Annotated in this window: 55 protein-coding genes (2 of these 55 running past the window's edge); 33 read left to right on the forward strand and 22 right to left on the reverse strand. The window is 68.0% G+C overall.

The genetic code is table 11. The features are described 5' to 3' along the window. The 8 genes in view from QGN31_RS12845 to fadD1 are tightly spaced (at most 21 nt apart) and all read left to right on the forward strand, a layout consistent with a single transcriptional unit that may run on beyond the window. A protein-coding gene (locus QGN31_RS12845; protein WP_201358692.1) for an acyl-CoA dehydrogenase family protein crosses the window boundary here: on the forward strand, nucleotides 1-450 show its 3' portion. Its footprint begins 729 nt before the window's first position; only the last 450 of its 1179 coding nucleotides appear in the window; its start codon lies beyond the left edge, outside the window; the stop codon is at nucleotides 448-450. A 21-nt stretch (nucleotides 451-471) separates the two neighbouring features. Then, nucleotides 472-1605: an acyl-CoA dehydrogenase family protein gene (locus QGN31_RS12850; protein ID WP_201358691.1), complete on the forward strand. Its 1134-nt coding sequence runs from the start codon at nucleotides 472-474 to the stop codon at nucleotides 1603-1605. Next, entirely contained in the window at nucleotides 1598-2098 is a 501-nt protein-coding gene (locus QGN31_RS12855) for a MaoC family dehydratase (protein ID WP_201358690.1), read from the forward strand. The genes QGN31_RS12850 and QGN31_RS12855 overlap by 8 nt, the downstream gene beginning before the upstream one ends. 7 nt (nucleotides 2099-2105) lie before the next feature. Next, the gene (locus QGN31_RS12860; protein WP_201358689.1) at nucleotides 2106-2561 is read left to right on the forward strand and encodes a MaoC/PaaZ C-terminal domain-containing protein; all 456 of its coding nucleotides are present in this window, start codon (nucleotides 2106-2108) and stop codon (nucleotides 2559-2561) included. Then, a complete protein-coding gene (locus QGN31_RS12865; protein ID WP_201358688.1) occupies nucleotides 2558-3760 on the forward strand; it encodes a thiolase family protein in 1203 nt (400 codons plus the stop codon). The genes QGN31_RS12860 and QGN31_RS12865 overlap by 4 nt, the downstream gene beginning before the upstream one ends. Nucleotides 3761-3762: 2 nt before the next feature. Beyond that, nucleotides 3763-4173, forward strand: coding sequence for a Zn-ribbon domain-containing OB-fold protein (locus QGN31_RS12870; RefSeq protein WP_014384830.1), 411 nt, complete (start codon nucleotides 3763-3765; stop codon nucleotides 4171-4173). Next, nucleotides 4170-5765, forward strand: a complete 1596-nt coding sequence (locus tag QGN31_RS12875) for a flavin-containing monooxygenase (RefSeq protein WP_014384829.1) — start codon at nucleotides 4170-4172, stop codon at nucleotides 5763-5765. Before QGN31_RS12870 ends, QGN31_RS12875 begins: the two co-directional genes overlap by 4 nt. A gap of 21 nt (nucleotides 5766-5786) precedes the next feature. Beyond that, on the forward strand, nucleotides 5787-7406 hold the full coding sequence (gene fadD1, locus QGN31_RS12880; protein WP_014384828.1) for a fatty-acid--CoA ligase FadD1: 1620 nt from the start codon (nucleotides 5787-5789) through the stop codon (nucleotides 7404-7406). A gap of 1 nt (nucleotide 7407) precedes the next feature. On the opposite strand, the gene QGN31_RS12885 is transcribed toward fadD1, so the two are convergent. After that, on the reverse strand, nucleotides 7408-8295 hold the full coding sequence (locus QGN31_RS12885) for a DMT family transporter (protein ID WP_014384827.1): 888 nt from the start codon (nucleotides 8293-8295) through the stop codon (nucleotides 7408-7410). A 149-nt stretch (nucleotides 8296-8444) separates the two neighbouring features. Between QGN31_RS12885 and QGN31_RS12890 the strand changes: the two genes are divergently transcribed. The 9 genes from QGN31_RS12890 (at nucleotide 8445) to QGN31_RS12930 (ending at nucleotide 18333) form a co-directional block, all read left to right on the forward strand. Beyond that, entirely contained in the window at nucleotides 8445-9542 is a 1098-nt protein-coding gene (locus QGN31_RS12890) for a ferredoxin reductase (protein ID WP_014382685.1), read from the forward strand. Nucleotides 9543-9558: 16 nt separating this feature from the next. Then, nucleotides 9559-10962 (forward strand): fatty acid desaturase family protein, encoded by a 1404-nt coding sequence (locus QGN31_RS12895; RefSeq protein WP_014382684.1) that lies wholly within the window; start codon nucleotides 9559-9561, stop codon nucleotides 10960-10962. A 78-nt stretch (nucleotides 10963-11040) separates the two neighbouring features. Beyond that, nucleotides 11041-12318 carry a molybdopterin-dependent oxidoreductase gene (locus tag QGN31_RS12900; protein WP_201409363.1) on the forward strand — a complete coding sequence of 426 codons (1278 nt, stop codon included), beginning with the start codon at nucleotides 11041-11043 and terminating at the stop codon, nucleotides 12316-12318. Next, a complete protein-coding gene (locus QGN31_RS12905; protein ID WP_009952378.1) occupies nucleotides 12311-12841 on the forward strand; it encodes a hypothetical protein in 531 nt (176 codons plus the stop codon). The genes QGN31_RS12900 and QGN31_RS12905 overlap by 8 nt, the downstream gene beginning before the upstream one ends. Nucleotides 12842-13280: 439 nt before the next feature. After that, nucleotides 13281-14894, forward strand: coding sequence for a class I adenylate-forming enzyme family protein (locus QGN31_RS12910; protein WP_014384824.1), 1614 nt, complete (start codon nucleotides 13281-13283; stop codon nucleotides 14892-14894). Next, nucleotides 14881-15654 carry a class II aldolase/adducin family protein gene (locus QGN31_RS12915; RefSeq protein WP_201407091.1) on the forward strand — a complete coding sequence of 258 codons (774 nt, stop codon included), beginning with the start codon at nucleotides 14881-14883 and terminating at the stop codon, nucleotides 15652-15654. The genes QGN31_RS12910 and QGN31_RS12915 overlap by 14 nt, the downstream gene beginning before the upstream one ends. A 19-nt stretch (nucleotides 15655-15673) precedes the next feature. Continuing rightward, nucleotides 15674-16942, forward strand: a complete 1269-nt coding sequence (locus QGN31_RS12920; RefSeq protein WP_009952383.1) for an amidohydrolase family protein — start codon at nucleotides 15674-15676, stop codon at nucleotides 16940-16942. 102 nt (nucleotides 16943-17044) lie between these two features. After that, on the forward strand, nucleotides 17045-17515 hold the full coding sequence (locus tag QGN31_RS12925) for a GbsR/MarR family transcriptional regulator (RefSeq protein ID WP_009952385.1): 471 nt from the start codon (nucleotides 17045-17047) through the stop codon (nucleotides 17513-17515). Beyond that, nucleotides 17512-18333, forward strand: a complete 822-nt coding sequence (locus tag QGN31_RS12930) for a class I SAM-dependent methyltransferase (RefSeq protein ID WP_009952386.1) — start codon at nucleotides 17512-17514, stop codon at nucleotides 18331-18333. Before QGN31_RS12925 ends, QGN31_RS12930 begins: the two co-directional genes overlap by 4 nt. A gap of 3 nt (nucleotides 18334-18336) precedes the next feature. On the opposite strand, the gene QGN31_RS12935 is transcribed toward QGN31_RS12930, so the two are convergent. Then, nucleotides 18337-19362 carry an NAD(P)H-dependent flavin oxidoreductase gene (locus tag QGN31_RS12935; protein ID WP_201358685.1) on the reverse strand — a complete coding sequence of 342 codons (1026 nt, stop codon included), beginning with the start codon at nucleotides 19360-19362 and terminating at the stop codon, nucleotides 18337-18339. A 76-nt stretch (nucleotides 19363-19438) separates the two neighbouring features. On the opposite strand from QGN31_RS12935, the gene QGN31_RS12940 reads away from it, so the two are divergent. The 3 genes from QGN31_RS12940 to QGN31_RS12950 are packed head-to-tail and all read left to right on the forward strand — an operon-like array spanning nucleotide 19439 to nucleotide 23303. Then, nucleotides 19439-21040 carry an arylsulfatase gene (locus tag QGN31_RS12940; protein ID WP_201407089.1) on the forward strand — a complete coding sequence of 534 codons (1602 nt, stop codon included), beginning with the start codon at nucleotides 19439-19441 and terminating at the stop codon, nucleotides 21038-21040. 29 nt (nucleotides 21041-21069) lie between these two features. Beyond that, a complete protein-coding gene (locus QGN31_RS12945) occupies nucleotides 21070-22302 on the forward strand; it encodes an FAD-dependent oxidoreductase (protein ID WP_014711731.1) in 1233 nt (410 codons plus the stop codon). Next, on the forward strand, nucleotides 22299-23303 hold the full coding sequence (locus QGN31_RS12950; protein WP_014711730.1) for a Gfo/Idh/MocA family protein: 1005 nt from the start codon (nucleotides 22299-22301) through the stop codon (nucleotides 23301-23303). The genes QGN31_RS12945 and QGN31_RS12950 overlap by 4 nt, the downstream gene beginning before the upstream one ends. Here the strand turns inward: QGN31_RS12950 and QGN31_RS12955 are convergent. Further along, nucleotides 23291-24130, reverse strand: coding sequence for a sugar phosphate isomerase/epimerase family protein (locus tag QGN31_RS12955; RefSeq protein WP_014711729.1), 840 nt, complete (start codon nucleotides 24128-24130; stop codon nucleotides 23291-23293). The two genes, QGN31_RS12950 and QGN31_RS12955, sit on opposite strands and share 13 nt — an antisense overlap. Continuing rightward, nucleotides 24127-24732, reverse strand: coding sequence for a SecDF P1 head subdomain-containing protein (locus QGN31_RS12960; RefSeq protein ID WP_225346204.1), 606 nt, complete (start codon nucleotides 24730-24732; stop codon nucleotides 24127-24129). Before QGN31_RS12960 ends, QGN31_RS12955 begins: the two co-directional genes overlap by 4 nt. Before the next feature lie 153 nt (nucleotides 24733-24885). Here QGN31_RS12960 and QGN31_RS12965 point away from each other — a divergent pair, with 153 nt between their 5' ends. The 7 genes from QGN31_RS12965 (at nucleotide 24886) to QGN31_RS12995 (ending at nucleotide 33268) form a co-directional block, all read left to right on the forward strand. Continuing rightward, nucleotides 24886-25569: a TetR/AcrR family transcriptional regulator gene (locus tag QGN31_RS12965; RefSeq protein ID WP_201358684.1), complete on the forward strand. Its 684-nt coding sequence runs from the start codon at nucleotides 24886-24888 to the stop codon at nucleotides 25567-25569. Between the two features lie 250 nt (nucleotides 25570-25819). Further along, the gene (locus QGN31_RS12970) at nucleotides 25820-27025 is read left to right on the forward strand and encodes a cytochrome P450 (RefSeq protein ID WP_014382673.1); all 1206 of its coding nucleotides are present in this window, start codon (nucleotides 25820-25822) and stop codon (nucleotides 27023-27025) included. Further along, nucleotides 27022-27858, forward strand: a complete 837-nt coding sequence (locus QGN31_RS12975; RefSeq protein WP_008257146.1) for a mycofactocin-coupled SDR family oxidoreductase — start codon at nucleotides 27022-27024, stop codon at nucleotides 27856-27858. The genes QGN31_RS12970 and QGN31_RS12975 overlap by 4 nt, the downstream gene beginning before the upstream one ends. A gap of 33 nt (nucleotides 27859-27891) precedes the next feature. Beyond that, a complete protein-coding gene (locus QGN31_RS12980) occupies nucleotides 27892-28860 on the forward strand; it encodes an enoyl-CoA hydratase/isomerase family protein (protein WP_009952401.1) in 969 nt (322 codons plus the stop codon). A gap of 19 nt (nucleotides 28861-28879) precedes the next feature. Then, nucleotides 28880-31231: a CaiB/BaiF CoA transferase family protein gene (locus QGN31_RS12985; protein WP_201358682.1), complete on the forward strand. Its 2352-nt coding sequence runs from the start codon at nucleotides 28880-28882 to the stop codon at nucleotides 31229-31231. After that, nucleotides 31228-31989 (forward strand): SDR family NAD(P)-dependent oxidoreductase, encoded by a 762-nt coding sequence (locus QGN31_RS12990; RefSeq protein ID WP_201358681.1) that lies wholly within the window; start codon nucleotides 31228-31230, stop codon nucleotides 31987-31989. Before QGN31_RS12985 ends, QGN31_RS12990 begins: the two co-directional genes overlap by 4 nt. Before the next feature lie 19 nt (nucleotides 31990-32008). Next, nucleotides 32009-33268: a hypothetical protein gene (locus tag QGN31_RS12995; RefSeq protein WP_014384815.1), complete on the forward strand. Its 1260-nt coding sequence runs from the start codon at nucleotides 32009-32011 to the stop codon at nucleotides 33266-33268. 2 nt (nucleotides 33269-33270) lie between these two features. Here the strand turns inward: QGN31_RS12995 and QGN31_RS13000 are convergent, their stop codons facing one another. The 7 genes from QGN31_RS13000 to QGN31_RS13030 form a co-directional block, all read right to left on the reverse strand. Further along, on the reverse strand, nucleotides 33271-34635 hold the full coding sequence (locus QGN31_RS13000; RefSeq protein ID WP_014384814.1) for an HNH endonuclease signature motif containing protein: 1365 nt from the start codon (nucleotides 34633-34635) through the stop codon (nucleotides 33271-33273). Nucleotides 34636-34788: 153 nt separating this feature from the next. Beyond that, nucleotides 34789-35907 carry a M24 family metallopeptidase gene (locus tag QGN31_RS13005; protein WP_201358680.1) on the reverse strand — a complete coding sequence of 373 codons (1119 nt, stop codon included), beginning with the start codon at nucleotides 35905-35907 and terminating at the stop codon, nucleotides 34789-34791. Beyond that, the gene (locus QGN31_RS13010) at nucleotides 35897-37132 is read right to left on the reverse strand and encodes a M24 family metallopeptidase (RefSeq protein WP_201358679.1); all 1236 of its coding nucleotides are present in this window, start codon (nucleotides 37130-37132) and stop codon (nucleotides 35897-35899) included. The genes QGN31_RS13005 and QGN31_RS13010 overlap by 11 nt, the downstream gene beginning before the upstream one ends. After that, nucleotides 37129-38301, reverse strand: a complete 1173-nt coding sequence (locus tag QGN31_RS13015; protein ID WP_201358731.1) for an amidohydrolase family protein — start codon at nucleotides 38299-38301, stop codon at nucleotides 37129-37131. Before QGN31_RS13015 ends, QGN31_RS13010 begins: the two co-directional genes overlap by 4 nt. 27 nt (nucleotides 38302-38328) lie before the next feature. Then, a complete protein-coding gene (locus QGN31_RS13020; protein ID WP_201358678.1) occupies nucleotides 38329-39288 on the reverse strand; it encodes an SDR family oxidoreductase in 960 nt (319 codons plus the stop codon). Continuing rightward, complete coding sequence (locus QGN31_RS13025; RefSeq protein ID WP_014380226.1) at nucleotides 39282-40505, reverse strand: cytochrome P450; 1224 nt, start codon at nucleotides 40503-40505, stop codon at nucleotides 39282-39284. The genes QGN31_RS13020 and QGN31_RS13025 overlap by 7 nt, the downstream gene beginning before the upstream one ends. Before the next feature lie 20 nt (nucleotides 40506-40525). Then, nucleotides 40526-41224, reverse strand: a complete 699-nt coding sequence (locus QGN31_RS13030) for a TetR/AcrR family transcriptional regulator (protein ID WP_014382662.1) — start codon at nucleotides 41222-41224, stop codon at nucleotides 40526-40528. 138 nt (nucleotides 41225-41362) lie between these two features. On the opposite strand from QGN31_RS13030, the gene QGN31_RS13035 reads away from it, so the two are divergent. Continuing rightward, nucleotides 41363-41839, forward strand: coding sequence for a nitroreductase family deazaflavin-dependent oxidoreductase (locus QGN31_RS13035; RefSeq protein ID WP_201407088.1), 477 nt, complete (start codon nucleotides 41363-41365; stop codon nucleotides 41837-41839). Nucleotides 41840-42152: 313 nt separating this feature from the next. Next, complete coding sequence (locus QGN31_RS13040) at nucleotides 42153-43277, forward strand: class I SAM-dependent methyltransferase (RefSeq protein WP_201407087.1); 1125 nt, start codon at nucleotides 42153-42155, stop codon at nucleotides 43275-43277. On the opposite strand, the gene QGN31_RS13045 is transcribed toward QGN31_RS13040, so the two are convergent. The 3 genes from QGN31_RS13045 to QGN31_RS13055 all read right to left on the reverse strand — a co-directional run bounded on the left by QGN31_RS13045 (nucleotide 43274) and on the right by QGN31_RS13055 (nucleotide 45338). After that, nucleotides 43274-43732: a DUF2231 domain-containing protein gene (locus QGN31_RS13045; protein WP_014384807.1), complete on the reverse strand. Its 459-nt coding sequence runs from the start codon at nucleotides 43730-43732 to the stop codon at nucleotides 43274-43276. The two genes, QGN31_RS13040 and QGN31_RS13045, sit on opposite strands and share 4 nt — an antisense overlap. 41 nt (nucleotides 43733-43773) lie before the next feature. Next, entirely contained in the window at nucleotides 43774-44409 is a 636-nt protein-coding gene (locus QGN31_RS13050; protein WP_014382659.1) for a hypothetical protein, read from the reverse strand. Nucleotides 44410-44528: 119 nt separating this feature from the next. Next, nucleotides 44529-45338, reverse strand: coding sequence for a SigB/SigF/SigG family RNA polymerase sigma factor (locus tag QGN31_RS13055; RefSeq protein ID WP_036396576.1), 810 nt, complete (start codon nucleotides 45336-45338; stop codon nucleotides 44529-44531). Between the two features lie 777 nt (nucleotides 45339-46115). Here QGN31_RS13055 and QGN31_RS13060 point away from each other — a divergent pair. Then, the gene (locus QGN31_RS13060; protein ID WP_014382657.1) at nucleotides 46116-47015 is read left to right on the forward strand and encodes an SDR family NAD(P)-dependent oxidoreductase; all 900 of its coding nucleotides are present in this window, start codon (nucleotides 46116-46118) and stop codon (nucleotides 47013-47015) included. Between the two features lie 38 nt (nucleotides 47016-47053). On the opposite strand, the gene QGN31_RS13065 is transcribed toward QGN31_RS13060, so the two are convergent. Then, on the reverse strand, nucleotides 47054-47515 hold the full coding sequence (locus QGN31_RS13065; RefSeq protein ID WP_201407086.1) for a hypothetical protein: 462 nt from the start codon (nucleotides 47513-47515) through the stop codon (nucleotides 47054-47056). A gap of 165 nt (nucleotides 47516-47680) precedes the next feature. Further along, the gene (locus QGN31_RS13070) at nucleotides 47681-48352 is read right to left on the reverse strand and encodes a TetR/AcrR family transcriptional regulator (RefSeq protein WP_014380218.1); all 672 of its coding nucleotides are present in this window, start codon (nucleotides 48350-48352) and stop codon (nucleotides 47681-47683) included. Nucleotides 48353-48535: 183 nt separating this feature from the next. Between QGN31_RS13070 and QGN31_RS13075 the strand changes: the two genes are divergently transcribed. Further along, nucleotides 48536-50299, forward strand: coding sequence for an N-acyl-D-amino-acid deacylase family protein (locus tag QGN31_RS13075; protein ID WP_095562746.1), 1764 nt, complete (start codon nucleotides 48536-48538; stop codon nucleotides 50297-50299). Nucleotides 50300-50342: 43 nt separating this feature from the next. Here the strand turns inward: QGN31_RS13075 and QGN31_RS13080 are convergent, their stop codons facing one another. Then, the gene (locus tag QGN31_RS13080; protein WP_326544706.1) at nucleotides 50343-50945 is read right to left on the reverse strand and encodes a TetR/AcrR family transcriptional regulator; all 603 of its coding nucleotides are present in this window, start codon (nucleotides 50943-50945) and stop codon (nucleotides 50343-50345) included. Between the two features lie 119 nt (nucleotides 50946-51064). Here QGN31_RS13080 and QGN31_RS13085 point away from each other — a divergent pair, with 119 nt between their 5' ends. Beyond that, complete coding sequence (locus tag QGN31_RS13085) at nucleotides 51065-51610, forward strand: SAM-dependent methyltransferase (RefSeq protein WP_009952431.1); 546 nt, start codon at nucleotides 51065-51067, stop codon at nucleotides 51608-51610. Nucleotides 51611-51627: 17 nt separating this feature from the next. Here QGN31_RS13085 and QGN31_RS13090 read toward each other — a convergent pair whose 3' ends face one another. The 5 genes from QGN31_RS13090 to QGN31_RS13110 all read right to left on the reverse strand — a co-directional run bounded on the left by QGN31_RS13090 (nucleotide 51628) and on the right by QGN31_RS13110 (nucleotide 55270). Next, nucleotides 51628-52992, reverse strand: a complete 1365-nt coding sequence (locus tag QGN31_RS13090; RefSeq protein ID WP_009952433.1) for a DEAD/DEAH box helicase — start codon at nucleotides 52990-52992, stop codon at nucleotides 51628-51630. After that, complete coding sequence (locus tag QGN31_RS13095) at nucleotides 52989-53240, reverse strand: hypothetical protein (protein ID WP_008257110.1); 252 nt, start codon at nucleotides 53238-53240, stop codon at nucleotides 52989-52991. The genes QGN31_RS13090 and QGN31_RS13095 overlap by 4 nt, the downstream gene beginning before the upstream one ends. Nucleotides 53241-53316: 76 nt before the next feature. Continuing rightward, nucleotides 53317-53688 (reverse strand): hypothetical protein, encoded by a 372-nt coding sequence (locus QGN31_RS13100; protein WP_009952435.1) that lies wholly within the window; start codon nucleotides 53686-53688, stop codon nucleotides 53317-53319. Between the two features lie 7 nt (nucleotides 53689-53695). Continuing rightward, nucleotides 53696-54400: a thiocyanate hydrolase subunit gamma gene (gene scnC, locus QGN31_RS13105; protein WP_009952436.1), complete on the reverse strand. Its 705-nt coding sequence runs from the start codon at nucleotides 54398-54400 to the stop codon at nucleotides 53696-53698. A gap of 33 nt (nucleotides 54401-54433) precedes the next feature. Beyond that, on the reverse strand, nucleotides 54434-55270 hold the full coding sequence (locus QGN31_RS13110; RefSeq protein ID WP_009952437.1) for an SH3-like domain-containing protein: 837 nt from the start codon (nucleotides 55268-55270) through the stop codon (nucleotides 54434-54436). A gap of 109 nt (nucleotides 55271-55379) precedes the next feature. On the opposite strand from QGN31_RS13110, the gene QGN31_RS13115 reads away from it, so the two are divergent. Continuing rightward, nucleotides 55380-56183, forward strand: partial view of an enoyl-CoA hydratase-related protein gene (locus QGN31_RS13115; protein WP_201358672.1) — the 5' portion only. Its footprint extends 45 nt past the window's final position; the window shows 804 of its 849 coding nt (coding positions 1-804); its start codon is at nucleotides 55380-55382; its stop codon lies beyond the right edge, outside the window.

The following is a 56183-nucleotide window of genomic DNA, read 5'->3' on the forward strand; positions in this document are numbered from 1 at the left end:
CGCGGCGCGCTGACCAACGCCGGAGACCTGCGCCGCGCCGTCGAGGAATTGCACGAACTTTCGCGCAGTCCGCGCCGCGACGGGACGGTGCCCGCCGACGACCCGTCGCTTCGCCGCCGGCTGGCGCAGGCCGAAGCCGACGTCGCGGTGGCCACGCTGATGGGCTACGAGGCGGCCTCGATCCTCGACAGCGGCGTCATTCCGACCGTCGAGGTGAGCGTCGAGAAGGTGTTCACCAGCGAGCTGCGCCAGCGCATCGCCGCCCTGGCGCTCGATCTCCTCGGCCCGGACGGCCTGTTGGCGCATCGCAGCGAACAGGCCCCGCTGGCCGGCAAATTCGAGCGGCTCTACCGGGCCGCCCCGCTGATGCGCTTCGGCGGGGGCACCAACGAGGTGCTTCGCGACATCATCGCCCAGCGCGGGCACGGGATGCCCTCCTATGGACGCTGACGGAAGCCTCGCACACCACCGATGAAGACGATCCCGTCCGCCGAGCAGCGGGAGTTCGCCGCGGCGCTACGCGCCCTGCTGGCCGCCGAGAACCCGGTCAGCCAGGTGCGCGCCCTCGACGAGCCGGGCGCGGACCGGCGCACGCCGGCGCTGTGGAAGGCGGTGGCCGACGCGGGGGTATTCGGGCTGGCCGTCGCCGCGGAGTACGGCGGCGCCGGTGGCTCACTCGACGACCTGGCCGTGTTCTACACCGAAGCCGGCCGCGCGCTGTGCCCGACGACCGTGCACAGCACCGTGCACGCCGCCCTCGCCGTCGACCAGCTCGGCTCCCCGGAGGCCAAGGCCGCTTGGCTGCCCCCGCTCGCGTGCGGCAGCGTCCGCGCCACCACCGCCCTCTGGAACGCCCGCGACGCCGCGCTCGTCGCCCCTGCGCTGCGCGCCGATCCCGATCCGAATCGGTGGCGGCTCAACGGAACCGCGGATTACGTCGCCGACGCCGATGTCGCCGATCTCATCGTGGTATCGGCCGCCTCGTGGCGGGGCGGAGCCGAACGCCCGCTGGTCTTCCTCGTCGACGCGCACGGCGGCGGTGTGACCGTCGAGCCGCTCGACATGGTCGGCGGGCACCGGGCGTTCACCGTCCGCTTCGACGACGCGGTCGTGGCCGGTGACGCCGTGCTCGACGGCGTCACCGTGCCGGGATTGCGCCGGCTGGCCAACACCGCGGTGGCGCTGGGATCACTCGACCTGGTCGGGGTCGGCCAGGCCGTGCTGGACCGCACCGTCGACTACACCAAGCTGCGTCACCAGTTCGGCCGGCCCATCGCCTCGTTTCAGGCGGCCCAGCATCTGATCGCCGACATGCACATCGCCCTGGCGGCCGCGCGATTGGCGGCGCACGCGGCGGTGTTCTGGCTGGGGCGCGGCCGCACCGCGAGCAGGGAGACCGCCATCGCCCGCATGCACGCGGCAACCGCGGCCCGGCTGATCACGCTCGACGCCCATCAGCTGCACGGCGGGATGGGCTATGTCACCGAGACGGACCTGCATTTGTGGAGCGAGCGGGCCCGCCTCGGTGCGACGCTCGGCGGCGGCGCCGACGTCGCGGCGTCGTGGCTTCGGGAAACCATGGGAGAAGGGAGCGCCGGTGAGTGAGGACAGCTTGATCGACGCCGAGTCGGCGTCGAGGGTGGGCACGGTCGCCGCCTCGGCGACCGGTGAGGTGAACCGGCGCGATTGGCAACGGTGGGCGTCCGCGGTCGGCGAGGACAACCCGTTGTATTTCGATCCGGAGTACGCCCGCGCCAACGGCTTTCGCGACATCATCTGCCCGCCGCTGTACCTGCAGTACGCGGTCCTCGGGGTGTCGCGGCTGGAGTCGTTGCGCCCCGACGGATCCTCCGGCGCGGTCTCCGGCAGCCTCGCGTTTCCCCGCGCCCCCAAGCGGATGGCCGGCGGGGAGAGCTTCACCTTTCACCTGCCGGCCTACCACCGCGACGAAATCGAAATGGTCCGCACCATCGAGTCGATCGTCGAAAAGCGGGGCCGCTCCGGCAGATTCGTCCTCGTCACCTGGCACACGGTGTACCGCAACCAGGATCGCGACCTGCTGGCCGAAGCGTCGACGTCGATGATCGCCCGCCCCTAGGAGCATCGTGACCGACCAGCAAGTGTTCTATGAAGACATCGCCGTCGGCGATCACATCCCCACGCTGACGGTGACCGTCGACGAAACCCAGATGTTCTTCTTTTCGGCCGCCACATACAACGGTCACCGGATCCACTACGACAAGGAGTGGGCCCGCGACACCGAGGGATACGACAACGTGCTGGTGCACGGTCCGCTGCAGGCGGCGCTGCTGGCCCGCGCCCTCGGGGACTGGGTCGGCGGGCGGGGCAGGCTGGTGACGTTCTCGGTGCAGAACCGGGCGATCGCCTATCCCGGTGAGGCGCTCAGTTTCGGTGGCGAGGTCACCGGCAAACGCCCGGGCGGCAATGATTTTGAGGGCTACGGCCTGGTGGATCTGGACATCGCCGGCCGGCGCGGCGACACGGTGCTGATGCCGGGCACCGCCGGCGTCGCGCTGCCGCTGCGGGGGAGCCGGGCATGAGCGGGCTGCGGGGAGAGGCCGCGATCGTCGGCATCGCCGAGCTGCCGGCCGAACGGCGCCCCACCGGCCCCGCGATGTTCACCCTCGACCAGTACGCGCTGCTGGCGAAGATGGTGATCGAGGACGCCGGTGTCGATCCGGGCTGTGTCAACGGCCTGCTGACCCACGGCATCGCCGAGTCGGCCATGTTCGCCCCGGCCACTCTGTGCGAATACCTGGGCCTGGCACTGGATTTCGGTGAGCGGGTCGACTTGGGCGGGGCCACCTCGGCCGGCATGGTGTGGCGGGCCGCGGCGGCCGTCGAACTCGGGGCCTGCGAGGCCGCCCTGGCCGTGGTACCCGGCTCCGCGGCCGTGCCCCGGTCCGAACGGCGGCCCGCGCCGGAGCCGAATTGGTATGGGGCGTCCTCGGGCAACTACGGCTCGCCGCAGGCCGAGTTCGAGATCCCCTACGGCAACGTGGGCCAAAACGCGCCCTACGCGCAGATCGCCCAGCGGTACGCGGCCGAATACGGTTACGACCCCGCCGCGGTCGCCAAGATCGCCGTCGACCAACGCACCAACGCGTGCGCCCACCCCGGTGCCGTCTTCCACGGCACCCCCATCACGGTGAACGACGTGCTGGACAGCCCGATGATCGCCGACCCCATCCACATGCTGGAAACGGTGATGCGCGTGCACGGGGGAGCGGCGGTGTTGATCGCCAACGCCGACATCGCGCGCCGCGCCCGCCACCGCCCGGTCTGGATCAAGGGGTTCGGCGAACACATCGCCTTCAAGACCCCCACCTACGCCGAGGACCTGCTGTCCACACCCATCGCCCGCGCCGCCGAGCGGGCGTTCGCGATGGCCGGGCTGTCCCGGTCCGACGTCGACGTCGCCTCGATCTACGATTGCTACACCATCACGGTGCTGATGAGCCTGGAAGACGCCGGATTCTGCGCGAAAGGCAAAGGCATGTCGTGGATCAACGAACACGATTTGACCCATCGCGGGGAGTTCCCGCTCAACACCGCCGGCGGGCAACTGTCCTTCGGTCAGGCCGGAATGGCCGGCGGCATGCACCACGTGGTCGACGGCGCGCGGCAGGTCATGGGACGCGCCGGCGACGCGCAGGTGCCCGACTGTCACACCGCGTTTGTGACCGGCAACGGCGGCATCATGAGCGAGCAGGTCGCGCTGCTCCTGCGGGGGGATTAGCGATGGCCCGCCGCGACGATGCGCTCGTCCCCGAGCCCACACCGGTGTCCCGGCCGTTCTGGGACGGCCTGGCGCAGCACCGGATCCTGGTGCAGTACTCGCCGTCGCTTCGGCGGCACGTGTTCTACCCGCGCACGCTGGCCCCGGGGACCCTGGCCGACGATTTGGAATGGCGTGAGATCGACGGCGCCGCAACGCTGTACACCTTCACGATCGCCCGCCGGCCCACCGGCCCGCCGTGGGCCGACGCGCTGCCGCAGCTGCTCGCGGTGGTGCAGTGGGACGCCGGGCCGAAATTCAGCACCGAGCTGGTCGACGTCGATCCCGGCGACGTCCGGATCGGCATGCGGGTGGAGCCGGTGTTCTGCGATCTCGAAGACGGGATCACGTTACTGAGGTATCGGCCCGCATGACCGAAATGAGCGACGTCATCGTCATCGGTGCCGGGTTCGCCGGGCTGTACGCCGTGCACCGAGCCGCCTCGGCGGGGCTGTCGGTGACGGCGCTCGAGGCGGCGCCCGACGTGGGCGGCACCTGGTACTGGAACCGCTATCCGGGCGCACGTTGTGACGTCGAAAGTGTGGACTACTCCTACTCTTTCGACGAAAATCTGCAGCGCGACTGGCAGTGGAGCGAACGCTTCGCCGCCCAACCGGAGATCCTGGCCTATCTTCGGCACGTCGCCGACCGCTTCGACCTGCGCCGCCACTACCGGTTCGGCGTCGACGTCGTCGGCGCGGCCTTCGAGGGTGGGCGTTGGCAGGTCGACACCGCGACCGGACAAAGCCATGCGGCGCAGTTCCTCCTGTGCGCCACCGGGTGCCTGTCGGCACTCAACCGGCCCGATATCCCGGGCGTGCAAGACTTTTCGGGAGAGGTGTATTTCACCGCCGCCTGGCCGCGCGAGGATCCCGATCTGCGCGGCAAGCGGGTGGGGCTCATCGGCACGGGATCATCGGGGATCCAGGTTGCGCCGATCATCGCTTCGCAGGCCGAAAACCTGGTCGTATTCCAGCGATCCGCGAACTACACCATCCCGATGCCCAACCGGCCGTGGTCGGCCGACGAACAGCGGCAGATCCAGGAGCAATACCCCGAGCGGCGCCGCGCCTCGGCCTACGCGTCGGCGGGCACGCCGCACGGCAGCTACCACAAGAACGCCGTCGACACCGACCCCGAGGAGCGGGCAGCGGCGTTGTGGGAGCGTTGGCGCGAGGGCGGGGTTCTTTTCGCGAAGACCTTCCCCGACCAGACCCGCAACGCGTCGGCCAACGAGGTCGCCAGGAAGTTCGCCGAGGAGCGGATCCGGGAAATCGTCGCCGATCCCGCGGTCGCAGCCGACCTGATCCCGGTGGACCACCCGATCGGAACCAAACGGATCTGCACCGACGACGGCTACTACGCCACCTTCAACCGCGACAACGTGCGGCTGGTGAACCTGCGCCGCGAGCCCATCGAGGCGATCACCGCCGACGCCGTGCGGACCCCCGCGGCGACGTACCCCTGCGATGTGCTGGTGTTCGCGACCGGGTTCGACGCCATGACAGGCGCGTTGACGCGGATCAACCCGCGCGGGCCGCGGGGGGAGCGGCTGCGCGAAATCTGGTCCGATGGCCCCCTCACCTTCCTCGGCCTGATGGTGCCGGGCCTGCCGAACCTGTTCACGATCAGCGGGCCGGGCAGCCCGTCGGTGTTGGCGAACATGGTGCTGCACGCCGAAGTTCAGGTCGATTGGGTCATCGAGCTGGTGCGGGCCGCGCGGCGGCGCGGCGTCAGCGAGATCGAACCGAGCCGTGACGCCGCCGTCGCCTGGACCGAGCAGGTGGCCGAAGCGGCCGAGCAGACGCTGTTCCCCCGGGCGGCATCGTCGTGGTACCTGGGCGCCAACATCGAGGGCAAGAAGCGAGTCTTCATGCCCTACATCGGCGGGTTTGGTACCTACCGTCGGCACTGCGATGACGTGGCGGCCCGCGACTATGCCGGGTTGGTGATGACGACCCGATGACAGCACGGAGGAAGTGAGACGGTGCCGGAGACGGTTCAGCAGCTGTTGCGGCAGCGCAGGCACGAGGACACCCCCGCGATCGCCCACGGCGAGAAGACGTGGACCTGGCGCGAGCACCTCGCCGAAGCCGAGGCCGAAGCGGCTGCCCTGATCTCGCGCGCCGACCCCACCCGGCCGCTGCATGTCGGTGCCGCACTGGGCAATTCACCGGCCATGCTGCGGGCGATGGCCGCGGCCGCGCTGGGCGGCTACGTGCTGTGCGGCCTCAACACGACCCGCCGCGGACCCGCGCTGCTCGCCGACATCCGGCGCTCGGACTGCCAGATCCTGCTGGTCGACCGCGATCACCTGCCCCTGCTGGAGGGCCTGGATCTCAACGGAATTCAGGTTTTCGACGTGGACGGGACGAGTTACGCCGAGGCGGTGACCGCGGCGCCACCGCTGACCCCGCACCGCGAGGTCGCCGCCGCCGACACGCTCATGATGATCTTCACCTCGGGGACGAGCGGTGACCCCAAGGTGGTCCGGTTCGCGCACGGGATGGCCATCATGTGCGGCGCCAGCCTGATCTTCCAGTACGACGTCACCGCCGCCGACGTGTGTTACCTGGCGATGCCGCTGTTTCATTCGAACGGCGTCGCCGCGGGGTGGGCGGTGGCCATCGGCTGCGGCGCCACCATGGTCCCCGCCAAGTTTTCGCCGTCGCGGTTCCTCGAGGACGTGCGCCGCTACCGCGTGACCTACCTGAACTACGTCGGCAAGCCCCTGGCGTTGATCCTGTCCACCCCGGAGCGTCCCGACGACGCCGAGAACACCCTGCGGGTGGCCTTCGGCAACGAGGCGACCGATCGCGATATCGCCGAATTCGCAAGGCGTTTCGGTTGCCGGGTGGTGGACAGCTTCGGATCCAGCGAGTTCGCGGTGATCGTGGTCCGAGAAGACGGCACCCCGCCCGGTTCCATCGGCAAGCCTTACCCCGGGGTGAGCATCTACAACTCGACGACACTGACCGAATGTGACGTCGCGACGTTCGACGCGCACGGGGCGCTGACCAACTTCGATGAGGCCGTCGGCGAACTCGTCAACACCCAGGGCGCGGGACCGTTCGCCGGCTACTACAACGATCCCGGCGCCACGGCCGAGCGCATGCGCCACGGCATGTACTGGTCGGGCGATCTGGCCTACCGGGACGCCGACGGCTGGATCTACCTGGCCGGGCGGACCTCCGATTGGATGCGGGTGGACGGCGAGAACTTGGCCGCCGCACCGATCGAGCGGATCCTGGCGCGGATGCCCGGCATCAGCCAGGTCGCCGTCTACGCCGTGCCCGACGACCAGGTCGGCGACCAGGTGATGGCCGCGATCGTGCCGCGCGCCGGGGCGGAACTGACGCCGGACGATTTCGGGAGATTCCTGGCGTCGCAACCCGATCTGTCACCCAAGGCGTGGCCGCGCTACGTGCGCATCAACGACCAGCTGCCCGCGACCGCGACCAACAAGATCCTCAAGCGCGCGCTCATCGCCGCGGGCCCCAGCGCCGAGGGCGCTGTGTTGTGGACGCGGCCCGCCCGCGGCACCACCTACGCTGCGGCCGACGAAAACGCCGACGGCCGTTCGGCATCCACCATCGCCGGCGCCTGAATCAGCGGCCCGAGACAGCGTCGGCCCCACCGGCCTCGCTGGGCGCCGGCGCTTCCCCGAACCGCGCCAGCACCAACGTCGCCGCCACCGCGACGGCGAATCCCGCGATCACGAGCCCACCGAGCCCGTCGCGCGCCGTGTCACCCAACCACGCCACCCCCACGAACGCCGGCGCGAGGGTTTCGCCGACGACCATGCCCGCGACCGCCGTGGTCACGGATCCGCGATGCAGAGCCGAGGTGAGCAACAGAAATCCGGCGGCGCCACCCGCGGCCGCCGCGTACAGGGCGGGGTTGGTGTAGAACGACCGCGTGGTCGGATCGATCACGTCGATCAGGCGCACACCGACCTCGACGACGCCGAAGCCCGTCCCGGCACCCAGCCCCAACGCGAGCGCTCGCGCGCGGTCGGGCAGACGCCCGGCGGCGAAACCGGCGATCAGTACCGCGGCCACCACGCCCAGGAGCGCCCAGCCGAGCCCGGCCGGGGCGTGTCGAAAATGCCCGGGCCCGGCGGCCACAGCGAGGGCGACGAGGCTGGCGCAGACCACGCCGACGGCGCACCACTCGACCGGCGACAACCGGGCCGACAACACCCACGCGGCGACGACCCCGGTGACGGCGATCGAGGCGGCCAACGCCGCGGCGACGACGTAGATCGGAACCAGCCGCAGCGCGGCCACCTGAAGGACAAACCCGACGACGTCGAGGCCGATCCCGACCAGGTAGCGCCACTGCCGGACGGCCCGCAGCAGCAGCACGGCGTCGACGCCCGAGCCGCTGCCCGCTTCCACCGATCGCGTCCCCGCCGCTTGCAACACGGTCGCGGTGCCGTAACAGAGCGAGCAGCCCAACGCGAGCAGAAAGCCGATCAACACACCCACCGACACTAGCCGCGCAGGGCGCCGTCCCCGCCCAACACCGAATGGTGAACGGATAAGCGATGCCGATATGCGCATTTTGCATATGTGTAACCATGTGTCCCAAGCAGATTCAGATTGGCGGTTTGGGTCGGTGTACAACTGTGTACTCCGTTGTTATGGCTGAACGCGGTGCCCGGCCCCACGTCCCACGCGGGCGTCGGCTGTTCCTGCGCGCGGTGCGGCGATTGTTCAGCCCGCTACAGCCCGACGACTACCTGGAGATGATCAATCCGCTGTGGACCACCAAGGAGCTGCGCGGAAAGGTCGAGCGCGTCGAGCCGCAGGGCTCGGAAGCGGCCAGCGTCCTGATCAGGCCGGGTTATGAATGGCCTGGTCACCAGCCCGGGCAGTACGTGCGGCTCGGCGTCGTCATCGACGGGGTCTACCACTGGCGCGCGTATTCGCTCACGTCGGATCCGGTGCCCGAAGACGGGCTGATCAGCGTGACGCCCAAGAAGGTGGACGGGGGTGTGGTGTCGCCGTATCTGGTGCAACGGATCCAGCCCGGGGACTTGGTCCGGCTCGGCGAGATCGAAGGCGTCTTCACCCTGCCCGAACCGCTGCCGCCCAAACTGCTGTTCATCAGCGCCGGGAGCGGCATCACCCCGGTGATCAGCATGCTGCGCAGCCTCGACCATCGCGACGCGTTCGGTGACGTCGTGGTCATCCACTCCGCGCGAACCCGCGAGCAGGTGATGTTCCTGTCCGTCCTCGAAGACCTCGACCGCCGGCACCCCGGCATGCGGCTGGATCTGCGTTTGACCTCCGAGCGGGGCAGGCTCAAGCCGGACGACCTGGACGACGCCTGCCCGGACTGGCGCGAACGCGAGACGTTCAGCTCGGGTCCCGGCGACATGCTCGACGCGCTGATCGAGCACTGGGAAGGCAACGCCGACCGCGAACGAATGCACTTCGAACGGTTCCAGCCCAAGATCGGTGGCGACGCCAACGCCGGAGAGGGCGGCACGGTGTGCTTTCTCGACAGTGAGAAGTCCGTCGAATGTGACGGCGGCACCTCGATCTTGGAGGCGGGGGAGAAGGCCGGCCTCAATCTGGCCCACGGCTGCCGAATCGGCATCTGCCACACCTGCGTCGGGACCCTGAAGTCGGGCAAGCTGCGTGACCTGCGCTCGGGTGACGTCATCGAGCCCACCGAACAGGACGTCCGAATCTGCATCAACACCGCCGAAGGCGACGTGAAACTCGCACTGTGATCGAAAGGAGCGGCCGGTGACCTCCGTCGCGGAAAAGACGATGAAAAGCCCCCTTGAGCGCCTGAGCGAACGAGAGCTCGAAAAACTCGCCAAGGAACTCGATGCGATCCATGACGAGGTGTTCGCCGATCTGGGCGAGCGGGATCGGCGCTACATCAAGACGGTCATCTCGGTACAGCGACAGATCGTGGTGGCCGGCCGCATCCTGCTGCTGGGATCGCGTTCGAAAACCGCGTGGATCCTGGGAACCGCCTGCCTGGGAATGGCCAAGATCCTCGAGAACATGGAGATCGGCCACAATGTGATGCACGGCCAATGGGATTGGATGAACGATCCCGATATCCATTCCTCCGTGTGGGATTGGGACACCGCCTCGACCGCCGAGGCGTGGAAGCATTCCCACAACTACATCCACCACACCTACACCAACATCCTCGGCAAAGACAAAGACCTCGGCTACGAACTCCTGCGCATCGATCCCGCGCAGAAGTGGGCCCCGCGGTACCTGTTCCAGCCGATCTCGAACCTGCTGCTGACGCTGCTGTTCGAGTGGGGTGTGGCGATCCACGACATGGACATCGAGGCCATCCGGCGCCGTGAGAAGCCCTGGTCGGAGGTGCGCAAGGACCTGCGCGGCATCAGCGGAAAGGCGCGCGCGCAGATCATCAAGGACTACCTCGGCTGGCCGTTGATCAGCGCCGGCGCCTTCGCGCTCGTTCAGCTGGCCGCACGCGGCAGGCTCGATCAGCCCCCGCGGTCGCGGGTGGGCAAAGCGCTGCGCAGGGCCGGTGGCGGTCGCCTGGGCTCGGCGGCGGATCTGCTGGACAAGCTCTTGCCGGGGGTGGAAAGCACCTATCTGCGGACCCTGGGCGCCGACGCGCTGGCCAACGTCATCCGCAATGTGTGGGCGCACGCCATCATCTTCTGCGGCCATTTTCCCGACCAGACCTACACTTTCACCCCCGAAGAGGTCGAGAACGAGACGCGCGGCGGGTGGTATGTACGCCAGCTGGTCGGCGCCGCCAACATCGAAGGCAGCCCGCTGTTCCATGTCATCAGCGGCAACCTCGGCTACCAGGTGGAACACCACCTCTATCCCGACATGCCAAGCAGCCGCTACTCGGAGATCGCGCCGAAGGTCAAAGACATCTGCGAACGCTACGAACTGCCGTACAACTCCGGCCGCTTCTCGAAGCAGTGGTTGATGGTGCACCGCACCATCTTTCGATTGGCCTTCCCCGGTGGGAAGCCGCGGCGCAAACCGGGACCGTACCGAAGCCCGACCGACCGGCCGGGGATGCAGCGGCCCAGCGAGGGCGCCCGCTTCCGCGAACGTGTCCCGGCCGAACACCCGGCCGCGGGCCCCGAACACGAGTCCGGCGGCGTCGCGGTGCAGCCGCCACCGCGCGGCAACGACTGACCGCACCCTCGGTTCGCGCCGCTCGGCGAGGATCAGCGAAATGAACCGCTATCGCCGGCCCCTCGTGAATGATGATCGATGGTGCATCTCATTCGGACCGCCAGCGGCCTACCCGCGCGGCTGTGGCGCAGCCCGCTGCGCGGACCTTGGCTGACAGCGGTATTCGGCTCGGTGCTCTTGGTGACGCTGCCGATCGTCATCCTCACCGGCCTGCTGTCCTACATCGCCTACGGGCCGCGACTCGGCCAGGCCATCCCGGGCGACGTCGGCTGGTTGAAGTGGCCGACCTTCGATTGGCCCACCGATCCGTCGTGGCTGTACCGGCTGACCCAGGGACTCCACGTCGGGCTCGGTTTGGTGTTGATCCCCGTGGTGCTCGCCAAGCTGTGGTCGGTGATACCGCGACTGTTCGTGGTGCCGCCCGCACGGTCGGTTGCCCAACTGCTGGAACGGGTTTCGCTGCTGATGTTGGTCGGGGGCATCCTGTTCGAGATCGTCACCGGCGTGCTGAACATCCAGTACGACTACATTTTCGGATTCAGCTTCTACACCGCCCACTATTTCGGCGCCTGGGTCTTCATCACCGGCTTCGTCGTGCACGTGGCGATCAAGAGCCGGCGCATGTGGTCCGGTTTGCGCTCGATGCCGCTGCGCGAGGTGCTGCGCACCGCACGCGCCGATACCAAGCCGCAGCCCTGGCAGCCCGACTCCCTGGTCGCCGCCGACCCCGGCCCCGCGACGATGAGCCGCCGCGGCGCGCTGGCGCTGGTGGGCGGGGGCGCGCTGTTCCTCGCGCTCATCACCGCCGGTCAAACCGTCGGCGGGTACGCCCGGCCCGCCGCGTTACTCCTGCCGCGCGGGCGCAGCCGAGGCAGCGGGCCCAATGACTTCGAGGTCAACCGGACCGCGGCGGCCGCCGGCATCTCGCCTTTGGACACCGCCGACCGATGGCGGCTGACGATGACCGGTGGCCCCCGGCCGGTGACCGTCGACCGCGCCGCGCTGCTGGCGATGCCGCAACACACCGCCGTGTTACCGATCGCCTGCGTGGAGGGCTGGTCGACCACCCAAACGTGGAGCGGGGTGCGGCTGGCCGAACTCGCCCGCCTCGCCGGTGTGCCCGCGCCGGATTCGGCGCGCGTGTCGTCGCTGGAACGCTCCGGCGCCTTCGCCGGCGCCACCCTGCAGGGCAACCAGGTGCGGCACCCGGACGCGCTGCTGGCGCTGCGGGTCAACGGCACCGACCTGTCGCCGGACCACGGCTTTCCCGCGCGCATCATCGTGCCCGCGCTGCCCGGCGTGCACAACACCAAATGGGTGGCCGCCATTGACTTCCGCACGGCCGCCCATGCGTAACGCGTTCGCGAGGCTCTACGGGTCCCACCCGCTGCACCTGCTGACGATGATCGCCGGATTCGCGGTGCTGGGCTACGTGGTCGCCACGGTCAAACCGGCCACGCTGTGGAATCCCGACGTGTGGTGGCAGTCGATCGTCGTGTGGTTCGCCGGGGCCGTCGTCGCCCACGATCTGGTGTTGTTCCCGGTCTACGCGGGCCTCGACCGGCTGCTGTCCCGCCGAGCGCCGCGCCCCGGTCCCGACGTGCCCGTGCTCAACCATCTCCGGGTGCCCGCGCTGGGGGCGGGCCTCACGCTGCTGGTGTTCCTTCCCGGCATCATCAGGCAGGGCGGCGCCACGTACCGGGCGGCGACCGGCCAGACCCAGGACCCATTCCTGGGTCGGTGGCTGTTGTTGACCGCGGCGATGTTCGCGGTCAGCGCCGCAGCCTATGCCATCCGGACGGCAAGGGCGCGGCAGCGGACCCGGGCGCGGGAAATGGCGCCCCGGGCAACGAATCAACGCCCCGGCGACGGGCCTTAGAGGATTCTTGGTGACTCCTTGGAGTGTCCTTGCGGGTGCGCGCGCGTCCCGTGTATCTCCATTCGGCTAACTACACTCGCGCCCCGTGGGGAGCCGAAACGAAAGAACAGGAGCCACGTTCTGCGCGGGGGTGGCCGCGTTCGTCCTCGCGCTGGGCTCCTCGGCCGGCAGCGCGACAGGACCGACAACGTCAGCAGCTTTGTCCAGCCCCCTGCCCGTTTCGCAAAGCGATCCCGACGGCGTGCAACCCACCGGTGGAAACGGGTGCATCATCGGCCTCAATTGCGGGTGCCTGCATAACTGCCACAAGCCGCGGGCCCACCCTCCGAATGTTCCCGCCAAGACGCAGCGCTCCACTCCCGCCCCGAGGAATCCCTAGCCGGCTGTTTCTCGGCGGGAGCGAGACCGGGCCCCGCGTCGCTTTCCTATCATTGACCGAATGAGCGCCGGCGGGCTGGATATCGAGTCGTCGCCGGCATTCTCCGAACAGGACCCGGCCCGGTTTCGCGAGGCCGGCTGGTGGTGCGATACGACGCTGTCGGACGCCGTGCGCCGCAACGCCGCGCAAACCCCAAACCGCCTCGCCTATGTCGACCACCCCGAAGCGTCGCTGACATGGCGTGAATTCGACGACGCCGCAACACGTTTGGCGCAGTCCCTGGCCGGTGCCGGCGTCACGCGCGGGGACCGGGTCGCGGTATGGCACCGTGACTCCGCGGCCATCCACGCCCTGTTCGTCGCCATCGAACGCTGCGGGGCGGTGGTCGTCGGCGTCGGCGCACGGGCCGGCACCCGCGAGGCCACAGCGATACTGCGCAGCGCCCAGCCGAAGGCCCTGATCAGCGATGAGCCCCACCGCGAGGCCGCCGCGGGCGTCGCCGATGAACTCGGGCTGCCGGCGCTGCTGCTGGACCGGACCCTTCGCCTGGACGTCGGCGCAAAACCCACCGCGCTCACGACCGACGCCCGCCTCGGCCCCGACGACGTTTTCCTGATCAATTCCACCTCCGGGACCACGGGGCTGCCCAAGTGTGTCGTGCACACCCAGAACCGTTGGCATTACTTCCACCAGAAGGCCGTCGCCAATGGGCTGCTGGCGCCGGACGACGTCTTTTTGCCGGTGATACCCACGCCGTTCGGGTTCGGGCTCTGGACCAGCCACACCACACCGATCTACCTCGGCGCCACCGCGGTGCTCCTGGACCGGTTCACCACCAAAGCCACCTGCGAGGCCATCGCCCGGCACAGGGTCACCGTATTATGCTGCGTCAGCACACAATTGACCATGCTGATGGCGGACCCGGCCAGCCGCGAACGCGACCTGAGCTCGCTGCGCGTCGTCTACACCGGCGGCGAGGCGTTGCCGTATCGCCCGGCGGCCGAATTCGAGGAACTCACCGGCGCCAAGATCCTGCAGTTCTTCGGCTCGAACGAAACGGGGATGCTCAGCGCGACCACCGTCGACGACTCCCGCGAACGGCGGCTGCGCACCGGGGGCCGCATCATCCCCGAAATGTCGGTCCGCCTCTTCGACGGCGACCGCGACGTGACCGACACGGGTCGGGGCCAGCCCGCGTGCCGGGGCCCGGCGACCAGCCTCGGTTACCTCGGCGGCACCGACCACGACAAGCTGTTCACCCCCGACGGGTGGATGCGCATGGGCGACATCTGTGAAATCGACGCGGACGGCTATCTGCGGGTCACCGGGCGCACCTCCGACTTCATCGTCCGTGGCGGCAAGAACATCAGCGCAAGCCAGGTCGAAGACGCCGTGACCACCCACCCCGCCATCGCGGTGGCCGCCGCGGTCGCCATGCCCGATCCGGTGTTCGGCGAAAAGGTCTGCCTCTACGCCGAACTCACCGGCTCCGCCACCATCGACCTTCCCCAGCTAGTCGAACACCTGCTGGCGCTGGGAGTTTCCAAGGAACTGCTGCCCGAGCGCCTCATCGTTCTCGACGAATTGCCCCGCTCGTCGGGCGGAAAGATAGCCAAAGGCCGACTTCGCGAGGATATTGGAGCCAGGATGGAGGCTGGTCATGAACGCACCTGATGCACGCCGTGGCGGGCTGGAAGTCTGGGCGCCGTCAGTGGTTCCGCCGATCGGCGTCGAGCTGTCCCACGAGCAGGCGCTCGCCATCGCCTTCCGCCACCTCGCCGGCATCGGCTTCGCCGAGAACATGGCCGGACACATCACCTGGCAGCTCGACGGCCAGACGAACATGTTCGTCAATCCCTGGGGCCTGTGGTGGCAGGAGGTCAGCGCCTCCGACATCTGCGTGGTGGACGCCGACGCGCGCGTGGTCCGCGGCCGCTGGGACGTCACCCCGGCCATCCACATCCACACCGAACTGCACCGCGTCCGCGACGACGCCCGCGTGGTCATCCACAACCACCCGTACTACGTATGCGTGCTCGCCGCGCTGGGCAGGCTGCCGGAGCTGGTGCACCAGACCGGGTCGCTGTTCCTCGACGACCTGTGCCTGGTCGAGACCTACAACGGCGAGATCGACAGCCCCACTCGCGCCGCGGATCTCGCGGCCCGCATCGGCGGGGCCAACCTGACCATCCTGGCCAACCACGGCGTCATCGCGACCGGCCGCAACCTGCCCGAGGCCGTCTACCGCGCGGCCTCGATCGAACGGGTGTGCAAGCTGGCCTACGACGTCATGCTCACCGGCAAGCAGCCGGTGGCCATGCGGTGGTCCGACATGGCCGGCATGCAACGCTCGCTGATCGAACGGGCCGCCGACGTGTACTGGGCCGGGGCCGCGCGGATGACGATCAAGGCCGACCCCGACGTCCTGACCTGAGCCACAAGGAGTTTGACGCGTGAAATCGATCGACGAGCTGGCCACCGACCTGAACTTCACCACGGCGAAGACCGGCACCGAACGTTCGGTCACCTTCCTGCCCGATCCGCCCCGGGCGCGACGCCGCTACACCGTCATCTCGGTCGACGACCACATCGTCGAACCCCCCGACACCTTCGCCGGCCGGCTGCCCCGAAAGTTCGCCGACCGAGCGCCCAAGGTCGTCGACACCGACGCCGGGGGCCAGACCTGGGTGTACGACGGCCGGGAACTGCCCAACGTCGGCTTCAACGCGGTGGTCGGGCGGCCGGTGGCGGAGTACGGCTTCGAACCCGTCCGATTCGACGAGATGCGCAGGGGCGCATGGGATATCCACGAGCGCGTCAAAGATATGGACCTCAACGGGATCTACGCCTCGCTCAACTTCCCCTCGTTTCTGCCCGGCTTCGCCGGACAGCGGCTGCAGCAGGTGACCACCGATCGCGACCTCGCGCTCGCCTGCGTCCGCGCCTGGAACGACTGGCATTTCGACGTCTGGGCGGGCTCGTACCCCGACCGCATCATCGGATGTCAATTGCCGTGGCTGCTCGACCCCGAGCTCGGCGCGAAGATGATCTACGAGAACGCCGACCGCGGCTTTCACGCCGTGACGTTCAGCGAGAATCCGGCGATGCTCGGCCTGCCGAGCATCCACACCGACCACTGGGATCCGATGATGGCCGCGTGCGCCGAGACCGGCACCGTGGTCAACCTGCACATCGGATCGTCCGGGTCGTCGCCGTCCACCACCGCGGACGCGCCGCCGGACGTGCAGGGCGTGCTGTTTTTCGCCTACGCCATCTCCGCGGCGGTCGACTGGTTGTACTCGGGGCTGCCCAGCAGGTTCCCCGACCTGAAGATCTGTCTGTCCGAAGGCGGAATCGGTTGGGTGGCAGGACTGCTAGACCGCCTCGACCACATGCTCAGCTATCACGCGATGTACGGCACCTGGCAAGCGCTCGGCGAGCGCCTGACCCCCGCGGAGGTGCTGGTCCGCAACTTCTGGTTCTGCGCGGTCGAGGACAAGTCGTCGTTCGTTCAGCGCGACCGGATCGGCGTCGACAACATCATGCTGGAAGCCGACTACCCGCATTGCGACTCGACGTGGCCGCACACCCAGCAGACCATCCACGAACAGATCGGCGACCTGCCGTCCGACGTCATCCGGAAGTTCAGCTGGGAGAACGCATCCCGCCTGTATCGGCACCCGGTGCCCGCCGCCGTGCAGCGCGACCCCGAGGCGTTCTGAGCCCGGCAACCCAGACCCCTTGATCACCGCCGGGGGGTTCCGCCAGCGTCCCGCTTCGTATAAGTTACGTTTAGTACGTACTGAACGAACGGGATGGAGCGTATGTCACCCGACGAGGCCGAGTTCGTCGACCGCCTCGGGCTGTTCTTCGAGTTGCTGGGCGCCACCCGCACCATGGGCCGGGTCTACGGGTGGCTGCTGATCTGCGATCCGCCGCAGCAGTCGCTGACCGCGCTGGCCGCCGCGTTGTCCGTGAGCAAGGCGTCGATCAGCACCGTCGCCCGGCAACTGCTCGAAGGTGGCATGGTCGAGCGGTTGCCGAGCCCGAACCGCCAGCACCTCTACCGGGTCACACCGGGCGGGTTCACCAGCGTGCTGGAAACCCAGCTGTCCCTGATGCGGCTGGGGATCGAACCCGCCGAATTCGCGCTGTCCGTGCTGGACGAGGACCGCGCCGAACAACGGCAACGCGTGGAGGACTTCCGCGATTTCTGCGAGTTCTGCACGCGGGCCTACCGCGACCAGCTCATGGAAATGTGGACCGAATACCGCGCGAAGAGGAAGCAGCGATGACCGCAACGGACAAAGTCGATTTCAGCTCGGTCGCCTGGGGATCGGTGGAATGGACGAATCTCGTCACACTGTATCTGCGCGCATGCGAAAGCCGTTCGAAGCGGCCGATTCTGGGCGACACGGTCGCCGCGGACGCGGTGGACCGGATCAGCTACGACTTCAAGCGCATGCGCCGGAGCACCATGCCCGCCTCGAACCAATACCTGGTCGCGCTGCGCGCCAAGAAGTTCGACGACTGGTGCGCCGATTTCCTCTCCCGCCATCCCGACGCCGTTGTCCTGCACCTGGGTTGCGGCCTTGACGGCAGGGCCTTCCGGCTCGACCTACCGCCGTCGGTTTCCTGGTTCGACGTCGACCAGCCCAGCGTCATCGGGCTGCGGCGGCAGCTCTACGACGACACCGAGCGCTACCGGATGATCGGCTCGTCGGTGACCGAGCTGCGGTGGCTGGACGACGTCCCCGCCGGGCGTCCCACCCTGGTCGTCGCCGAGGGCCTGCTGATGTATCTGCACGAAGAGGAAGTCCGGCGGCTGCTGCAGCGCTTGATCGACCGATTCCCCGGCGGTGAAATGCATTTCGATACGCTGTCGGCCCTGGCCCCGTTGCTGTCCAAGGTCTTCACCAGGGGCATCATCACCTGGGGCATCCGCGACGCGCGCCGTCTTGCGGCCTGGCATCCCCGGCTGCGGTTCCTCGAGCAGACGCCCGCGCTGGCCGGCTACGAGCACATCCCGTCGGCCGCGGTGCGGATGATCTACGCGCTGACGTGGGTGATCGGCGGGCGCGGCTACGACGTGCTCAATCGTTTCGAGTACTGAACCTCACAGGTCGGATGCCAGCCGGCGCAGAATGTCGGTCGCGGGCTCGGCGGTGGCTTGCCGGAAACCGGTGCCCGCCCACAGGTGTACGTAGTCCGGCTTTCCCGCCGCGGCGGCCGCCTTGCGCAGCAGGCTGGTCAGGTGGTGGATGGCGGGATAACCCGGGGGCGCCTCGGCTTCGTGGGCGTCGATGAACGCGTTGCGCAGGCCCCTGGCCGGCCGGCCGGTGAAGGCCCGGGTCAGCACGGTCTCGGTGTACGCGGGATCGGCCAGCGCCGCCTGATGAGTGGTCGACGCGCCGCTTTCGGTGGCGCGCAACAGCACCGTCCCGACGGCGGCCGCGGCCGCTCCCGCCCGGATCACCTCGGCCACCGCGGCCGGCGTGGCGAGCCCGCCGGTGGCCAGCACCGGCAGGGGAACCGTCGCCACGACCTGGCTGACGAGGTCGACGATCGGGACCGGGGTCAGCGGCCGCGACGGCGACAGGGTGCCGGAATGGCCGCCGGCGTCCGCCGCCTGCACCACGAGCATGTCGACGCCGGCGTCGCGTGCCTGCTCCGCCTCCTCGGCCGTGGTGACCGTCTGGACCACCACGCTCTTGGCCCGTTGCAGCGCCGCGATCACGTCGCGCGGCGGAATGCCGAACGTGAACGACACCATCGGAACCGGATCGTCGAGCAGCAATTCGATCTTCGCGTCGAAGCTGTCGTTGTCCTCGACGGGCTCGGACGGCAGCGTCAGGCCGAACTGGTCGGCCTCGGCCTGGATGATCGCCGCGTACTCCCGGTAACGCCGCGGATCGACCGGCACCGGGTTCGGCGCGAACACGTTGACGCCGAATGGGATCCCTTCGGCGCGAAGGGCTTTGATCTCGGCTTCGACGGCCTCCACGGTCTTGTAGCCGGCGGCCAGCATGCCCAGGGCCCCCGCACGGGTGGCGGCCGACACCATGGCCGGGGTGGTCGGTCCGCCCGACATGGGGGCCGCAACCAGCGGTATGGACATCCCGAACTGCGCCAACATCTCCATGCCTCGACAATATCGGCCGCGATCGGCGGTGCGGCGGCATTACACCGTGAGCACCGACCTGGCAGGATGCTTGAGCGTGAAGCGCCCCAACTTCCTCGTAATCGTCGCGGACGACCTCGGGTTTTCCGACATCGGCGCCTTCGGCGGCGAGATCGAAACACCCAACCTCGATCGGCTGGCCTACTCCGGGATCCGGCTCACCGATTTCCATTCGGCGCCGGCGTGCTCGCCGACCCGGGCGATGCTGTTGACCGGGACCGACCATCACATCGCCGGCATCGGCACGATGCTCGAAGTCGCGTCCCCGGGATTTCGCGGCGCCCCCGGCTACGAGGGCTACCTAAACGACCGGGTCGTCGCGCTGCCCGAACTCCTGCGCGACGCCGGATATCTGACGCTGATGTCGGGCAAATGGCATCTGGGCGCCACGATCGACAGGTCGCCGTGGGCACGCGGCTTCGAGCGCTCGTTCGCGCTGCTGCCCGCCGGTGCCAGCCACTACGGGGGAGCGGGCGCGCGCGGGTTTTCGCCGGTGCCAACGCTTTACACCGAGGACGACAAGTTCGTCACCGTCGGCGACGACTTCTACTCGTCGGACTCCTACACCGACACCCTGCTGCGGTACCTGGACGAGCGCGCGGCCGACGACGACCGTCCGTTCTTCGCCTACCTGCCGTTCCAAGCGCCGCACTGGCCGCTGCAGGCGCCCGACGAATCCGTCGCGAAATACCGCGGCCGCTACGACGACGGACCGGACGCGCTGCGCGAGGAGCGACTGGCCGCCCTCAAGCGGCTCGGTCTCTGCCCGCCCGACGTCACCGCGCACCCGGTGGTGGCCGACGGCGCGCCCGAGTGGGCCGACATGACCGACGAGCAGCGTGCGCGCTCGGCCCGCAGCATGGAGGTCTACGCCGGGATGGTGGACCGGATGGATTACAACGTCGGCAGGGTGATCGACTACCTGACGGCCAGCGGCGAACTCGACGACACCGTGGTGATCTTCCTGTCCGACAACGGCGCCGAGGGCGCGATCGTGGAGGCGATGCCGCTGCGCGGCGCCGAGATCGCCGCGCAGATCGAAAAGCATTGCGACAACAGCCTCGACAACCTCGGCCGGCCCACGTCCTTCATCTGGTACGGGCCGCGCTGGGCGCAGGCGGCCACCGCGCCGTCGCGACTGCACAAGGCGTTCACCACCCAGGGCGGCATCCGGGTGACGGGTTTTGTCACCTGGCCGGGATTCGCGCGGCAACAACAGATCGGCACCGCGTTCAGCACCGTGATGGACGTCGCGCCAACCCTGCTGGAGCTGGCCGGCGTCGCGCACCCGGGCACGTCCTACCGCGGCCGCGAGGTGGCCCCCATGCGCGGCCGCTCGCTGGTGGAGTATCTGACCGGCGCCGCGGAGACCGTGCACGACGCGGACACCGGAACCGGCTGGGAGTTGTTCGGCCGCCGAGCCATCCGGCGGGGGGACTGGAAGGCACTGCACCTGCCGGCGCCGTACGGCCCGGGTGACTGGCAGCTCTATGATTTGGCTTCCGATCCCGGCGAGATTCACGACCTGGCCGCGTCGCATCCCGACAAGCTGGCCGAGCTGGTGGCGCTGTGGGATCGCTACGTCGAAGAAACCGGCGTGATCCTCGAACCCGTCTCCGTGTTCGACACCGAACTCTAGCGAGCGGTCGCCACCTATGCTGGGCGTTGATGGTCGAAACAACCACCTGCGCGGTCGTCGGCGGTGGCCCGGCGGGAATGGTCCTCGGGCTGTTGCTGGCCCGGGCCGGTGTCGAGGTCACCCTGCTGGAAAAGCACGGTGACTTCCTGCGCGATTTTCGCGGCGACACCGTGCATCCCACGACGCTGCGGCTGCTCGACGAGCTGGGCCTGGGGGAGCGGTTCGCGCGATTGCCGTTCAGCAAACTCCGCCGGGGCACCTTCGAATCCAACGGGCACTCGGTCACCTACCTCGACTTCGAACGGCTCCGCCAACCCCATCGCTACATCGCCATGGTCCCGCAATGGGACCTGCTCAACCTGCTCGCCGAGGCGGCCCGGGCCGAACCGAGTTTCACCCTGCGGATGCGCAGCGAGGTCACCGGCCTGCTGCGCGACGGCGGCCGGGTCGTGGGCGTGCGCTACGACGGACCCGACGGGCCGGGCGAACTCAGGGCCGAGTTGACGGTGGCCTGCGACGGCCGCTGGTCGATCGTGCGGCAGGAGGCCGGACTCACCGCACACGAATACTCGGTGAACTTCGACGTGTGGTGGTTCAAGCTGCCACGCGACGGCGCCGCGGACCACTCGTTCCTGCCGCGCATCGGGTCGGGCAAGGCGCTGGCCGTCATCCCGCGCGAGGGCTACAACCAGATCGCCTACCTGGGGCCCAAGGGCGGCGACGCCCAGTTGCGCGCGCGGGGGGTCGAGGCCTTCCGCCGCGACGTGGGTGCGCTGCTGCCCGACATGCCCGAGTCAGTGGCGGCGCTCGAATCCATGGACGAGGTCAAGCACCTCGACGTGCGCGTGAATCGGCTGCGCCGCTGGCACACCGACGGGTTGCTGTGCATCGGCGACGCCGCGCACGCGATGTCCCCGCTCGGCGGCGTCGGCATCAACCTGGCGATCCAGGACGCCGTCGCGGCCGCCACCCTGCTGGCCGAACCGCTGCGCCGGCATCGGGTCACGGGCCGCGACCTGGCCGCTGTGCGCCGCCGCCGCGCCGTTGCCACCGTTTTGACCCAGGCGGGCCAGCGCGTGCTGCAGGCCGCGCTGGTGCGGGCGGTGTTTCGCGGCGCGGATCCCGCCCCGCCGCGATGGGTTCTCGGCGTCGTCCGGCGACTGCCGTGGCTCTCGGTGGTGCCGGCCTACTTTGTCGGAGTGGGGATCCGGCCCGAGCATGCGCCGGGCTTCGCCCGCCGGCCGCCCGGTGCGGCACCATGACGGCGCCAAAGCGCGAAAACCCGTTGCGCATCGGTATTTTGGGGGCGGCGCGCATTGCGCCGATGGCGTTGATCAACCCCGCCAAGGAGAATACGGACGTCGTCGTCGCCGCCGTGGCCGCCCGCGACGTGACCCGCGCGCGGGCCTTCGCCGCGCAACACGGCATCGCGACCGTGCACGGCGATTATGACGCGCTGATTGCCGACCCGGGCATCGACGCGATCTACAACCCGCTGCCCAATGGTCTGCACGGTCGGTGGACCAGGGCGGCGCTGGCCGCGGACAAGCACGTGCTGTGCGAAAAGCCGTTCACCGCCAACGCGATCGAGGCCCGCGAGATCGCCGAACTGGCGGACGGATCGGATCGCGTGGTGATGGAGGCCTTTCATTATCGCTACCACCCGCTGACCCTGCGGGCCGAGGACATCATCGCCTCCGGGGAGTTGGGCACGCTCGAACGCGTGGAGGCGGCGCTGTGCTTCCCGCTGCCGAAGTTCTCCGACATCCGCTACGACTACTCGCTCGCCGGCGGTGCGACCATGGATGCCGGCTGCTACGCGGTTCATATGGCGCGCACGTTCGGCGGCCGGTCCCCGGAAGTCGTGTCCGCTCGCGCCACGTTGCGTGACGCGCGCGTCGACCGGGCCATGACGGCCGAGCTGCGGTTTCCGGCCGGCCACACCGGCCGGGTGCGCTGCTCGATGTGGTCGCCGCGCTTACTGCAGATCAGCGCCCGGGTGATCGGTGAACGCGGCGAGTTGCGCATCGTGAATCCCGTGATGCCGCAGGCATTTCACCGCCTCTCGGTCCGGTCGGCGAAGGGCAGACGCACCGAACACTTCGGCCGCCGCGCCTCCTACGCCTATCAGCTGGATGCCTTCGCCGCGGCGGTGCTGCGCGGCGCGCCGATCAAGACGACCCCGCACGACGCGATCGACAACATGACCGTGATCGACGCGATCTATTCGGCCGCCGGTCTTCCGCTGCGCTATCCGGTCTGAACGCCGGCCAGCAGCCGGCGTGCCGCCTCGACGCAGGGGCGCAGCCGTTCGATCGGGCTCACCCCGGCCAGCGCCAAAGATCGTTGCGGGACCTCGATCTCGATGACGATGTCGGCGGGCAGCGCGGCCAGGATGTCGCGCAGGGGCAGGTCGCCCTCGCCGGGCACCAGGCGCTCGAACATGGCCTCCTCCAGGTAGTTGTCCATGCGCGGCCGCAGCGTCGTGTCGTTGAGTTGGGCATAGCCGATGCGCCCGGGGTCGACGGCCGCCAGCTCGCTCGCCCCGGAACCCGAGCGCATCAGGTGCATGGTGTCGACCAGCAGCCGGAATTCGCTTCGCCCAACGTATTCCGCGGCGGCCAGGCCGGCGGGGAGGTCACCGATGGTCAGTCCGGGCACCGGTTCCACGACGGTACCGATGCCGCGCTGGGCGGCAAGTTCGGTCAGCGCCGCGAACTGGTCGAGGGTGCGCGGAAGGTCGGGGTCGAGGCTCACCACGTTGATCCGCGGGACGCCGAGTTCGGCCATCACGTCGAGGTCGGGCCGCAGCGCGTCCACGTCGGCGCCGGGGCGCACGAGGAATCCGTCGCCGAGCGAGATGGTTACGCCGCGATCGTCCATCGCGGCGAGCAGATCCTTCCTGAGCGCGGCGTCGTCCTTGAGGGAGAAGGCAGGGTAGCCGAGTGGCACCAGCGGCATGCCCTGGATGGCGGCCGAGATGCGGGGGCAGCCTAGCTCCGCGGCCAGCTCCACGAACTCGATTGGGGGAAGGCCGAACACGCTGAGCATGCCGAGCGCGAGGCGATCGGGACGCCCCGGCGCGGTCACGCGGGACGACCCGCCAGCTGGGCCAATTGCGCTGCGCCCTCGGCCGTTTGGGTGGTCAGCACGATCCGTCCGGAGGTGACCTGTTCCTCGATGATCGGTGCTTCCAGCACCAGATTGTCCCGGATGAAGGCCACGTGGTCTTTGACGTGCTCGGCGGTGAACGACGCCCACGCCGCCGCCGACGGCGGGTCGAGCACCAGGGTCACCTGGTAAAAGTCGGCCGTCAGGGCCTGGGGCGGGTCCACGTGTATCAGCCCGAGCTGCATGGTTTCCGGGCCCAGGGTGTACACGTTGGCCCGGGCGAGGTCACACGTGTTGAGGGGGTCGGTCGGGGCCACCGGGACGTTCGGACCCATGTCGGGGCACTTGGTGGCGGGCGTCGTCGGGTGTGACTTCGTCACCGGCCGAACGGGCAGCGGCGCCACCTTCACAATCGGCGCCGGCGCGGGCGGCGCGGCAGACGGGGCGGACGTGCTGGTGGTCGGCGGGCTGGGTGGCGCGGGCTTGTGCGCCTGGTGGCAGCCACCGGCCAGCGCGGCAACCAGACCGATGGACCCAAGCCGGGCAACGGCATTGATCACGCGAACTCGACGGGGGCTCATCGCAACCCACTCTACTCAGGTAGCCGACGAATCCCCGGAACTCTTGCACCGCAGTTTGTTTGGCGGCGTGCGGCGCGGCGCCGTCGCGGCGGGAAATATGGCTTCCTTTACCGACACTACGAATATAGAGTAGTGTCTTGATCCTGAAGAACAATGGATAGACGACGAAAGCCTAATCCCGCCGAGCGCCGCCGCGATCTATGCGATGCGGCGATTCGATTGTTGGCCGATGACGGGGCCAAGGGGTTGAGCCATTTGAAGGTGGACCGCAAAGCGGGCGTGCCGGACGGCACGACGTCGTTCTATTTCCGCACCCGCTCGGCGCTGCTGCGGGCCGTCGCGGAACGTTCGGCCGAGCTCGACCTCGCCGAACTGCAGGCGATCGCGGACAGCTCCGACGCCGGCGGTGAGGCTCCCACACCCTCGCGGTTGTCGCAGGTCGTCATCCAGGCCGGCAGCGACCCACAGCTGTACCGGACCAGGGCCCGATACGAGCTGACCATGCAGGCCACCCGCGATCCCGCGCTTGCCGCGATCCTGCAGCAGGCCACCGATGAGTTCACCAAGCTGCACCGGGAAATCCTCGTACAGCTCATGCCGCACGGCGCGGAACTGGACCCGGCCGTCGTCGAGGATCTGAGCAACGTCACGCTGACGTTCATCAACGGCCTGCTGCAGCGGTTCGCCCACGGCGACCGGATCGTCGACAGTGCCGAGCAGCTCGACGGGGTGCTGTCGGCGATCGCGGCCGGAATATTGCGCAGTTCGGACAAGGGCCGGCTCACCCAGGCGGGCGGTCTGCGGGTGCTGCGCGCCGGGGCGCCCGGACCCCGATGACAGCCCCGACCGAATCCGGCGCGCGGACTTCCGGCCCTTGCCAGAGCACCCGCAGTATGGTTCTCTACGACAATAGAGTGAGTCGACGTTCATGCGCCGTTTTCAGCCGAACTTGTGCACATGTCGCAGCGACGCAATTAAGCGGAGTGTGTAAATTGCCCCGGACCGAATCCAACGCTGCAACGCTGGCAGCGCGAGCCCTGGTGCGGGTAATGCGGGCATCCAAAACTGCAGCGGTAGGAGGGGTTTCGTGACGGCGAGCACCGACAGCCATGTTCGTTTCGATCCATACGACGTCGGGCTGATCGCGGACCCGTATCCGATGTTCGCGCGATTGCGCGACGAGGCGCCGCTGTATTACAACGCCGAGTTCGACTTCTACGCGGTGAGCCGCTACGCCGACGTCAGCAAGGCGCTCGTCGATCACGAGACGTACAGCTCCGCGCGCGGCGCAATCCTGGAGCTGATCAAGGCCAACCTCGAAATCCCGCCGGGCATGTTGATCTTCGAGGACCCACCGATTCACGACGTGCACCGCAAACTCCTGTCGCGGATGTTCACCCCGCGCAGGATCGCCGCGCTCGAGCCGATGATCCGCGACTTCTGCGCCGCGCTCCTGGACCCGCTGGTGGGCTCGGGACACTTCGACTTCGTCACCGACCTGGGCGCGCAGATGCCGATGAAGGTCATCAGCATGTTGCTCGGCATTCCGGAAGACGACCAGGAGTACATCCGCGACCGGGGCAACGCGCAGCTGCGCACGGAGGCCGGCAAGCCGATGGACGCGGCCCAGCGCGGCCTGTCGGTCGGCGAGCAGTTCGAGGCATACATCGACTGGCGCGCGGAGCATCCGTCCGACGACATCATGACCGAACTCCTCAACGTCGAGTTCGTCGATGAAAAGGGTGTGAACCGGCACCTCAGTCGCGAAGAGATCCTCGTGTACCTCAACGTCGTCGCCGGGGCGGGTAACGAAACGACCACACGGCTGATCGGTTGGTCCGGAAAGGTTCTCGCCGAGCACCCCGACCAGCGCCGCGACCTCGTCGAGAACCCCGCGCTCATCCCGCAGGCGATCGAAGAGCTGTTGCGCTACGAGCCGCCGGCCCCGCACGTGTCCCGATACGTGACCCGCGACGTCACGGTGCACGACCAAACGGTCCCCGAAGGCAGCGTGATGATGATGCTCATCGGATCGGCGTGCCGCGACGAGGCCCAATTCGGGCCCGACGCGGGCGAATTCAACATCCATCGCGCCGTCCGCCCGCACCTCACCTTCAGCATGGGCACGCACTTCTGCCTGGGTTCGGCGCTGGCGCGCCTGGAGGGCCGCGTGGCGCTGGAGGAGATCCTCAAGCGATTCCCCGAGTGGGAGGTCGATTTGAGCAAAGCCACCCTCAGCCCGACCTCCACGGTGCGGGGCTGGGAATGCATGCCGGCGCTGGTGTCACGATGACGGGCCGGGTAGAAGGGAAGGTAGCGTTCATCAGCGGTGCGGCCCGCGGCCAGGGCCGCAGCCATGCCGTGCGCCTGGCGCAAGAGGGCGCCGACATCATCGCGATCGACGTCTGCGGGCCGATCGAGAACCTGGCGTATCCCCACTCGACGCCGGAAGACCTCGACGAAACCGCCGACCTGGTCAAGGCTCTCGACCGGCGCATCGTGACCGCGCAGGTCGACGTCCGCGACTACGACGCGCTGAAGGCGGCCGTGGACAGCGGGGTGGAACAACTCGGCCGCCTCGACATCATCGTCGCCAACGCGGGCATCGGCACGTTCGGCAACAAGCTGCACAAGATCCGCGAGAACATCTGGCGCGACATGATCGACGTGAACCTCTCCGGCGTCTGGCACACCGTCAAAGTCGGTGTGCCACATATCATCGCCGGCGGGCGCGGCGGTTCGGTCGTGCTGACCGGTTCCGTCGGATCGCACAAGGCCATGGCCCACACCGGCCACTACATCGCCGCAAAGCATGGCGTGCTGGGCCTGATGCGGGCCTTCGCGGTCGAGTTGGGGGAGCACAGTATTCGGGTCAACTCGGTACACCCGAGCCAGGTCAACACCCCGATGACGATCAATGAGGTGACGTTCCGGTTGTTTCGGCCCGACCTGGAGAATCCCGGGCCGGACGATTTCGCGCCGTTCTCGCAAATGATGCACACGTTGCCAGTACCGTGGGTCGAAGCGGTCGACATCAGCAACGCCGTCCTGTTCCTCGCGTCGGACGAATCTCGTTACATCACAGGCGTTTCGCTACCTGTCGACGCGGGCGCTCTGCTCAAGTAAGCGTTAACAACATTCAACTGAAGGAAGAAGACTATGCCCGAATACGACTATGAAGAAATGAAGAAGGAAGCCGAGCAGTACATCAAGTTCGAAAAGGACAAGAAGAACCGCATCGCCTACATCACCTTCGACCGCCCCGACGCGCAGAACTCCACCACGCTGGGAATGCGGCAGAACTACGCCGATCTGATTCACAAGTGCAACGTGGACGACGACGTCAAGGTGGTCGTGATCCGCGGCGAGGGTGAGGATTTCGGCAGCGGCGGCGACCTGCCCGAACAGCGCGGGATGCTGGAGAACCCGGGCATGCCGCTGCTGCACGAGCTCGCGATCAACGACGACGACGTCAAGTACCCGCCCGGCGGCTCCTACCGCTACCTGTCCACCGTCACCGACTTCTACGCCAAGGCGCGCGCCGGAAACCGGCCGCTGCAAGAGCTTCGGAAGATCAGCATCATCGAGGCCAAGGGCTACTGCTACGGCTGGCACTTCTACCAGGCCGGCGACGCCGACCTGGTGATCTCCTCCGACGACGCACTGTTCGGCCACCCGGCGTTCCGCTACGTGGGCTGGGGTCCCCGGCTGTGGTGGTGGGCCGAGACGATGGGACTGCGCAAGTTCTCCGAAATGCTGTTCACCGGAAGGCCGTTCAGCGCCAAGGAGATGTACGACTGCGGCTTCGTCAACAGCGTGGTGCCCCGCGACAAGCTGGAAGACGAGACCCTCAAGTACGCGCTCGCGTGCTCGAAGGCCCGCCCGACCGACACCGTTGCCGTCCAGAAGACCTTCCTGGAGCTCTACAAGCAGCACAAGGGTGAGTACTTCGGCAGCCTGCTGACCGGCATGGTCGAGGGCATGCTGCCGATGATCGCCAACGACGCGCAGGAGGTCGACCTCACCGCGGGCACCTTCGAGAAGGGCCTCAACAACGTGGTCAAGGACAACGACATGAACTTCCCGCCGGAATGGCGACTGAGCCGCTCCGGGCGCGCGAAGCCCTGACCGCCTTGCGAGGGCGCACATGTCGGCGCTGACGGCCTTCAGGGTCATCGAGCTGGCGGGATCGGTCGCGGGGGAGTATTGCGGAAAGTTGCTGGCCGACTTCGGTGCCGAGGTGATCAAGGTCGAGGCGCCCGGGCGCGGCAGCCCGACCAGGGCCATGGCGCCCCGCCTCGCTGAGGGCTGCGAGGGCAGCGCATTGTTCGCCTACCTCAACACGAACAAGCGCTCCGTGGTTCTCGATGCGACCTCGCGAGCCGGCGCCGAGAGCCTGGATCGGCTCATCGGCGGCGCCGACGCGGTCATCGACGACGGCGCCACCGATGGGACGCAGCGGCACCCGGGCGTGGTGTTCTGCTCGATCACGCCATTCGGTGAGAACGCCCCGGCCGAGTACGCGAATGCGAAGAGCATCAACGTGTTCCACGCCAGCGGCTGGGGCTACCATACCCCCAGCCATCCGGACCCGACCAGGCCGCCGCTGCGGGGGCCCGGCCGGTTCCTGGCCGACTACGAGGCGGGGCTGGAGGCGGCGCTGTGCGTCGCGGCGGCGTTGTTCGGGCGCCTGCACTCCGGCGGGGGCGAGGCCGTCGACGTCTCGCAGCAGGCCGTGCTGGTCTCGCGTGCCGATTGCATTCTGGGGCGCCTGGTCACCGGCGAAGTCCCCGCCCTCGGCACGCGCGACGACTACGACCAGCAGGGCCCCGCGTCGTTCTTCGCCTGCGCCGACGGCTTCGTCTATCTGTACATGACCAGCCGCGCCCACTGGCTCGGCGTCAAACAGCTGATGGGGTGCCTGGATTGGCTCGAGGATTTCGACGACGACTGGCTGGAGTTCTCCGTGACCCCGGACAAGGTCGCGGCGTTCCAGCGGGGATTCGCGGCGTGGGTCCGCGACCTGTCCAAGGAGACGGCGGCCGACGAGGCGCAGCGACTCGGTGTGCCCCTGGTGGCGGTCAACGAGGCCGCCGACCTGCACCGCGCGCCCCAGTACGTCCACCGCGGCTTCTTTTCCACCGTCAGCCACCCCGTGTTGGGTGACGCGGCGTACCCCACGGTGCCGTACCGGTTCGGTGCGACCCCGGCGGAAATCGTCTCTGCGGCGCCCACTCTCGGTCAGCACACCGCGTCGGTCCTCGGTGGACTCGATGTCCCCCACGCTCCACCGGCGGCGAAGGCGGCGCAGCTCAAGCCGCCGAGGGCACCGCGCGGTGGCCCCCTGCAGGGGGTGCGCGTCGTCGAGCTCACCAAGGTGTGGGCCGGTCCGTATGCCGGCAAGCTGTTGGCGCTGTTGGGCGCCGAGGTGATCAAGGTAGAAACCGCGGCGCTGCCCGAGGAGATGCGCGCCTACGGCGGCACCGACATCAACCACGCCCCGTTCTTTCTCAGCATCAACCCCGAGATCCTGAGCGTGGACATAGACATCAAGTCCGCCGAGGGCGTGGCGCACCTGCGGGAGCTGATCGCCCGCAGCGATATCGTGATCAACAACCTGCGGCCGGGCGCGATGGAGCGCCAAGGTCTCGGGTATCAGCAGCTCACCGAGATCAAACCCGACATCATCTCGGTGTCGATCAAAATGTGGGGCAATGACGGACCGCTAGGTCATCAGACCGGCTACGCGCCGTGCTTCGCCGCGCTCGCCGGGCTCGCGCCGCTGGTCGGCTACCCCGGTGGACCGCCGCTCGGAACCAGCATGCGCTACGGGGATTCCACGGTCGGCGCGGCGGCCGCCTACGCCGCCGTGGTGGCGCTGCTGCACCGCGAGCTCAGCGGCGCAGGGCAATTCGTCGACGTGTCGGCCGTCGAAACCCTCTCCTCGATGATCGGGGACTGCCTGCTGGAACACAGCCTCACCGGGCGACGACGCGGGCCCGACGGCAACCACCACCCCGACCTGTGCCCGCACGGCTGCTACCCGTGCGCGGCGGGCTCGTGGGTCAGCGTGGCCGTCGCCGATGACACCGAATGGCAGCGGTTGTGCGGAGTGCTCGGTGCCGCCGCGCTGGCCGGCGACCCCCGCTACGCCACCCCAGACGACCGCCAGCGGCACGCCGAGGCCCTCGACGCCGATCTCGCCGCGCTGACCCGCCAGCTCGATGCCGAGGAACTCGCGCATCGGCTACGGGCGGCGGCAGTCCCGGCCACCAAGAGCGCCACCGCCATGGATGTGGTTGGCGATCAACAACTCTGGGACCGCGAGCTGTATCGTTTCGTTTCGGACCATCGCGAAGGCCAGCGACCGGTGCTGGGACCGTCCTGGCGGATGGCGCGCAACCCCGCGCGGATCGCGCGCGGTGCGCCGGATCTGGGCGAGGACACCGACTACGTTCTACACGAGATACTGCGCACCCAACCGACGGGCGGATCATGACGACATTGGCGCACACCGCGGCCCTGGTGACGGGCGCCAGCAGTGGCATCGGAGCGGCGACGGCCAAAGCGCTGGCCGCCGAGGGAGCGGCGGTGGCTCTCCTCGCGCGCCGCGCCGACCGGCTGGCGGAGCTGAAAGGCGAGATCGAATCCGCCGGTGGCACAGCGCTCGTCGTCACGGCCGACGTCACGGACGCCGATCAGGTCGCGGCCGCCGTGGGGCGCACAATCGTGGAGTTCGGACGGCTCGACACCCTGGTGAACAACGCCGGCCTGATGCAATCGGCGCCCGCGACCGAAGCGCCGCTGCAGGACTGGGACAACATGGTGGCCGTCAACGTGCAGGGCGTCCTCTACGCGACCCGCGCGGCGCTGCCACACCTGATCGACGCCGCCGCCGACTCGCCACGCGGCGTGGCGGACCTGGTGACCATCAGCTCCACCGCCGGGTGGGTGGCCCGGCCGAACACCGCCGTGTATTCGCTCACCAAGTTCGGGGTCAACGCGTTCAGCGAAGGCATCCGCCAAGAGGTGCTCGGCAAGCGGGTGCGCGTCGGCGTGGTGGGCCCGGGAACGGTGGATACCGAGATCTTCAGCCACCTGGCCGAATCCTCGCGGGAGGCCTTCGAAAAGCAGACGTCGGGCATGGTCATGCTGCGGCCGGAGGACATCGCCGACGCGGTCCTGTTCATGGTGACCCGCGATCGCCGGGTGGCGGTGAACCACATGCTGGTGCGCGCGGCCGAGCAGACCTGGTAGCGGTGTGAGTTCGCATTGGGTGGTCGGTGATCAGTACGGATTGCCGATCCCGGCGGACCCCGCGACCCTGCTCAGCGGTGGAGCTGCGTTCCTTACGAAGGCCTTTCGGGCTTCGGGCGTCCTCGCTGACAACAGCGTCCTTCGCATCAGCGACTACCGCGAGATCAGCGGCGGCAGCACCGGACGCAAGGTGGTGCTGTCGGTCGAATACGACCGTGCCGCGCCCGATCTGCACACCGAGCTGTTCGTGAAGTTCTCCCGCGATCTCGACAATCCGGTGCGCGACTGCGGAAAGACACAGATGGAGCCCGAGGTGCGCTTCGCCTCGCTGTCCCGCGCCCCGGAATTCCCGATCGCCGTACCCTGCCCGCAGTTCGCCGACTACCACCGCCCCACCGGCACCGGCCTGCTGGTCACCGAGCGAATCAAATTCGGCGGCAACGGAATCGAGCGCCAATACCACAAGTGCCTCGACTACGAGATGCCCGAGCCCCTAGGGCACTACCGAGCGCTGCTGACCGCGCTTGCGCGCCTCGCCGGCACGCATCGCTCCGGTCGGCTGCCCGCGGAATTGACCGCTCACTTTCCGTTGGACGTGCGGGCCGCGACGGTGGGCGAACGCGCGCCGCTGTCCGCGGAGAAGCTGGACCGGCGGGTGAGCCAGCTCGCCGAATTCGCGCAGACGCATCCTGGGCTGCTGCCGACCAATGCCTGCTCGCCCGAATTCCTGGCCCGCCTGCGCGACGACGCGCCGCGCGTGGCGCTCCACGAGCAGGCGATCGCACACCAATTGGCCGACGACTCCGACTATGTCGCGCTGTGCCACTGGAACGCCAACATCGACAACGCGTGGTTCTGGCGCGACACCGGCGGCACGTTGCACTGCGGCCTGATGGACTGGGGATGCGTCGGCCAGATGAACCTCGGCATGGCGCTGTGGGGAGCGATGTCCGGCGCCGAGACCGACATGTGGGACACCCATCTCGACGATCTGCTGCAACTGTTCGTCACGGAATACGAGCGCTGCGGCGGTCCGCAGCTCGAGGCTGGCCGGTTGCGTCGGCACATGCTGCTCTACGCGGCCGCCATGGGGGTCGCCTGGCTGCTGGACGTGCCGGCCTTGATCCGCAAGCGATTCGACACCGTGCCCGGCACCCGGAAGGATCCGCGCATCCGGGACGACGAAGGCGTGCGCGCGCCGCTGCAGATGCTCTCGAACCTGCTGAGCGCGTGGCAACGTCATCGCGTGGGGGACCTACTCGATGACGTGCTGCCTTAGCGTCAAACCGGGTCGTCATCTTCGTCGTAATTCAGGAATCGTTCGGGGTGATGGAAGGCGTTGGTGCGGGGTTGTCCGTGGTCGAGGTGGGCCGGTGGGAGCCATTCGGTGTCGCCGCGGGCGTTTTTGCGGGTGGTCCAACCCTTTTCGGCTAGCCGGTTATCCGGTCCGCAGGCCAGGGTGAGGTCGTCGATGTCGGTGCGATGCGTGGTGGTCCAGCCGCTCACGTGGTGGACCTGGCTGTGATACGCCGGCGCGTCACAGCCCGGTTTCGTGCAGCCCCGGTCCTTGGCGTACAACATGATTCGCTGAGCGGGAGAGGCCAGCCGCTTGGTGTGGTGTAACGACAGAGCCCTGCCGCGATCGAAGATCGCCAAATAGTGGTGGGCGTGGCTGGCCATGCGGATCAGATCCGACATCGGCACCAACGAGCCCCCGCCGGTGATACCTTTACCTGCCGCGGCTTCTAGCTCCTGCAGGCTGGTGGAGACCACGACCGACACGGGTAGCCCGTTGTGGCACCCCAACTCCCCGGAGGCCAGCAGGGCGCGCAGCCCGACGAGCAGACCGTCGTGATTGCGCTGGGCTGGGGTACGCAAGTCACGGCGCACTGCATCGTCATCGGGAACCTCATCGATGAACGGAACGTCGTCGTCAGGATTGCAGGCGCCGGGGGCGCCCAGCTTGGCCAGCACGGGTTCGAAGGTGGCGCGCGCCGCGGGGGTCAGATAGCCGCGGATGGGTGACATGCCGTCGTATTGCTGGGCGCCAATGGTGATGCCGCGCTTGCGGGCACGCTCGCCGTCTTTAAGTTTGCCGTCGGGGTTGATCCAGCCCATCAGCCGGTGGGCGTATTTCTGCAACTCATCGGGGCGAAAGCCGCGGGCCTGCTGCGCCAAATCTTGGTCGGCGTGCTCCTGGATGCACGGGTCGACCCCGGACGGCAGGTTGGCAAAGAAACCGCGGATGACCCGCACGTGTCCGTCGCCGATCAATCCTTGGCGTTGGGCGGCCGCTGTGGCGCTCAAGGTGGGGGCCAACACCTCCCCGGTCAACGCCTGACGTTCCCCGAGATCAGCGGCTTCGTCCACCCGGCGGCCGGCCTCGGACTTGGTGATGCGTAACCGATCGGCCAGCGCACAACGCAGGGTGCCACCGAGTTCTGTCGTGGTGGCCTGGGCGCGCAGCTGATTGATCAACTCATGCTGGGGGGCGCGCAGCCGGCGCGCAACGCGTTCGATGCGCTCGAGCGTGCGCAACCGTTCCGGGGTGGTGAACACCTCAAAGGACAACGCGCACAACCGGTCCAGGTCGGCATCGATCGCGTCGAAGACCTCGACGATCTCATCCCGACTGCTCGAACCCATGCCCCAAAGTGTAGGAACGGCCACCGACAGAAAACCCCGGATTGTGACCACTGAAACCACAGTGACACAAGGAATTTCGATATACGTTTTCGATATCCGTAATCGCGCCCTCGCCCGCGGGGCCGGGAAGGGCGCCCGCAATCGCAGGCTCGCCTAAGCCCAAGCAGGACTGCCGGTTAGCACATCGACGCCGTCCTCGGTGATGTGGACGGTGTCGCGGCGGAACACCGCGCCGAGGCCCTGCCGCCACACGTAGCCGGTGATGGCCAACACCATGCCCGCCTCGAGTTGGTCGTGTTCTCCCGCGGCCAGCAGCGCAGCGGACACGACGGGCGGGTCGAAACCCAACCCCAGCCCGTGTCCGACCGGCATCGGCGGTATCGGCTCACCGACCGCCTCATAGGCGGCCAGCAGATCTCTGGTGGGCGCGCCGGGGCGACAGGCGGCAAGCATCTTGTCGTACAACGCGTTCGAGCGGGCGAAGAGCTCACGCGCCTCGCCGCTGACAACATCGCCGGCCGGCCACGTGCGTCCCACCTCCGCGACGTAGCCGTCCGCGAGCGCACCGGCGGCGAACGCGACGAGATCGCCCGACCGGATCTCGTGCGCAGACGCGCGGCGCCACGGCTGTTCCCGCGACGTCACCCACGCGGCGTCCTGGGTAGCCGGCGTGCTCACCCCGCCGGCGGCCATCGCCTCCATCATCACCCCCGCCAGGGTCCGCTCCGACGCGCCCAGCGCCAATTCGGCCAGGGCAGAGGCGAGCCCGCGTTCGGCGACACGAAGGGCCGCCCCCATCGCGGCGATTTCGTCGGGCGTCTTGATGCGCCGCGCCGCGCGCATTGCCGGCTCGGCGTCGACCAGTTCGGCGTTGGGGAACGCCTCGGGCAGCAGCGCCGCGAAAGTCGGTGTGATCGCGTCGGTTCCGACCCGCCTCGCCGACTCCGCGCCGTCGACCTTCTTCAGCACGTCGATGAGCGTCATAGGATTCCAGGCCAGCCCGTAGAGGTGGTCGTGGTCGATCTCCTCCGGGACCCCCTCATCGTCGGTGCTGTTGAGGTAGATGTCTTGAGTGGCACGCACCAGCACACACATCGGACCGAACGGCCGTGTCCCGGCGATCCACAGCTGCGGCGCGCCGGTGACGTACCGAATGTTGGCCTGCCGCCCGAGCACCAGGATGTCCAGACCGTGCTCGTCCATCTGGGCCAGCGCCCGTTCCCGCCGCCCGGATCTCAACGCCCCGGGGTCGGGCAGAACTTCAGTCGCCATAGGGGGTGTAGGGGTAGTCGGTGATCGGCACGTAGCCGTCCTCGGTGATCACCACGATCTCCTCACTGCGATAGCCTCCCGTGCCGTCCTCCCACATGACCGGTTCCAGGACCAGCACCATGCCGGGCGGAAAGACGAAGTTGTCGTCGAATTCCTCGCCGAGATCCGTTCCGATCATCGGCGCCTCGGCGGGGTAGGTGCCGATGCCGTGGCCGAGATAGAAATGCGGCAGCCACGGCTTGCGGCCACCGTTGGCCGTGATCGCCGCGCGCGCCAAATCACCGGACGTCGCACCGGCTTTGGTCACCGCCAGCACGGCGTCCAGGACGGTACGCCACTGCCGGAACTGGTCCTGCTGCCGCGGCGTCGGCCGTTCGCCGACCACCCAGGTTCGGCCGAAGTCGGAGCAGTATCCGTGGTAGGTGATGCTGATGTCGGTCCACAACACATCGCCGGCCGCCAGTTCACGAGCGGTGGGCAGCAGCGGCAGCGCGAGATCCCCGTGCGTCGTCCACACGCCGGCCTCCCGGGACTTCGGCATCACCTGCCAGATCGCCTCCAGCATGTTGGTGGTCGCGCCCAGCTCGAATGCGCGACGGACGAAGGTGGCCGACAGGTCGATCTGGCGCACCCCCGGCACCAGCGCGCGCTGCACATCGACGATGGCCTGTTCGGTGATGCGGGCCGCCCTGCGCAGGCAGGACAATTCGTCGCGGGTCTTCACCAACTGCGCGGCGCCGACCACGATGGCTGCGTCCGTCGGCGGGCCGGCCGGGAAAAGCCTGGGCGCCGCCCGCCGCATCGCCCCGGTGAGTTCGTCGACGGCGACGCGGGCTCCCGGCGGGACGATCCCGGCCAGCCGCCGCGCGAAATCCTCGACGCCGTGGTCGAATTCGAGGTAGGCGGGGCCGTGCAGGTGGTCGTCGGGCACCGGCGCTTCGGCGGACGCTCCGCTGCGGAAGGGCATGAAGAGGTGCGGATGTACGTCGTCGGCGAGCACGACGGCGACGGGGCGCTCCACGTGTGACAGCCCCGCATCCAGCAGCGGCCAGCTCGCCCCCGTGGCGTAGCCGACGTAGCCGTTCAGCAGCAGGATCAGCGCGTCGACGCCGTGCTCGGCCATCGCCGCGCGCAGCCGCGCGCCGGTCTCCGCGCGCATGCGCGCCCAATCCGGCTCGTCGGGGATGTCGAGCACCGAGCCGACGGCGCTCGCCGAGTTCGTCATGCGGAGATCCCCAGGAATTTCTTGATGTTCCCGCCGACAACGCGCACGGCATCCTCGGGACCGACGGCGTCGACCACGGCGGCCAGCGATCGCTCCGAATAGCCGAAAGTGCTTTCGTTGTGGGGATAGTCCGACGACCACATCACCTTGTCGATGCCGATCTCGTCGATCTGCCGCAGCCCCAGCCGATCGACCATGAACGAGGCGCACATGTGCGTGTCCCAGTAATCGCGGACGTCACGCTCGGGCTGGTGGGCGAGCATGTGCCGATACGAGGCCAGCACGTGCTCGGCGTCCTGCAGCGCCGTCGGCACCCAGGCGATCCCACCCTCGAACCAGCCGACCCGCAGCCCCGGATGCCGGTCGAGGATGCCGCCGAAGATGTACTTGGAGAACATCTCTCGGAACGAGTCGATGTTGACCATCATGGCCACCGCCACGCTGTTGACCTCGCTGGGGAACTTGGGCTGACTTTCGCCGATGTGGTGCGTGACGGGCAGGCCGGCCGCTTCGATCTCGTCCCACACCGCGCTCATCTCGGCGCTGGAGTAATCGATGGGCCGGCCAGCGCGGTCGTTGCCCGGACTGATCGGCATCAGAAACGTGGTGAGCCCCAGCGACTTCAGCTCGCTGAGCGTGCGGCAGGCGCCGGCTGGATCCCACCAGTTGATCAATCCGACGCCGTAACAATGCCCGTTCGAGCGTTCCTGGACCTCGGCGATGTGCTCGTTGTAGACGCGGAAGATCCGCTCGCGGATGGCGTGGTCGGGATGGTGGAACAGCGCGAGCACCGCATTCGGGAACGCCAGCTCCTTGTCGACGCCGTCTTCGGCGAGCTCACGAACCCGGGCCTCGACGTTGTTGGTGGCCGCCCCGGCGAGGTCGTCGTACTGCATGAGCACCGCGCTGAAGTCGCCGACCACCATCGACTGTCCGGGCGGGCCGAGTAGATACGCGCCGTCCTCATACCAAATCCGCGGGGCCTGATCCTTGAGCTCGTCGGGGAAGCGCTCGTAGAAGATGTCGTCGGCCACCGAGATGTGATTGTCGGCGGAGAAGACCTCGGTGCCGGCCGGCAGGCCGGTGCTGAACTCCGCGGCGTGGCCGCGACGGTCCTTGGGCGCACCGATCACGCCCTCGGGGTAGAGGGTTGGGGCTGGGCTGGACATCATCGTCCCTTCCTCGGGAATCACTCATCATTGTGCGCCTGGGTCGGGGTACGTGACGCCACTGAGCTCTTCGGAAAGCTGCCACAGCTGTCGCATGTCGGCTTCGCTGCGCGCCAACCGGGGAACTCGAGCGAAAGTGACCCCACCCCTGACCGTTTCGTAGAAACCGCGCGGCCCGTAGTACTTACCGCCCTGCGCATCCGGGGACACCGCGGCGTAGAGGGTCGGCTTGATGCCTTCGTCGACGTCGAGCCACATGAACGGCATCACGCGCCAGGTCAGCTGCGTCAAACGCGCCTGCAACGTCGGCTTGGCGCGGCCGTACGAGGCGCCGCTGAGCAGGTTGGTCTTGGTCAAACCAGGGTGCGCGGCGTTGGACATCAACCCCCACCCGCCCCGGCGGCTGCGCCGATCCAATTCGACGGCGAACATCAGTTGCGCCAATTTGGCGACCCCGTACGAATGCATGGGCTTATAACCCTGTTGCGCATTGACGTCGCCGAAGTCGAGCTTGCCCTGGGTCGCGGCGAGGCTGCTGACCGTGACCACCCGCGCGGATCCCGCCGCCCTCAGCAACGAGAGCAGCCGACCGGTCAACGCAAAGTGCCCCAGATGATTTGTCCCGAACTGCAATTCGAAACCGTCGCGGGTCTGCTGCCGCTGTGGCGGCGTCATGATGCCGGCGTTGTTGATCAGGACGTCGATCGGGCGGCCCTCGGCGCTGAGCTGTTCACCCAGCGCCGCCACGCTTTCCAGCGACGACAGGTCGAGTTGCCCGATGGTGAGCTTGGCCTGCGGTGCGTCCCGGCGGATGTCGGCGATCGCCCGTTCGCCCTTGACCCGGTCGCGGACGGCCATCACCACGTCGGCACCCGCGGCGGCCAGCCGCTTCGCCAGGCCGAAGCCCAAACCGCTGTTGGCCCCGGTCACGACGGCGAACCTGCCCCGCAGATCGGGAACACTCAGCGCGAGATCGGGTTTCACCATGTCACGGGCAGCTCGTAGAGGCCGTAGGCCAACGCGTCGTGCTTGAACGGAAGCTCATCCAGCGGGACGGCGAGCCGCAGCGTGGGGACGCGGCGCAGCAGCGTGGGCAGAACGATCTGCAATTCCATGCGGGCCAGCTGCTGGCCCACGCACTGGTGACGACCGTAGCCGAACCCGACGTGCGGCCCGTCTTCGCGGAGCAGGTCGAGGCGGTCCGGGTTGGGGAACTGGCGCTCATCCCAATTCGCCGGGGCGACGTCGAGGATGATGCCATCGCCGGCGCGGATCGTCTCGCCGCCGATCTCGATGTCCTCGACGGCGATTCGCCGCTGTCCGGTCTGGATGATGCTCAGGTAGCGCATCAGCTCCTCGACCGCGGTGGCGATGACCTTCGGGTCATCGGTGTCGCGCAGCAGCGCCCGCTGATCGGGGTGCTCGAGCAACGCGGCGATGCTCAGGCTGATCATGTTCGCGGTGGTCTCATGGCCCGCGATGAGCACACCGGTGGCCAACTGCGCGGCCTCGCGCACGCTGATCTCGTCGGCGTTGACCCGCTCGGCGAGGTCGGACACCAAATCCTCTGAGGGGCTTTGCATTTTCGTCCGAACCAGGTTGGCCAGATACTTGGCCAGCGAGGCGGCGCCCTGGGCGGTGTCCTCCTCGGTCGCGTAACGGCCCATGCCGCGCTGGGCCTGGGTCTGGAAGAACTCCGCATCCTCGTACGGCACACCCAGCAGTTCGCTGATGACCAGCGAGGGCACCGGCAGCGAGAGGGTGCTGACGACGTCGCCCGGCTTCGGCCCGGCCAGCAGGGCGTCGATGTGGTCGTCGGTGATCTTCTGCACCGCCGGCCGCAGCGCTTCAACCCGCTTGAAGGTGAACGGTTTCGACAGCATCCGGCGAAACCGGGTGTGCTCCTCGGCGTCGGAGGTGAACACCGAACGCGGGCGCTTGTGCACCGTGGCCAGCATGCCCTCGTTCCAGTGCGGATAACCGGGCAGGCGGTCATCGACACTGGTGCGGGAGTCGGTGAACAGCGCGCGGATCGCGTCGTAGCCGTGGATCAGCCACGGCGTGCTGCCGTCCCAGATCCGCACCCTGCTCAGCTGCTTGCCGGCGTTGAGCTCCAATACCTTCGGAGGCGGCGCGAACGGACACCCCGGCGCCCGCGTCATCGGAAACTCCGGGATATCGGTGGCGGTGGATCCTTCGGTCATCGTGCTCCTCGGTGTTCGGCCTACGCGGTTGTCGGTGATGTCGGGCCGCCGGCCGCGGCCACGTGGACGGGCGCGCGCCACAGGCCGACGATCGCGTCGATCAGCCCTTCGGCGGCGACCGGCCAGGCTGAACGGGATCGCGGCCCGTGCTCGGCCAGCGCGCCTTCGTGCTCGGCGCAGGTGTGCATCAGCAGATTGCGCACCATCACCATTCGCTCGGCACGCACGCGCTTGGGTAGCTCGGGGAGACAGCGGTCGATGCCGTCGAGCGTCTGCACCAGTAACGGCGATGCCAGGGCGTCCTTGGTGACCACGTGGCGGTACGTGGGATCGGCCATCGCCTGGGCGGCGAACCGCGCATACCAGGTCGGGGTCCCCAGCGCGGACAGGTGATCGGTCAGCGGGCGCACCAGTGCGCCCACCCAGTCCCGCAGCTCGGCGGAGTCGCCGACCGCGGCCAGCATGTGCGCGCGCAGCTCCTCGATCGGCTCGCGGTGCTTGGCTTCGATCGCGCGCAGCAGGTCGACCCGGGTCCCGAAGTGGTAGCACGCCGCGGCGTTGTTGCCCTGCCCCGCCGCCTCGCTGATCTGCCGGTTCGACACGGCATACATTCCGCGTTCGGCGAACAACACCTCGGCGGCCGACAAGAGCGCCTCTCGGGTTCCCGTCGACCTTTCGGAACGAGCGATCCGCTCGGCGGTCATCGCCTCAGTGAACACCGGCCGCCTTGTTAAATCAAGCAATTTATTTAGTTGCGGGACCGTGGAATCGGGCGCAGCGACCCGAAACCCGGGGTGGTCGGGGATAGTTCACCGCGCTGATGCCCGGCCGCGGCGCGCCGCGATTACAGTCACCGCATGAATCCGCTGCGGCGGTTGGCCCACAACCCGACCGTCTACCGGTTGCTCCTGCGCAGCGGACCGCCGATCGTCGAACGCTTCGAGTCGCTGCTTCGGTTCATGACGAGCGGGCGCATCGGCGTCCTGGAAATCACCGGGCTGCCCAACGTGCGCATCACGACCTCGGGCCGCAAGACGGGTCTGGCCCGTGGCGCGACGGTGCAGTATGTCCCCTTTCGCGGGGGGCTCTTGCTGGTCGGATCGAACTGGGGGCGCGACCGTCACCCGTCGTGGTCGGCGAATCTCAAAGCGGCACAACGCGTCACCGTGCGCCGGCGTGGCCAACGGTTCGTGGCGAGGGTGCAGCTGCTCACCGGCGCGGAGCGCGACGAGGCGTGGGGCGCGGTGCTGGACCATTGGCCGAACTATCGGGTGGCCCAAGGTCTTGCCGGCCGGCGCCAATTCCGGCTGTTTCTTCTGGCGCCGCTTACCTGAGCTGGCCGGAGACCCTAGTTAATCGCCGACATTTTTAGCCGGCAGCGGTCACGAGGGCCGGCGGGAGAGGGCATCGGACGGTCCGTGGAATGCCAATTCGATGCGCCGCCGCCGGCGAATTTCGCTCCGTCAAAACCGTTAGCCGATTCCGAAAGCGGACCTCGGTGTGCGGTCGCCTCGCGCCGGATCCCGCGCGGCCGCTTATTGCTTAAACGCCCTGCTAGCAACGCGCGGCGCGGGCACCGCAACGTCGGCTCTTGACGAAATTGGCCGCGGGATGTCTAATCCGGACGAGAAATCGGGAGGCTGACCGGTGGTCGCAATCGACACGCGAACCGTGGATCGGACGGGGCTTCACCGCATATGGAAAGCGATTCTTATCGGCATCGCATGCATTGTGTTTGCGGCGTGCTACTTCAGGCCCGTTCTGCTCATCGGGGTCGCCCTGATTCTTCTGTCGCTTGTGTGCGCGCGCGGGGTCTATAAGGGCCGGGATCGGTATATCCCCAATTTGTATGCGCGGGACATCGAAGTTTATGACGATGCCTATCGTTCGTTTATCGGTCGCACGCTCGCCGAACTGCGTCAGTGCAAGATCGGGGGCCACACGCTGTTGTGGGAGGCCTCGCGCCTGGCGCCGCCAAGCGCCGATCACCCCGACGAATTGCTACTCGACCTGGGCGTCTGGGCCGGCTGGTCGACGCGGCTCATCTCTGACGCGTCAGGCCGCACGGTGTACGGATTCGACACCTTCTCGGGCCTCGTCGAGGACTGGCCGATCGACGACCACACCGTCATCAAGCGCGGCGCCTTCTCCCTGGCGGACCCGGTGGCCAGACGTTTCCTCCGGGACACCGGAGTCAGCTTGCACGACGGGGTGCCCGACGCGCTCGGCCGCAAGGTGGAGTTCATCAGGGGAAGCACCTACGAGACGCTGGCCCCGTTTCTGGCCGAGCGACCGGGCGCTGCCATCCGGCTTTTTCACATGGATCTGGATACGTATGAGAGTTGCCTGCACGCGCTGGAAACCTGCAAGGACCGCTTCGTCGAGGGATCGATCCTTGTCTTTGACGAATACCTGGTCACCAACGGCGAAATGCTGGCGTTTTACGAATTCCAGAGCAAGTACGAGTTGCAATGGCACTACCGCGCTTGGGGCCTCGAAGCGTGGGAGATGAACCTCGAGATGGTGACCGCGCGCCCGAAACGCGCTGTCTACTACCTCATCACGATGGCCCTGCATTGGACGATCGGCGGCGGCAGCTACGCGTGGACGATTTTCCGCAAAAGGTTTTGGCGATTTTGGCTGGGCGCGCCGATCGCCGACATGCTTTTCATGCTGGGCGCTGCCGGGCAACGCAAGTCGGTCAGCCTGGAAATCACCGGGCTGGGCAAACTCGATCGACGCCGCCCCGCAGACCGCAACGAGTTCGTCTAGCCGCCCCAGACGGCGTGGGCGCCGGCGTCGCCCACGCGGTAAATCTGCAGGGTCGACGCGATGCCGGTCGCGAGCACCACGATCGCGACGACGGCGTGGAGTACCACGCGGCGCCGATCGGATCGGCGTTCCACGATTCGGAGCGCGACGAGCAGTACGGCGACCACCAGCAGCGCGGCCGAGAAGTAGGTCATGACGCCGCCCCGCGCGGCGTGTTCGCGCAGAATCGGGCTGGGGTTGGCCTGGCGGTCGTAGAGCCACGCTCCAGCGTCGATGGTGATGGGCGTCAACACCAACGTGACCGCCGCGAGGATCAGCGTGAGCCACATCAGTTGCCCGCGCCGGGCGGCCGGCCACAATCCGCACACGATCTCCAGCGCGGCGGTCAGCGGAACGAGCACCAACACGAAATGCAGCAACAGCGCGTGAGCCGGCATCCCGTTGATGACGTTCATGGCGTCCCCTCGGCCGCGGTCCGCTCGGGTCTGCGCGGCGCCTAGCCGCCGAGGCCCTTCTTGATGGCCGCGTCTTGCTTCTGGCCGACATCGCTGACGAAATCTGGCGGGGCCAGCGTGTCGGTCGGGCCGTCGAACTGCAGCGTGGCAAGCGCCCGCCCCTCGGTGAAGAGCAGGATCACCACACCCTTACTGCGGTCGGGTGCGTTTCCCATCAGCATCGTTCCGCCGGTCCCGACGTTCGACGGTTGCGTGGTCGGATCTTTGACGACGCCGCCCTGCTGGCCCTTGGCCGCGTTCAACGCGTTGGTCGCCGCCTCGGGATCGTCGTAGACGGCGATGGTGACCTTGATGGCATGGCTGCCGTCGTCGTCCTTGAAGGTCGTTTCGACGCCCGGCTTCCCGTTGGGATTGCTGGTCGGGGGAGCGGCGGTGAAGGGAACCGGCGCGCTGATGTCGCTGGCCTGGATGAGCAGCCTGGCGTAATCGTTGGGCTGTGCGGGTCCTGCCGACGACGGCGGCGCCGAGCTGGCGCCGCTGGGGGCCGAGGTTGCCGAGGTGGGGGATCCGGTCTTCGACGTCGACGGTTGCGACTTGTTGTTGCCGCAGCCGGCCACCGACACCGCCAGCGCCGTCGTCGCCGCGACACCCGCGATCAGCGCTCGTGAAATCCTCATCGCATCGAGCTCCCTTCCAGGTCTTCCCGGCGACAACGTCGGGCCCGTCCTTCGAATCGCACAGTACATTGCCCCGCGGCGGGGGACGCCGCGGAGCAATGCACTGGGTGCCGGACGGGCTACTCGAGTTGGTCGCGCAGGCAGCGCAGCGTGTTTGCCAGGATGCGCGAGACCTGCATCTGCGACACCCCGATCCGCTCCGCGATCTGGCTTTGCGTCATCGACTCGAAGAACCGCATGCGCAAGACGTCGCGTTCGCGTGGCGGCAGGGTGGCAACGAGGGCCCGCAGCGCCTCGCGGTTGGTGATGTGCTCGATCTGCGGATCGATGTCGCCCACCGAGTCGGCCACCGAGCGCGGCGTTCCGGAACTATCGGCGCCCAGCGGTGCGTCGAGGGAATCGAGCCGGTAGGCATCGCCGGCGACGAGGCATTCGACGATCTCCTCCCGCGGAACCTCGAGCATCTGCGACAGTTCGCCCGCGTTGGGTGCGCGCCCGAGCTGCTGGGCGAGATCGGCGGTCGCCCTGCTGATCTGCACGTGCAGTTCGCGCAACCGCCGCGGGACACGCATCCCCCAGCTGTAGTCGCGGAAATAACGCCGGACCTCGCCCATCATGGTGGGGACGGCGAAACCGATGAAGCTGGGGCCCTTCGCAGGGTCGAACCGGTTGACGGCGTTCATCAAGCCCAGGCGCGCGACCTGAATCAAGTCCTCGAGACCCTCGCCCCGGCGGGCGAAGTGGCTGGCCACGTGGTCGGCCAGCGGCAGGCAGCGGGCGACGATGTATTCGCGCTGGCGGGCGTACTCGTGCGACTCGGCCGGCATGCGATGCAGCGCCACGAACATGTCGACTACGTCGTCGTATGAATCGTCGGATTGTCTGGCGGGCGCCGGAGCGGGACGGGTTGGGGCAATCGTGTGGGTCATCGTGCCGCGCACCTTGTGTTCACTCGATGAATCGTGTAAACACCTGCGCGAGAACAAGTTTGCATTGCTGACTCACTTTCCTGAGTCTATGCAGAAAGACATCGCGGGAATCCCGCACGGTCGCCTCCACTGCATCCTGATCCGCGGGACTTGTCGATTACCCACCGCACACGCGCTACCAACGGGGAATGACTCTCGGGGTGTGTGATCGCCGGAGTCAGTACCAAGCTCAGTAGCCATTGGGGCTAACTGGCCGCTTTGAGCTAAACGGCGACATGTCCAGAAGCGGACTTCATTGGAGACTATACGCCCCCGCGCATCGCACGGCGACCCGTTCCGGTGGGGCTTCGCGCCATCACTTAACTGTTTCCTCGTGCACTCGTCAACGGTCAGCAATCCCCGGATCCGGGGCGGCCGGACGGGACCTGACGTGCCCGCATGGCGCCGAGCTGCGGTGTCGCGAACTTTCCCCGACCGACGATCCAGGGGGCGGCATTCGTCGGCAAACGGAATCGGCGGCCAATCCGACGCCCTTCGCCGCCGATTGCGCTCCGCCTGGGGTCGGTTGCGGGGGGTGCTTGAAGCGCCGCCGCTCAGCCGTGTTTGGAGAGCGTCGGGCCGGGGCGCCCACAAGATGATCGGGGTCGATGCTCGCTTCGGTATCGTTCGCCTAATGTTCATTATCCAATCGAGCGGCACGCCTCGCACCGATAACGAGAGCCTTTCGCGCGCAATGCTTTACGCCGAGCTCGGGACGTCTTTCTCCCGGAGCCGTCGGTGACTGGATCCGGCGCGCACGCCCTGCTGGAAGGGCGCGGGGTGGCGGTGTCCGGTGGCAGTCGCGGCATCGGGCGTGCGGTCGCCGAACTGCTGGGCGGCCTGGGCGCCGGTGTGGTGGTCAACGGGCGTGACCGGCACGCGGTGGAGGAGACGGTCGCCGCGATCAGCGCGGCGGGCGGGCGGGCCACCGCGGTGGTGGGCGCCGCGAACGACGAGCGGGTGGCCCAAACTCTCATCGACGAATGCGTCAGCGCGTTCGGGCGACTGGACACGCTGATCAATTGCGCCGGAATCGCCGAGCCGCCGGGCTCCTCCATCCTGAACATCTCGGGGGCCGAGTTCGAGCGGCTGATCGGCGCGCACCTGGGCACGGCGTTTCACACGTGCCGGGCCGCCGCCCCGGTCATGGCCGCGCAGGGGCACGGCGCCATCATCAACACCAGTTCGGTGGCCTTTCTGGGCGACTATGGCGGGACCGGCTACCCCGCGGGTAAAGGCGCCGTCAACTCCCTGACGATGGCCATCGCCGCCGAACTGAAGCCACACGGCGTGCGGGCCAACGTGGTGTGTCCCGGCGCCCGCACACGGCTGTCCACGGGGCTCGAATACGAAAGACATATCGAAGATCTGCACCGCCGCGGGCTGCTCGACGAGATGACCATGCAAGCCTCGCTCGACAGCGCCCCGCCCGAGTTCGTCGCCCCGCTCTACGCCTATCTCGCCAGCGACTTGGCGCGTGAGGTGACGGGCCAGATCCTCGTCGCCGCAGGCGGTTTCGTCGGCAGCTTCGACCGCCAGACGCCGCGCGTGCTCGGTTATCGCGATCACCATGAGTCCGGACCGTGGTCGGTGGCAGAGGTGCACACGATGGTCGGCGCGGCGACGAAGGCGCGATGAGCGGCGGCACCCAGCGACGAAAAGCCGCCGCCTGCCGCCTAATCCGGCCGGCCGCGTCGTTTACGGACGAACGCACTCGCCGCACGCAGCACCCCGCGGAACGCGTAGGCGGCGGCGACCACCGACAGGACGATCAACAGAATGAACATGGGCAGCCAGCTGCTTCTGGCATGGCTCACGTTCCACCAGACGATGGTGAACAACACCGCGCAGAGCAGCAGCACCACGTCTCGCCAGTTGCCCTGGTAGGACAGTGCGGCCCGGCGCAACGCGCGGCTGCGGTCGGCGGCCTCGACCATGTCGTCGATGCGGGCGTCGATGGTCCGCTGCAGATCGGCACGCCGGTCGGTGGCGTCCGGGGGTAATCGGTCCAGCAGGTCCATGTCCTGTTTGATCATTCCCCGATAGTCGGGACCCTTGAACTGCCCGGCCGCGACCGCGAGCATCACGCCGCCGAACACAGGCGCGCTATCGAGTGCGATTTGTCCCAAGCTCACCATTGCGGCTCCTTGATCGGGTTGTCGCGACGTCGACTCGTCGAGGATCGCCGAACTCCACGACCAGATCAACCGGCCGGCCGGCCGGACATATCGATGGAAACGTATGGTCACCGTACCGCCGGTGCCCCGGCGGGTCCGGTACGCGGCCGACTTCGACCGTCCCGGTCAGGACGCCTTCGACGAGCGCCGGCGCGTTCGCGGCGGCTCGGCGGTGCCCAGCGCATCCATCGTGCGGACCAGCTGCGGGTAGGCGATCGCCGGCCCGATCCAGCGGGTGAGATAGCGCCGCAGATCGGCGCCGCTGCGGGGCGGCCTGCCCGGGTCGGCGAGAAAGGAATGCAGGACCCGCAGCGAGAACTCGTTCAGCTCGTCCAGGCCCGCCTCGTCGAAACCGTAATGCTCCCAATCGATATCGTAGCGATGCAGCATCGACCGACCGAATGCCAACGCGGTATCGGAGATGATCGAGACCTTCTGGCCACCGCGATGGCGCTGGTTGAGGACGAATTCGACCTGATTGTCCGAGGCCAGCTCCTCGATGGCGAAAGCCATTCCCTCGGTGATGGCCACGACGGGGTCGGTGACGCCGTCGAGGTGGGCCGCCATGCGATCGAGGAAGCCGTCGGCCGAACGCATCGCGGACGCCACCAACAGCGCCTGGGTTCCGGGGAAGTATCGGTAGACGGTCTGGCGGGTGACGCCCAGCGCCCGGGCGACATCGGCGATCCGCAGCGCTGAACCGCGTTCGTCGATGATCTTGTCGGCGGCGTCGAGGATGCGCTCGATCGCCTCCGCGTCGGAAGCCGGCGTATTTCCTGCCCAACCGTGGCTGCGCATGATTACCGAACGGCAAACCGGTAGGCGGTGATCCCCACAGCTGGATCATAGCGTCCGCCGCCACACTGTCGTTGCTGGCTAATCGGCGGGTGGCGCGCCGATAACGAGGCCAGACACTATGCCCGGTATGTATGATCACTGCGGATCCAGCAGGCAGGGCGCCTGGCAGAGGGAGGCCGACCGATGCAGTACGACACCGTGATCACCAACGGGCGCTGGTTCGACGGGACTGGAGGACCCTCGGCGGTGCGGGACATCGGTGTGCGTGACGGCCGCGTCGTTGCCATCGCCAAGGGGCTCGACACGGCCGGCGCCGACGTCATCGACGCGACGGGCCAGTGGGTGATCCCTGGCATCATCGACATCCACACTCACTATGACGTCGAAATCCTTTGTGCGCCAGAGCTTTCCGAATCGCTGCGGCACGGCGTGACGACCGTGATGCTGGGATCGTGTTCGCTGTCCACCGTTTACCTGGACAGCGTCGATGCCGGTGACATCTTCGGCCGGGTCGAAGCGATTCCCCGGCGCTATGTCATCGAGCACCTCGACGCGGCGCGCTCGTGGGCCAATCCCACCGAATACGTGGCCGAACTCGAACGCCTCAACCTCGGTCCGAACCTCGCGGCCTTCATCGGGCACTCCGATCTGCGCGCCGCGACGATGGGCCTGGATCGGGCGACGCGCAAGGACGTGCGGCCGTCCGCCGCGGAACTCGCCCGCATGGAATCGATGCTGAACGACGCGCTCGATGAGGGGTTCGTCGGGATGTCTTCGCAGCAACTGCTGTTCGACAAGCTCGACGGCGAGGTCTGCAGATCGCGCACGCTGCCGTCGACGTACGCGTCCCCGCGCGAGCTGCGCCGCCTGAACGCGATCCTGCGGCGGCGCGACAAGATCCTGCAGTCCGGCCCCGACATCAAGAACCCGCTGTCGGTGGTCTCGCAGCTGCTGACGTCGCTCGGGATCCGCCGGCCCCGCCTGAAGACCAGCCTGTTGTCGGCGGCCGACATCAAGGCCATCCCGTTCGTCATTCACGTCATGGACCGCCTCGCCCGCGTCGTCAACGCCCTCGGCGGCGACTTCCGCTGGCAGCATCTGCCGGTGCCGTTCGAGGTCTACGCCGACGGGATTTCGTTGGTGGTGTTCGAGGAGTTCGGCTCCGGCGCCGCGGCGCTGCACCTGCAGACCGAGATCGAACGCAATCAGCTCATGCGTGACGAGGAGTATCGGCGCAGGTTCCGCAAGGACTACGACAGCAAATACGGGCCCCGGGTCTGGCACCGCGACTTCTTCGATGCCGAAATCGTGGCCTGCCCAGACGAGTCCGTCATCGGCAAATCATTCGGGCAGGTCGGCGTGGAGCGTGGCGGCGTGCACCCGGTCGACGCCTTTCTCGACTTGGTCGTCGAACACGGCGAAAAGCTGCGCTGGCGCACCACGATCTCCAACCACCGACCCGAAGTCCTCAAGAAGATGGCCCAGAGCCCGACCATCCAAATGGGGTTCTCCGACGCGGGCGCGCATCTGCGCAACATGGCGTTCTACAACTCCGGACTGCGGCTGCTGCGGCACGCGCGCGACGCCGAAAAGTCCGGCAGGCCGTTCATCTCGATGGAGCGCGCCGTGCACCGGCTGACCGGCGAGCTCGGGGAGTGGTACGGCATCGACGCCGGGACGCTGCGCGAGGGCGACCGCGCCGACATCGTCGTCATCGACCCCGACAAGCTCGACGAGTCCCTCGACCGCTACGCCGAGCATCCGGTCGAGTCCTACGGCGGGCTGTCGCGAATGGTCAACCGCAACGACGAGACGGTCACGGCCGTGCTGGTGTCCGGGAAACTCGCGTTCGCCGCCGGCAAGGCCACGCCGGCGCTGGGCAAGGAACGATTCGGTCAGTTCCTGCGGGCGGGCAGCCCCTCCCGAAAGCTCGCCGCCACCGGGTAGGTAGGCGGCGCGCCGAGCGAATACGGCTGGGCCGCAGGGGGCTTCACGCCACCGAGGCGCCCAGGATGAGGTTGACGGCCTCGTCGAGTTGGCCGGCGATCTCGGCGAAACTGATGAACCGGGCCGTCATCAGCGCACCGGAGAAGGTCATCTGCAGCGTGGACTTCACCGCACGCGGCCAACCCGGCCCCAACGCGGCGCCGATGCGCCTGGACACCTCCTCGCCGATCTGTTCGCGCAGCGGCGTGACCGCCGGATCGTCGGCCATCAGGGCCGCGCCGCACGCGGCGGTCAGCTCCGGCTCGTCGGCGACCACCACCGCCATATCCCGCAGGGTCGCGCTGACCCGGGTCTTGGTCGTCTCGTTGACGTCGGTGTGCAGCGGCAGGTCGCGCAGGAAGCGCAGGTACACCGCCGCGACCAGCGCGCTTTTCGACGGGAAGTAGGTGTAGGCGCTGGCCGGGGACACCCCGGCACGAGTCGCCACGGCGCGCATCGTCAGGTTCGCGTACGACGTTTCCCGCAGCTCCTCGAGCCCGGCATCGAGGACTTTGCGAATCGTCTGGCCCGGCCGGCGATCCGACCTGCGGGCCGCCCCGGCGGCGGCTTTAGCGGCAACGGACTGGAACGACGCCTCGTTGGACACCCGTCCAGTCTAGGAAGGCGCCGCGCCACCAACAACTTCCGTTCATCGCGGTCGTCTCCACCGCGCGATGCCGCTAGCAGACAACTGTCCAGAAGACGCCGGGTCCTAGAGTGTCGCGTATGGGCGAATCGGACCGGCAACGCTGGGACGAACGGTACGCCGCGAAGGCGCCGCCGTCGCTGGATTCGGTTGGGCCGCCCGGTGTTTTCGCGGGCCACGCGCGGGAGTTTCCCACCGCCGGCACGGCGCTCGACCTGGCCTGCGGGCAGGGAACCGGGTCGGTCTGGCTGGCGTTGCGGGGCCTGCACGTGCTGGGGCTGGACATCTCCGCGGTGGCGGTCGCCCACGCGCGGGAGTTGGCCCGGCGTGCCGCGGTGGCCGACCGCTGTCGCTTCGACGTCGTCGATCTCGACAACGGTCTGCCGGCGGGCGCGCCCGCCGATGTCATCCTCTGCTGCAAGTTCCGCGACCGCCGTCTCGACCGTGCGATCATCGAACGCCTGGCGCCCGGCGGGCTGCTGGCTATCGCCGCGCTCAGCGAGGTGGGGGCGTCCGCGGGGCCGTTTCGCGCGGCGCCCGGCGAGCTCACCGCCGCGTTCGCCGAACTGACCCCGATCGCCGCCGGCGAGGGAGCGGGCCAGGCCTGGCTGCTGGCGCGCCGCTGACCCGTTCCGGACCTCGACTATCTGGTGCTTCCTTGTGGGCGGCTCGAACGGCGACGATCCAGCCGACGCGTCGCGGTGGCGCCGTGGTGCGATGTCGCCGCTTCGGCGGGGGAACTGGTCTTGGGTGACCGGGTGTTGGTCCGCCGACGCCGGTTACCGCCGGTGTTCTGCCGATGCTGGCGCGCGGGAACATTGGCGGGCACCGGGGCCTGATAGGGCGCAACCTCACCCACGAGCGCCTGCACCGCCTCCGACATCGCGGTCACCTGCTGGGGAGCGACTTTGATGCCGGCCTTGCGCAGCAACTCCCGGGTGTCTTGGCGCTGCTCGGGCAGCACCACCGTGACGACGTCACCGGCGCTCCCGGCCCGCGCGGTGCGCCCGGACCGGTGCAGGTAGGACTTGTGCTCGCTGGGCGGATCGATGTGCACGACAAGCTCGACCTCGTCGACGTGTACGCCACGTGCGGCGATATCGGTCGCCACCAGCACCCGGGCGCTGCCCGCGGCGAACCTCGCCAGGTTGCGCTCCCGAGCCGGCTGAGACAGGTTGCCGTGCAAGTCGACTGAGGGAATGCCAGATTCGGTGAGTTGCTTGGCGAGCTTTCGCGCTTGGTGCTTGGTGCGCATGAACAGGATCCGGCGTCCGGCGCCGGAGGCGAGCCGGTGCACCAGTTCCTTTTTGGCCTGCGCACTGTCGACGTGGAACACGTGATGTGTCATCTCGGATACCGGGGAGTTGGCCTCGTCGACGGAGTGCGAGACCGCGTCGCGGAGGAACCGGGTGACGAGCTTGTCGACGCCGTTGTCCAGCGTCGCCGAAAACAACAGGCGCTGGCCACCATTCGGCGTCGCGGCCAGGATCCGCGTGACGCCGGGCAGAAAACCGAGATCGGCCATGTGATCCGCCTCGTCGATCACGGTGATCTCGATCGCGTCGAGGCTGATCAGACGCTGCTTCATCAGGTCCTCGAGGCGGCCGGGGCAGGCGACGACGATGTCGACGCCGGATTTGAGCGCGGCCACCTGACGGGTCTGCGAGACGCCGCCGAAGATCGTGGTGACCCTCAGGCCACACGCAGCCGCCAACGGCTCGAGCGTCGCGGTGATCTGCGTCGCGAGCTCGCGGGTGGGTGCGAGCACCAACCCCGAGGGCCGTGCGGGGCGCCGGTTTCCGCGGGAGAGGCGGCTGACGAGGGGAATCGAGAATGCGAGGGTCTTTCCGCTGCCGGTTTTCCCGCGGCCGAGGACATCTCGGCCGGCGAGTGTGTCGGGCAGGGTTTCCACCTGAATCGGGAATGGGTGTGTTATGCCGCGCGCTGCGAGCGCACTGACGATGTGTTTGCCCACGCCGAGATCGGCGAAAGTCTTGTCGGTAGTCACTTTTCGGTGCCTTTCAGGCATCGGTGGTGCCGCGCCGGAGACAAGGAGGTCACGCGGGCATCGGCACGAAGGTGGCGAGATTGCCGGGTGGCAAAATCGATCGCCGCGAGACCAGCTAGTGCGCGATGCACGGTCATCGAGGTGTCAAGCGCGATCTTCTTCGCTGGCACCAGTGGGATGAGGAAGCGTTCCACGACGGTGTTGGCATGCAGTGTTGTGAAGCCAACGTTGCCGCCAGCGTAGCGCATCGCCGACCGAAGCCTCTCATCAGCAGCGGAAAACACGCGCTGTTGTGCTGCAACTCACTATTTGCGATGACGTCGCTCAGGATTCCAGCCTGGCGCGCACGGCGGCCAGCCTCGCCTCGAGTTCGGATTCGTCGATGACGCCGCGCGCGACGAGCGAGTGGGCCAGGGCAACCAGCCGGTTCTCCGGGTAGGGCAGTTCGGCGTAGACGGTCGCCGACAGCGCGTCCTCATCCTCCCGCCGCTCGATGAACCCGAGGGCCTCTGCGCCGCAATGACTTTGGTCGATCGCATCACAAATGCCGTCGAGACTCGTCTGCCAGGGCGGCACCGGGTTGTCGACCCCGTACTTCGCCGCCATGCGACTCCAGACCTGGTTGCGCGCAACGATTTTCGTCAGCGGTGCGACGGTGGAGTCCTCGATCGGACGTGGGGTGTGCGCGGTGCTCATCGGAAGCTCAGGGCGCTGCGGGATGGACGGCGGCGCGGGTCCGGGTGACGGCGTTGGTCGTCACGCCCGGCTTGGGCAGCGCGACACCGATCAGGCAGTCGCGCGTGACGATCTCGGCGAGTTGCTCCTCGGTCCACCCCTGCGTTCCGTCGGGGCGGACGGGCAGCACCATGAAACGGTGCTTCTGGTTGGAGTCCTCCACCCGGATCTCGACGTCCTCCGGCAGGATCAGGCCGAACTCCGCGAGCACCTGGCGTGGCCAGCGGACGATGCGGCGGCGATAGTTGGGCGTCCGATACCACTCGGGGGAGTTGCCCAGAATCGGCCGCGGATAGCACGAACACAGCGTGCAGACGATCACGTGGTGCAGCGTCGGGGTGTCCTCGAGGACGTGCAAAGCCGTGAAGTCGCTGGGCGTCCCGAAGCCGGTCGGTTCCAGCCAGTCGACCCCCACCTCCTTGCTCGCGGCGAGCGGGTCCGAACGGACCAGCTCCTTGTAGTCGGCGTCGAGCCAGGCCCGCGCCACCAGGTGCGCCGCGGGGGTGGGGCCGATCTGTTCGGCGAACTCGGTGAAGCGTCGATGCTCCTCCGCGGTGAAAAGGCCCTTCTCGATGCACAATTCGCGCAGCGCGATCTCGAGGACTTCGAAGTCGGTGATCTCGTCCACCATGGGCGCTGCGGTGCGCTCGTGATCGTGTTCGTCGGCGCTCATTCGTGGTCCTTTCTTCCGAAGCCGCAGCCGTGGCTAGGCCGATTCGAGCCACCGTTCCGGGATCTCGGTCTGCAGGGTGTCGTTGCCGGGCCCGGTGTAGCCGTGCCACAACTGGGAGAGGTTGAACCGGACGATGTAGAACCACTCGGGCCGTTGGTCCGGGCCGTCCCACGTCTCGTCCTCGGCGGCGGGGCTTTCGTAGGACACGACCGCGATCTCGCCCGTCGCGCCGCGCACATACTCCTGGGTGCGGGTGTAGAGCAGCACGGGGAGGTCGCGCACCACGACCCTGTCGCCGACGCTGAACTTCGGTGCGCCGGCCTGCCCGGCATACACCTGCGGGTCGCCCTTGCCCACGGCATGGACATGGTGGCGGTTGCGGTGGACGGGTGCGGGATCGCCCTCGAACTTCGGCGTCGCCGCCAAGGGCTTTCCGCGCAGGCCGTCGGCGTAGCGTGCCTTGACTTCGGCCATGCGTTCGGCCAATTCGCTCAACCCGATGTGGTGCTTTTCGGTGAGTACGCGTGCCACCGCCAGCAGCCAGCGCCCGTAATAGGGCAGGCCGAGATAGATGGTGCGGCCGAGATCGACGTTGCCCATCCGGCGCCGTTCCTCGGACAGCCAGATCCCACGCCAGCCGAGCACCTCGCACAGGACATACGTGTTGTGCTCCCAGATCTCGTACTGCTTGTTCTCGAATTCGATCGGGGCGTCCGGCTCGCCGCCGACGTCGTGCGGGGTCTTGACATAGGCGGCGAATCGCTCGTGGTCGATGAGATCCGGTGTGGGAGCGTCCGGAAGTTCGGGATAGGCGGATTTGAGCCGGGCCACCAGATCCAGCTGTTGCACCCGGTCGAGAGGAGTCGCCATACCAGCCCCATCCGTCGTCACTGCGCCCCAGTACAGCTCACTCCTCGCGTCGCGATCGCGCAACCGTCAAATCAGCGGCGCGCGGGGCGCGGGAGGGTATGGTCCGACCATGGAGCGTCGCGAGCTCGAAGCGGTCATCTATGAACGCGAACCGCCGATTGCGCGGATCATCCTGAACCGGGCGGACAAGGCCAACACCAAAGACGCGATCCTGGTCACCGAGGTGGACGACTGCCTGCACGAGGCCGACCGCGACAAGGACATCAAGGTCGTCATCCTCAAAGCCAACGGCAAGGGATTCTGCGGTGGGCACGTGGCCCGTTGGGGCCCCGACGAAAACCCGTATCCGGATTTCGGCGAGACGTTCGAGGATCTCTACAAGGGCACCGCCGACCTGTTCCTGTGGCCGACGTTGTACCTATGGGAATTTCCCAAGCCGACCATCTCGCAGATCCATGGCTATTGCATGGGCGGGGGCATCTATCTCGGGTTGCTCACCGACTTCTGCGTGGCGTCCGAGGACGCGTATTTCCAGATGCCCCTTGCCCAAAGCCTCGGCGAGCCCGGCGGGCACACCATGATCGAGCCGTGGCTGCTGATGAACTGGCACCGCACCATGGACTGGCTGCTGCTGGCGCCGACCCTGTCCGCGCAGCAGGCCCTGGACTGGGGTCTGCTCAATCGGGTGGTGCCACGCGATCAGCTCGAGGACACCGTCGAGGAGATGGCGCGCAGGATCGCCCAAATCCCGCTGACCACACTGATGGCGGTCAAGAACAACGTCAAGCGCGCCTGGGAATTGATGGGCATGCGGGTGCACCTGCAGGTCAGCCACATCCTGACGAACATGGTCGGCGCCGCCTCCGATGTGCAGGCGCGGCGGGCCGAGCTCATGCGGTCGGGTATGAAGCCG

Source organism: Mycobacterium sp. 2-64, from assembly GCF_035918375.1.
Lineage (GTDB): Bacteria > Actinomycetota > Actinomycetes > Mycobacteriales > Mycobacteriaceae > Mycobacterium > Mycobacterium intracellulare.

What these genes read in the sequence shown, in the direction of transcription:
- QGN31_RS12865 (WP_201358688.1), top strand. Translation starts at nt 2,558, where the DNA reads ATGAGCGGGCTGCGGGGAGAGGCCGCGATCGTCGGCATCGCCGAGCTG.
- QGN31_RS12890 (WP_014382685.1), top strand. Translation starts at nt 8,445, where the DNA reads ATGGCTGAACGCGGTGCCCGGCCCCACGTCCCACGCGGGCGTCGGCTG.
- QGN31_RS13070 (WP_014380218.1), bottom strand. Translation starts at nt 48,352, where the DNA reads ATGCGCAGCCACGGTTGGGCAGGAAATACGCCGGCTTCCGACGCGGAG.
- QGN31_RS12975 (WP_008257146.1), top strand. Translation starts at nt 27,022, where the DNA reads ATGACGGGCCGGGTAGAAGGGAAGGTAGCGTTCATCAGCGGTGCGGCC.
- QGN31_RS12870 (WP_014384830.1), top strand. Translation starts at nt 3,763, where the DNA reads ATGGCCCGCCGCGACGATGCGCTCGTCCCCGAGCCCACACCGGTGTCC.
- QGN31_RS12935 (WP_201358685.1), bottom strand. Translation starts at nt 19,362, where the DNA reads ATGGAGATGTTGGCGCAGTTCGGGATGTCCATACCGCTGGTTGCGGCC.
- scnC (WP_009952436.1), bottom strand. Translation starts at nt 54,400, where the DNA reads ATGAGCGCCGACGAACACGATCACGAGCGCACCGCAGCGCCCATGGTG.
- QGN31_RS12910 (WP_014384824.1), top strand. Translation starts at nt 13,281, where the DNA reads ATGAGCGCCGGCGGGCTGGATATCGAGTCGTCGCCGGCATTCTCCGAA.
- QGN31_RS13010 (WP_201358679.1), bottom strand. Translation starts at nt 37,132, where the DNA reads ATGACGAACTCGGCGAGCGCCGTCGGCTCGGTGCTCGACATCCCCGAC.
- QGN31_RS13075 (WP_095562746.1), top strand. Translation starts at nt 48,536, where the DNA reads ATGCAGTACGACACCGTGATCACCAACGGGCGCTGGTTCGACGGGACT.
- QGN31_RS12850 (WP_201358691.1), top strand. Translation starts at nt 472, where the DNA reads ATGAAGACGATCCCGTCCGCCGAGCAGCGGGAGTTCGCCGCGGCGCTA.
- QGN31_RS12945 (WP_014711731.1), top strand. Translation starts at nt 21,070, where the DNA reads ATGGTCGAAACAACCACCTGCGCGGTCGTCGGCGGTGGCCCGGCGGGA.
- QGN31_RS13065 (WP_201407086.1), bottom strand. Translation starts at nt 47,515, where the DNA reads ATGGTGAGCTTGGGACAAATCGCACTCGATAGCGCGCCTGTGTTCGGC.
- QGN31_RS13025 (WP_014380226.1), bottom strand. Translation starts at nt 40,505, where the DNA reads ATGACCGAAGGATCCACCGCCACCGATATCCCGGAGTTTCCGATGACG.
- QGN31_RS12900 (WP_201409363.1), top strand. Translation starts at nt 11,041, where the DNA reads ATGGTGCATCTCATTCGGACCGCCAGCGGCCTACCCGCGCGGCTGTGG.
- QGN31_RS13000 (WP_014384814.1), bottom strand. Translation starts at nt 34,635, where the DNA reads ATGGGTTCGAGCAGTCGGGATGAGATCGTCGAGGTCTTCGACGCGATC.
- QGN31_RS13110 (WP_009952437.1), bottom strand. Translation starts at nt 55,270, where the DNA reads ATGGCGACTCCTCTCGACCGGGTGCAACAGCTGGATCTGGTGGCCCGG.
- QGN31_RS13100 (WP_009952435.1), bottom strand. Translation starts at nt 53,688, where the DNA reads ATGAGCACCGCGCACACCCCACGTCCGATCGAGGACTCCACCGTCGCA.
- QGN31_RS12965 (WP_201358684.1), top strand. Translation starts at nt 24,886, where the DNA reads ATGGATAGACGACGAAAGCCTAATCCCGCCGAGCGCCGCCGCGATCTA.
- QGN31_RS12960 (WP_225346204.1), bottom strand. Translation starts at nt 24,732, where the DNA reads ATGAGCCCCCGTCGAGTTCGCGTGATCAATGCCGTTGCCCGGCTTGGG.
- QGN31_RS12985 (WP_201358682.1), top strand. Translation starts at nt 28,880, where the DNA reads ATGTCGGCGCTGACGGCCTTCAGGGTCATCGAGCTGGCGGGATCGGTC.
- QGN31_RS13050 (WP_014382659.1), bottom strand. Translation starts at nt 44,409, where the DNA reads ATGAGGATTTCACGAGCGCTGATCGCGGGTGTCGCGGCGACGACGGCG.
- QGN31_RS13015 (WP_201358731.1), bottom strand. Translation starts at nt 38,301, where the DNA reads ATGTCCAGCCCAGCCCCAACCCTCTACCCCGAGGGCGTGATCGGTGCG.
- QGN31_RS12925 (WP_009952385.1), top strand. Translation starts at nt 17,045, where the DNA reads ATGTCACCCGACGAGGCCGAGTTCGTCGACCGCCTCGGGCTGTTCTTC.
- QGN31_RS13085 (WP_009952431.1), top strand. Translation starts at nt 51,065, where the DNA reads ATGGGCGAATCGGACCGGCAACGCTGGGACGAACGGTACGCCGCGAAG.
- QGN31_RS12905 (WP_009952378.1), top strand. Translation starts at nt 12,311, where the DNA reads ATGCGTAACGCGTTCGCGAGGCTCTACGGGTCCCACCCGCTGCACCTG.
- QGN31_RS12950 (WP_014711730.1), top strand. Translation starts at nt 22,299, where the DNA reads ATGACGGCGCCAAAGCGCGAAAACCCGTTGCGCATCGGTATTTTGGGG.
- QGN31_RS12980 (WP_009952401.1), top strand. Translation starts at nt 27,892, where the DNA reads ATGCCCGAATACGACTATGAAGAAATGAAGAAGGAAGCCGAGCAGTAC.
- QGN31_RS12990 (WP_201358681.1), top strand. Translation starts at nt 31,228, where the DNA reads ATGACGACATTGGCGCACACCGCGGCCCTGGTGACGGGCGCCAGCAGT.
- QGN31_RS12875 (WP_014384829.1), top strand. Translation starts at nt 4,170, where the DNA reads ATGACCGAAATGAGCGACGTCATCGTCATCGGTGCCGGGTTCGCCGGG.
- QGN31_RS13005 (WP_201358680.1), bottom strand. Translation starts at nt 35,907, where the DNA reads ATGGCGACTGAAGTTCTGCCCGACCCCGGGGCGTTGAGATCCGGGCGG.
- QGN31_RS13055 (WP_036396576.1), bottom strand. Translation starts at nt 45,338, where the DNA reads ATGACCCACACGATTGCCCCAACCCGTCCCGCTCCGGCGCCCGCCAGA.
- QGN31_RS13020 (WP_201358678.1), bottom strand. Translation starts at nt 39,288, where the DNA reads ATGGTGAAACCCGATCTCGCGCTGAGTGTTCCCGATCTGCGGGGCAGG.
- QGN31_RS12915 (WP_201407091.1), top strand. Translation starts at nt 14,881, where the DNA reads ATGAACGCACCTGATGCACGCCGTGGCGGGCTGGAAGTCTGGGCGCCG.
- QGN31_RS13035 (WP_201407088.1), top strand. Translation starts at nt 41,363, where the DNA reads ATGAATCCGCTGCGGCGGTTGGCCCACAACCCGACCGTCTACCGGTTG.
- QGN31_RS13045 (WP_014384807.1), bottom strand. Translation starts at nt 43,732, where the DNA reads ATGAACGTCATCAACGGGATGCCGGCTCACGCGCTGTTGCTGCATTTC.
- QGN31_RS13095 (WP_008257110.1), bottom strand. Translation starts at nt 53,240, where the DNA reads ATGCGCTACGCTGGCGGCAACGTTGGCTTCACAACACTGCATGCCAAC.
- QGN31_RS12930 (WP_009952386.1), top strand. Translation starts at nt 17,512, where the DNA reads ATGACCGCAACGGACAAAGTCGATTTCAGCTCGGTCGCCTGGGGATCG.